Origin of the sequence: Bovifimicola ammoniilytica (genome assembly GCF_025567085.1) — a bacterium.
GTDB classification, from domain to species: Bacteria; Bacillota; Clostridia; order Lachnospirales; family Lachnospiraceae; genus Bovifimicola; species Bovifimicola ammoniilytica.
Genome location: NZ_JAOQJN010000007.1, coordinates 115,343 through 173,013, shown reverse-complemented (window position 1 = coordinate 173,013; position 57,671 = coordinate 115,343). Strand labels below are relative to the sequence as shown.

Annotated in this window: 50 protein-coding genes (1 of these 50 cut by a window edge); 2 read left to right on the top strand and 48 right to left on the bottom strand. The window is 32.6% G+C overall.

The genetic code is table 11. From position 1 onward, the window contains the following. The 7 genes from OCV48_RS10610 to aroD all read right to left on the bottom strand — a co-directional run. On the bottom strand, positions 1–1,285 hold the 5' portion of the coding sequence (locus OCV48_RS10610; protein WP_021981959.1) for a glycosyltransferase. 497 nt of this gene lie to the left of the window's left edge; the window shows 1,285 of its 1,782 coding nt (coding positions 1–1,285); the start codon lies at positions 1,283–1,285; its stop codon lies off the left edge, out of view. 6 nt (positions 1,286–1,291) lie between these two features. Then, entirely contained in the window at positions 1,292–2,131 is an 840-nt protein-coding gene (locus OCV48_RS10605) for a glycosyltransferase (RefSeq protein ID WP_021981958.1), read from the bottom strand. Next, complete coding sequence (locus OCV48_RS10600; protein ID WP_021981957.1) at positions 2,124–2,927, bottom strand: lysophospholipid acyltransferase family protein; 804 nt, start codon at positions 2,925–2,927, stop codon at positions 2,124–2,126. The genes OCV48_RS10605 and OCV48_RS10600 overlap by 8 nt, the downstream gene beginning before the upstream one ends. Positions 2,928–3,408: 481 nt before the next feature. After that, the gene (locus OCV48_RS10595; protein WP_021981956.1) at positions 3,409–4,383 is read right to left on the bottom strand and encodes a DUF5688 family protein; all 975 of its coding nucleotides are present in this window, start codon (positions 4,381–4,383) and stop codon (positions 3,409–3,411) included. 370 nt (positions 4,384–4,753) lie between these two features. Then, positions 4,754–5,311, bottom strand: coding sequence for an elongation factor P (efp, locus tag OCV48_RS10590; protein WP_021981955.1), 558 nt, complete (start codon positions 5,309–5,311; stop codon positions 4,754–4,756). A 162-nt stretch (positions 5,312–5,473) separates the two neighbouring features. After that, entirely contained in the window at positions 5,474–6,004 is a 531-nt protein-coding gene (locus OCV48_RS10585; protein ID WP_147591894.1) for a shikimate kinase, read from the bottom strand. Beyond that, the gene (gene aroD, locus OCV48_RS10580; RefSeq protein WP_262559640.1) at positions 6,001–6,813 is read right to left on the bottom strand and encodes a type I 3-dehydroquinate dehydratase; all 813 of its coding nucleotides are present in this window, start codon (positions 6,811–6,813) and stop codon (positions 6,001–6,003) included. The genes OCV48_RS10585 and aroD overlap by 4 nt, the downstream gene beginning before the upstream one ends. A 204-nt stretch (positions 6,814–7,017) precedes the next feature. Here aroD and OCV48_RS10575 point away from each other — a divergent pair, with 204 nt between their 5' ends. Continuing rightward, positions 7,018–7,887 (top strand): shikimate dehydrogenase, encoded by an 870-nt coding sequence (locus tag OCV48_RS10575; RefSeq protein ID WP_021981953.1) that lies wholly within the window; start codon positions 7,018–7,020, stop codon positions 7,885–7,887. Positions 7,888–7,980: 93 nt separating this feature from the next. Here OCV48_RS10575 and OCV48_RS10570 read toward each other — a convergent pair whose 3' ends face one another. From OCV48_RS10570 to lgt, 24 genes are all read right to left on the bottom strand, one after another. Further along, positions 7,981–8,496: a YqeG family HAD IIIA-type phosphatase gene (locus OCV48_RS10570; protein ID WP_021981952.1), complete on the bottom strand. Its 516-nt coding sequence runs from the start codon at positions 8,494–8,496 to the stop codon at positions 7,981–7,983. A gap of 117 nt (positions 8,497–8,613) precedes the next feature. Then, complete coding sequence (gene nrdR, locus OCV48_RS10565; RefSeq protein WP_021981951.1) at positions 8,614–9,063, bottom strand: transcriptional regulator NrdR; 450 nt, start codon at positions 9,061–9,063, stop codon at positions 8,614–8,616. A 213-nt stretch (positions 9,064–9,276) separates the two neighbouring features. Then, entirely contained in the window at positions 9,277–9,561 is a 285-nt protein-coding gene (locus OCV48_RS10560) for a PRC-barrel domain-containing protein (RefSeq protein WP_021981950.1), read from the bottom strand. Beyond that, positions 9,558–10,343, bottom strand: coding sequence for an RNA polymerase sporulation sigma factor SigG (sigG, locus tag OCV48_RS10555; protein WP_021981949.1), 786 nt, complete (start codon positions 10,341–10,343; stop codon positions 9,558–9,560). The genes OCV48_RS10560 and sigG overlap by 4 nt, the downstream gene beginning before the upstream one ends. A gap of 80 nt (positions 10,344–10,423) precedes the next feature. Beyond that, entirely contained in the window at positions 10,424–11,221 is a 798-nt protein-coding gene (gene thiD / locus OCV48_RS10550; RefSeq protein ID WP_021981948.1) for a bifunctional hydroxymethylpyrimidine kinase/phosphomethylpyrimidine kinase, read from the bottom strand. A gap of 18 nt (positions 11,222–11,239) precedes the next feature. Further along, positions 11,240–13,078 (bottom strand): glycerophosphodiester phosphodiesterase, encoded by a 1,839-nt coding sequence (locus OCV48_RS10545; protein ID WP_021981947.1) that lies wholly within the window; start codon positions 13,076–13,078, stop codon positions 11,240–11,242. Next, entirely contained in the window at positions 13,075–13,632 is a 558-nt protein-coding gene (locus tag OCV48_RS10540; RefSeq protein WP_147591892.1) for a DUF5662 family protein, read from the bottom strand. Before OCV48_RS10540 ends, OCV48_RS10545 begins: the two co-directional genes overlap by 4 nt. Before the next feature lie 187 nt (positions 13,633–13,819). Next, the gene (locus OCV48_RS10535) at positions 13,820–14,920 is read right to left on the bottom strand and encodes a trigger factor (protein ID WP_147591891.1); all 1,101 of its coding nucleotides are present in this window, start codon (positions 14,918–14,920) and stop codon (positions 13,820–13,822) included. Between the two features lie 216 nt (positions 14,921–15,136). Next, positions 15,137–18,010, bottom strand: a complete 2,874-nt coding sequence (locus OCV48_RS10530; protein ID WP_147591890.1) for an AAA family ATPase — start codon at positions 18,008–18,010, stop codon at positions 15,137–15,139. Then, positions 18,007–19,119 carry an exonuclease SbcCD subunit D gene (locus OCV48_RS10525; protein ID WP_147591889.1) on the bottom strand — a complete coding sequence of 371 codons (1,113 nt, stop codon included), beginning with the start codon at positions 19,117–19,119 and terminating at the stop codon, positions 18,007–18,009. Before OCV48_RS10525 ends, OCV48_RS10530 begins: the two co-directional genes overlap by 4 nt. Positions 19,120–19,557: 438 nt before the next feature. Beyond that, positions 19,558–20,298, bottom strand: a complete 741-nt coding sequence (sigE, locus tag OCV48_RS10520; RefSeq protein WP_147591888.1) for an RNA polymerase sporulation sigma factor SigE — start codon at positions 20,296–20,298, stop codon at positions 19,558–19,560. A gap of 81 nt (positions 20,299–20,379) precedes the next feature. After that, positions 20,380–21,252 carry a sigma-E processing peptidase SpoIIGA gene (locus OCV48_RS10515; RefSeq protein ID WP_147591887.1) on the bottom strand — a complete coding sequence of 291 codons (873 nt, stop codon included), beginning with the start codon at positions 21,250–21,252 and terminating at the stop codon, positions 20,380–20,382. Between the two features lie 316 nt (positions 21,253–21,568). Further along, on the bottom strand, positions 21,569–22,765 hold the full coding sequence (gene ftsZ / locus OCV48_RS10510) for a cell division protein FtsZ (RefSeq protein ID WP_021981940.1): 1,197 nt from the start codon (positions 22,763–22,765) through the stop codon (positions 21,569–21,571). A gap of 274 nt (positions 22,766–23,039) precedes the next feature. Next, positions 23,040–23,756 (bottom strand): cell division protein FtsQ/DivIB, encoded by a 717-nt coding sequence (locus OCV48_RS10505; RefSeq protein ID WP_021981939.1) that lies wholly within the window; start codon positions 23,754–23,756, stop codon positions 23,040–23,042. 37 nt (positions 23,757–23,793) lie between these two features. Next, positions 23,794–25,104, bottom strand: a complete 1,311-nt coding sequence (gene murA / locus OCV48_RS10500) for a UDP-N-acetylglucosamine 1-carboxyvinyltransferase (protein WP_021981938.1) — start codon at positions 25,102–25,104, stop codon at positions 23,794–23,796. Between the two features lie 23 nt (positions 25,105–25,127). Then, positions 25,128–26,282 carry an FtsW/RodA/SpoVE family cell cycle protein gene (locus OCV48_RS10495; RefSeq protein WP_021981937.1) on the bottom strand — a complete coding sequence of 385 codons (1,155 nt, stop codon included), beginning with the start codon at positions 26,280–26,282 and terminating at the stop codon, positions 25,128–25,130. A gap of 12 nt (positions 26,283–26,294) precedes the next feature. Continuing rightward, complete coding sequence (gene murD / locus OCV48_RS10490; protein WP_147591886.1) at positions 26,295–27,641, bottom strand: UDP-N-acetylmuramoyl-L-alanine--D-glutamate ligase; 1,347 nt, start codon at positions 27,639–27,641, stop codon at positions 26,295–26,297. Positions 27,642–27,728: 87 nt separating this feature from the next. Beyond that, positions 27,729–28,697: a phospho-N-acetylmuramoyl-pentapeptide-transferase gene (gene mraY, locus OCV48_RS10485; RefSeq protein WP_021981935.1), complete on the bottom strand. Its 969-nt coding sequence runs from the start codon at positions 28,695–28,697 to the stop codon at positions 27,729–27,731. Between the two features lie 55 nt (positions 28,698–28,752). Then, the gene (locus tag OCV48_RS10480; RefSeq protein WP_147591885.1) at positions 28,753–30,477 is read right to left on the bottom strand and encodes a peptidoglycan D,D-transpeptidase FtsI family protein; all 1,725 of its coding nucleotides are present in this window, start codon (positions 30,475–30,477) and stop codon (positions 28,753–28,755) included. Between the two features lie 147 nt (positions 30,478–30,624). Next, on the bottom strand, positions 30,625–32,634 hold the full coding sequence (locus OCV48_RS10475; RefSeq protein ID WP_147591884.1) for a peptidoglycan D,D-transpeptidase FtsI family protein: 2,010 nt from the start codon (positions 32,632–32,634) through the stop codon (positions 30,625–30,627). A 41-nt stretch (positions 32,635–32,675) separates the two neighbouring features. Continuing rightward, a complete protein-coding gene (locus OCV48_RS10470) occupies positions 32,676–33,173 on the bottom strand; it encodes a septum formation initiator family protein (RefSeq protein WP_021981932.1) in 498 nt (165 codons plus the stop codon). 126 nt (positions 33,174–33,299) lie between these two features. Continuing rightward, the gene (gene rsmH / locus OCV48_RS10465; RefSeq protein WP_021981931.1) at positions 33,300–34,241 is read right to left on the bottom strand and encodes a 16S rRNA (cytosine(1402)-N(4))-methyltransferase RsmH; all 942 of its coding nucleotides are present in this window, start codon (positions 34,239–34,241) and stop codon (positions 33,300–33,302) included. A 58-nt stretch (positions 34,242–34,299) separates the two neighbouring features. Then, positions 34,300–34,737, bottom strand: a complete 438-nt coding sequence (mraZ, locus tag OCV48_RS10460; protein WP_021981930.1) for a division/cell wall cluster transcriptional repressor MraZ — start codon at positions 34,735–34,737, stop codon at positions 34,300–34,302. Between the two features lie 342 nt (positions 34,738–35,079). Further along, entirely contained in the window at positions 35,080–36,009 is a 930-nt protein-coding gene (lgt, locus tag OCV48_RS10455) for a prolipoprotein diacylglyceryl transferase (protein WP_262559639.1), read from the bottom strand. Between the two features lie 180 nt (positions 36,010–36,189). Here lgt and ychF point away from each other — a divergent pair, with 180 nt between their 5' ends. Beyond that, entirely contained in the window at positions 36,190–37,287 is a 1,098-nt protein-coding gene (gene ychF / locus OCV48_RS10450) for a redox-regulated ATPase YchF (protein ID WP_021983001.1), read from the top strand. A gap of 170 nt (positions 37,288–37,457) precedes the next feature. Here ychF and OCV48_RS10445 read toward each other — a convergent pair whose 3' ends face one another. The 17 genes from OCV48_RS10445 to OCV48_RS10365 all read right to left on the bottom strand — a co-directional run bounded on the left by OCV48_RS10445 (position 37,458) and on the right by OCV48_RS10365 (position 57,605). After that, on the bottom strand, positions 37,458–38,186 hold the full coding sequence (locus OCV48_RS10445) for a hypothetical protein (protein WP_147591883.1): 729 nt from the start codon (positions 38,184–38,186) through the stop codon (positions 37,458–37,460). 18 nt (positions 38,187–38,204) lie between these two features. Then, complete coding sequence (locus OCV48_RS10440) at positions 38,205–39,578, bottom strand: C39 family peptidase (protein WP_021982892.1); 1,374 nt, start codon at positions 39,576–39,578, stop codon at positions 38,205–38,207. A 561-nt stretch (positions 39,579–40,139) separates the two neighbouring features. Beyond that, on the bottom strand, positions 40,140–40,439 hold the full coding sequence (locus OCV48_RS10435) for a hypothetical protein (protein ID WP_021983000.1): 300 nt from the start codon (positions 40,437–40,439) through the stop codon (positions 40,140–40,142). A gap of 217 nt (positions 40,440–40,656) precedes the next feature. Beyond that, positions 40,657–41,316: a thiamine diphosphokinase gene (locus OCV48_RS10430; protein ID WP_021982999.1), complete on the bottom strand. Its 660-nt coding sequence runs from the start codon at positions 41,314–41,316 to the stop codon at positions 40,657–40,659. Then, entirely contained in the window at positions 41,313–41,975 is a 663-nt protein-coding gene (gene rpe / locus OCV48_RS10425) for a ribulose-phosphate 3-epimerase (RefSeq protein WP_021982998.1), read from the bottom strand. The genes OCV48_RS10430 and rpe overlap by 4 nt, the downstream gene beginning before the upstream one ends. A gap of 4 nt (positions 41,976–41,979) precedes the next feature. Next, positions 41,980–42,864, bottom strand: coding sequence for a ribosome small subunit-dependent GTPase A (gene rsgA, locus OCV48_RS10420; protein WP_021982997.1), 885 nt, complete (start codon positions 42,862–42,864; stop codon positions 41,980–41,982). Positions 42,865–42,907: 43 nt separating this feature from the next. Further along, positions 42,908–45,214: a Stk1 family PASTA domain-containing Ser/Thr kinase gene (pknB, locus tag OCV48_RS10415; RefSeq protein ID WP_147591881.1), complete on the bottom strand. Its 2,307-nt coding sequence runs from the start codon at positions 45,212–45,214 to the stop codon at positions 42,908–42,910. A 14-nt stretch (positions 45,215–45,228) separates the two neighbouring features. Next, on the bottom strand, positions 45,229–45,951 hold the full coding sequence (locus OCV48_RS10410) for a Stp1/IreP family PP2C-type Ser/Thr phosphatase (RefSeq protein ID WP_021982995.1): 723 nt from the start codon (positions 45,949–45,951) through the stop codon (positions 45,229–45,231). After that, positions 45,948–47,009: a 23S rRNA (adenine(2503)-C(2))-methyltransferase RlmN gene (gene rlmN / locus OCV48_RS10405; RefSeq protein WP_147591880.1), complete on the bottom strand. Its 1,062-nt coding sequence runs from the start codon at positions 47,007–47,009 to the stop codon at positions 45,948–45,950. Before rlmN ends, OCV48_RS10410 begins: the two co-directional genes overlap by 4 nt. 19 nt (positions 47,010–47,028) lie before the next feature. Further along, positions 47,029–48,486, bottom strand: a complete 1,458-nt coding sequence (gene rsmB / locus OCV48_RS10400) for a 16S rRNA (cytosine(967)-C(5))-methyltransferase RsmB (protein ID WP_147591879.1) — start codon at positions 48,484–48,486, stop codon at positions 47,029–47,031. Next, positions 48,483–49,412: a methionyl-tRNA formyltransferase gene (fmt, locus tag OCV48_RS10395; RefSeq protein WP_021982992.1), complete on the bottom strand. Its 930-nt coding sequence runs from the start codon at positions 49,410–49,412 to the stop codon at positions 48,483–48,485. Before fmt ends, rsmB begins: the two co-directional genes overlap by 4 nt. A 3-nt stretch (positions 49,413–49,415) precedes the next feature. After that, positions 49,416–49,886, bottom strand: coding sequence for a peptide deformylase (gene def / locus OCV48_RS10390; RefSeq protein WP_147591878.1), 471 nt, complete (start codon positions 49,884–49,886; stop codon positions 49,416–49,418). A 124-nt stretch (positions 49,887–50,010) separates the two neighbouring features. Further along, positions 50,011–52,254: a replication restart helicase PriA gene (priA, locus tag OCV48_RS10385; protein ID WP_317246821.1), complete on the bottom strand. Its 2,244-nt coding sequence runs from the start codon at positions 52,252–52,254 to the stop codon at positions 50,011–50,013. 166 nt (positions 52,255–52,420) lie between these two features. Next, positions 52,421–53,269, bottom strand: coding sequence for a bifunctional methylenetetrahydrofolate dehydrogenase/methenyltetrahydrofolate cyclohydrolase FolD (gene folD / locus OCV48_RS10380; RefSeq protein ID WP_394803277.1), 849 nt, complete (start codon positions 53,267–53,269; stop codon positions 52,421–52,423). Further along, entirely contained in the window at positions 53,266–54,759 is a 1,494-nt protein-coding gene (locus tag OCV48_RS10375) for a UDP-N-acetylmuramoyl-L-alanyl-D-glutamate--2,6-diaminopimelate ligase (RefSeq protein WP_147591876.1), read from the bottom strand. Before OCV48_RS10375 ends, folD begins: the two co-directional genes overlap by 4 nt. A gap of 162 nt (positions 54,760–54,921) precedes the next feature. Then, entirely contained in the window at positions 54,922–55,767 is an 846-nt protein-coding gene (dapF, locus tag OCV48_RS10370) for a diaminopimelate epimerase (RefSeq protein ID WP_021982987.1), read from the bottom strand. Positions 55,768–55,922: 155 nt separating this feature from the next. After that, entirely contained in the window at positions 55,923–57,605 is a 1,683-nt protein-coding gene (locus OCV48_RS10365; protein WP_021982986.1) for a formate--tetrahydrofolate ligase, read from the bottom strand. Positions 57,606–57,671: the final 66 nt, after the last annotated feature.

Sequence of the window (57,671 nt, the reverse complement as noted above, 5' to 3'; positions counted from 1 at the left end):
TGTTCTTCTGTCCTGATTCTTCATATGCTATCTGCATTGCAAAACTGTCTAATGCATTAAAATGATTGCAGGTAATTATTGCACCTGAATTAAGATTCTTAAAGTTCTCAATTCCCTTTATGTCATGGATAATGAGCTTTTTATTCTCAAGCATATTATTCATATAACTTCTTGCAATTCTATATGTGAGTTTTGTTTTAAGTTTACTCTTGAATTTCTTCTTAAGATAATCTATATCTTCAGGAAGTAATTCTTTCGTAGGTGGGTCTTCTTCCACATCTACATCGAATCTTCCCTCACTCTCAAGTTTGGCAATCTTTCCTAAGACTTCTATTCTGTCTCTTGATTTTAACATACCACTATTAAGAAGATTAAGATAGTTGTTCTCTTTAGCAATTTCGTTTAAAGCCGTCTGATACAGTCTGTCACACGAATCATTATCTTCTTTTCTCTGCTCATCTGTATAACTTTCTAATTCTTTACTAATCTCATCATATACTGCTGTTTCCTTAGCATATTTCCAGAAATGATTTGCATATTTACAATCTTTGTAATGCCATGGTTTTGATACCATAATATAATGAATTATCTTGAATTCACTTTCATCATATGTAATATTTCCATACACTTCTGTGTTCCATTGTTGTTCTAACCAAAACACATTATCCTTGCAAATAAGGTTAAGATAATCTTCGTCCTGTGTTACAACGAAATTATAATCATATAATAATTCCACAAATCTGTCTAATGCCTTATTATTTCTAAATTGCTCGCAATTCATAAGAAGTATTCCGGCATTAAAATAATTATTTCTATCTATTCCTAATACCTTTTCAACGTATTCACCATACACATCTGTCTGTACCATTACCTGGTCTCTTGCCGCGCCAACATATTTATCGCCGATATCGTGATTATACAACTCGGAAATATCACCTAATACAATGGTATCACTATCAATATATATTGCCTTATCATATTCAGGATACATTTCTGCAATAAACATTCTGTAATATGTTGTTTTAGAATAATAATCACGTATTGGCAATTTTCCGCTTATGGACTTAAGATAATCTGTTACATCTTCAAATAGAATCTCAAAATTATCATTTTCCATATCTAATACGATTTTCTTCATTTTTTCTGAAATATCTGTATTTAAAATATGAATTACATATTTATATTCTTTTGAGGCGTTTTCCATAATTGATTTCAATGATACAATTGTATATTTTACAAAATTGTCATCACATGAAAAGAAAATTGGAATAATATTTTTGCTCATTAGTAGTTAATCTCCTTTACTTTCTCTCTCATATTTATTTTTTAAATATATATACTCATAGAGAATATCATCGAATACATAGTAACCAAATACTCTATGTATGTCACTGACTCTCCATTGCTTTATATTATCAGTATGGGGATAAGGTAAATAAAATAGCCTTTTTGAAAAATGTCTTACCACTGTATGTTTATGCAGAAACTTCTGGTCGTTGAATCTCTGTGGAAGCATTTTCTTCTTCGTTGTACTTCTATATACGGCGCTCTGGTCTGCGAAAACTAATTTTTTCTCTTTAATAAGCTTTCTGGACTTCTCTAATAATCCTGTTTTCCGTATTTTTTTCATATTAAATAAAAGTACACCAGCATTGATATAGTTAGGATTAAGTAAATATTTACCATAATGGTCTCTGGCAGCAGCATATTCATATTCAGTTATATCGATATCATATAACAGTCTTATGTCTCTGTTAAATAATATATCGACATCAAGATATAACAATTTATCAGGCATATCAGGAACAATATCTGCAAATAGCCTTAAGAGTGTATAGGGTGAGCAATATGCCTGCTCATTAGGGCAATATGCAAATTCCTTTTCATATAACTCAGTCACATCTACCTTAACCATAGAATTTTCAACATTATATTCTTTAACAATTCCATCTAAAAATTCAATCAGTGGATCACTTATAGGTGTATACTCAGGCATTACTCTTGTCGCATCCATCGTATATACATAAAATCTAAATGGTTCTTTGGTATCTGTTCTCTTTAGTATTGATAAAACACACGTAAGAACACCGTCAAATACCTTTTCATTTCCTGAAAATAATACATTAATCATTATTCTTTTCAACCTTTACATATTTTATCATTTTCACATTACTGTTCTTAGACCGTTCTTTCATCTTTGCATATATCATATCCCTTAGCTGCTGTTTCTTCTCTCTGTCGTTCTTATCAGCATCAGCATAGAATGGTCCATCAATATATGTTACAAGTTTCGGTCTCTTTGAGAACCGTCTCTTCTGATATGTATTTGTAAGACAAAATGCCATCGCCTTACTCTTAACCGGATATCTGAATGACATATTTCTAAATGGTCTTATATCAGTATAATATGGCCAGATATGTGCCTCCGGATATATCATTATACATTTATCCTCTTTAACTTTTTGTTCTATGGCCCTCATAAAATTCTTTGTAGCATCTATATCATCTGGAAGTGGTAAAGCCCCTAAGCTTGGAGTAATTCTTCCTAACAAAGGCATTGATACATTGTTAGCATGTACAATAACTGAAACTTCTCTTGGGAAATTCGCAATCGTAGGTATAAGTGCATCTGCAAGAAAATGTGTATGATTACCATATACAAAATATGGCTTGCCCTTAGCTTCCTTTAATACTTTCTTATTAACAATTTTATGATGAAAATATATCTTAAGATAACAAAATGCTAATGGTGTTGCTAATATTCTATACCAGAAAATATGTCCTATTCTGCTTAGTATTCCTTTTCTAATATATCTGTAATTACCATCAATCTTCTTTGCAACAATATCATCCCCTGCGAATTCGTCATTCAGTTCATCACTATAATATATTATCCTGTCCTTTGTTTCTTTATTCTCTTTTAACATACTTCCTCCAATATATAGTACAGAAAATAATAAGTTAATTTTTCATACTCTCACTATTCTATTATAAATTTGTATATTTGTCTATACTTTTATGTAGTTTTAATAACTATATGTCATAGTGTATGTATTTCATATATTTCTTTGGCACAAACCTTGAATCAAACTATTGATTTTCTAATTTATATAAGAATTACCAGTTATTGGATAGGTGTATAAAATGAATTCATATACACATAATAAAGTCATAGTATGACTATAGATATTATATTAATTATAAATTATTTATTAATCTAGTTCTTAAATAAAATTAGCAATTAATATATATCTTTCTTATAATCATATTATGACTTTATATATTTGTTAAATAAATATAATTCTGTTCTAGCAATCTCTTTTTTATATTTTCTGCATTAACATTATTATTCTTTATTTTTTCTAATATAAAACTATATATTTTTACATTATTACTTATGTTATCTGCCTATAAGCACACCTCTCTTCTATCTCTGCTATAATAATATACGTGGTCTGAAAGTACATCTATAGCATCTAATTCTTTCTTATTAACATCTTTAACCATATTATCAAGTTCTTTCCGGTCAATATCATCAGTTGCTGGAACAATTATTATCTCATGTACAGAACTTGGTAAAATAAATAAATCTTTTTCTAATTCATTCGCAAAATCCTCAATCACATTATCATATAGCATACATATTGCACCATTTGTTTTCTGTTTATTCGTCAGTACGTACATTGCAACTTCATTTCCTGCACTATTTATATCTTTAAGTAATCCATCTGCTACTATATCAGGACTAGGCATATTACAATTCATATCATACCTATCATCTTTTTCATATATAGTCTGCTGCAAATCACTAATCAGCATTTCTCTGATAACATCATTCATATTCTTTAATTCATATGGCAATAATTCAGGTGTATTAGCCTTTGCAACCTTTAATAGCTCTGCTTCATCTATTTCCCACATTTCCATATGTACATTGTGTATTAATGCTGTGGCACTACCTAACAGCTCATCATCTAACAAACAATAAAATACTATTGATAAATCCAGATACTCAAAGCTCGGAATCTCATTTAATAATTTCTCATTTGACTTAGTATTAATTAATTTATACACTATCCTTTTACTAATTTTGTTATAATCTTTAAAAATATCTACGTTAAAATTTATTTTTAAACTATGTTCATTATATAGCTCGTAGATTTCTTTAATTATCTGACCCTTGTCAGTTCCTTTCTTATATTCTTCATAATAAGAATTCAGATATATCGTTGGAGAAACATTTGATTCTTTATTTATTACAGTTAATGCCTCTAATTCTATGTCATTATTCTTAAGCACCTTATGTGTAGATACTATGCAATCATCGCCAAGTACATCTTCCATACCCTCTCTTACATAGTTCACAAATTCGTCATAGTTCATATAATCTCCTTATCCATTGTATTGTAAAGCGCTCCACTACTTAATTTTATACAATATATTTAAGAAAATTTCAATTAACATTTTGCAACAAATTATTAGTATGTTGTACAACACTTTGTACAATACACCAACCCATATGTATCATATAGTTACTTTGTAATTTTAATATGTCAATACTTTCTTATGGAAATTATATATATTTATAATGAATTTTTGGTAATATTGTATATATGTTTTCGATATGAACTCTTTTTTTCTCTTTCATTCAAAAAGGATTATATAATATCCATTCATTATTTATAAAAATGCCTTAAAATCAAAGAAAAACCCCACACTCTTTACAGAATGCGGGGTTAAAAAATGCCTTATTTTAAACTCTTGAAAGATACTCGCCTGTTCTTGTATCTATCTTAATCTTATCGCCCTGTTCAACGAATAATGGAACATATACTGTAGCACCTGTTTCAACTACTGCTGGTTTTGTAGCACCTGTAGCTGTATCACCTTTGAAACCTGGCTCTGTATCTGTAATCTCTAATTCAACGAACAATGGTGGTTCAATAGCGAATACATCACCGTTATGTGAACAAATTTTAACCATATCATTTTCTTTAACGAATTTAAGTGAATCGCCAACATTATCAGCATTTAATGCGATCTGGTCATATGTCTCAACGTCCATAAAGTGATATAAATCACCATCTGAATATAAATACTGCATATCCTTTCTATCGATTCTTGCCTGTGGACATTTTTCTGTAGGTCTGAAAGTTTTTTCAACCACACCACCGTTTTTGATGTTCTTTAATTTTGTTCTTACGAATGCTGCACCTTTACCTGGTTTAACATGCTGGAATTCAATAATCTGATAGATATTGTTATCCATCTCAATTGTTATACCATTTCTAAAATCGCCTGCTGATATCATATAGATATTCCTCCTTAAATTAACATACAAATTAAACTAATTAAGTTGTCCGATTATTATATCTGACATAGGAACGTATGCTTTTGCACACTCCACGAGCTTTTGAATTATAAAAAACTCAATAACTTTATTTATTCTATAATATTATTGACATTTTTTCAACTATTTTTTAGCAAATTCAACTAACTTTGACTGAATTTCCTTAGAAATATCTGCTATCGACTTATTATCAGTCTCAATAATAATATCTGCCACTTCTAGATATCTGCTTTTTCTCTTATTCATTAACTGTTCGATAAATTCAACATTCATATTTCCATTTAAAATAGGTCTGTCGTTACTATTCCTGACTCTTTCATATATTGTCTGTGGTGTTGCTGTAAGCAGAACAATTACTCCATTTTCTTTCATATGCTCTACATTTTCATCTTTAAGAACTGCCCCACCGCCACACGATACTATATTTCCTTTATTTTTCATAATCTCAATGAGACATTCAGTTTCAATGGTTCTAAAGCCCTCTTCACCATATTTATCAAAAATCTCCGATATTTTCATATTCTGGCTCTTAACTATGTAAGCATCCATATCAATTTCAGGAAGCGACATATCTTTTGATAATCTTGTTGATACAGTTGTCTTTCCAGCGCCCATAAAGCCTATAAGCATAATATTATAATCTAAATTTTTCATTTTAATCTCCTTTTACAGGCACTACACATTTTCTCAACCATCTCTGTATAATACTCTGCTTCGTTATGTACTTTTTCTAAGAATTTTTTTAATTCACCTGACTCTACCTGTCCCGGTGCTGATGCTTTTCCAACAGTTCCAAATGTAATGGTACTTCCACTAATCTCACCTACAAGCCTGCTTATCTTACCATCTTCGCCCATAGACATTGTTACAACAGGGATAGCTAAACATTTATCACTTGTAACTGTGGCATAAATTAATCTGTCCACATCTGACTTATCTTTTGGCATTACAGCTATCTTAGCAATATCTGCTCTAAGACTTTCCATCTTCTCAAGTCTTTTAATAATCTCTTCGCTATCAGGTGTCTTTTGAAAATCGTGATTTGACATAATTACCTTAGTATTTCTACGGTGTGCAGCGTTTACAATTCGTTCTACTGCTTCATCACCTGTAAACATTTCCACATCAATTATATCTACATTTCCATTTTCTAAGATATCAATTATAAGTTTCTCATACTTATCTCTTGATATTTCTTCATTTCCACCCTCAAAGCCTGTTCTGAAAGTAACGATAACACATTTATTTGTAATATCTTTGATTATTTTTAAACCGTTTAAAATATTTTCTATATCCCTGCTCTTATTTAGGAAATCTATTCTAAATTCTACCAAATCTGCACTGGAATCAGCAATTTTAACAGCCTGATTTCTTATTTCATCAATGTCTTCTGCCACAATTGGAACGCATACTTTAGGTAAACCCTCTCCAATTACGATATTGCCTATATGCAATTTCTTCATCTGTCTATCTGCCTTTCTGAAAATCATATTTATTCATAATATACCACAAGATTAGTTTTATGACAATTAACAACTAAATGTAATAATATGCTAATCTGATTATTGACATTAATTCTAACTGGGCTTACTATTAATTATGATTTGAAATTATTTACGTTTATATATTAATAATTATTCTATATAAATGTTAGAACGGAGGAAACTATGAGTACTAATATAACAGGACATACTACACTTACAGGATTACTTGGAAGTCCGGTTGCACACAGCATTTCACCTATGATGCATAACGAAGCATTTAATTTGCTCGGACTTGACTATGTATATTTATGCTTCGATGTTGGCGTTGATAATCTTAAAACTGCCGTTGATGGATTAAAGGTTATGGGCGTTCGTGGCTTCAACTGTACAATGCCTGACAAGAATCTTATGTGTGAATTAGTTGATGATTTAAGCCCTGCTGCGAAAATGATTGGTGCTGTCAATACAGTTATTAATGAAAATGGCAAATTAACAGGTCATAATACTGACGGTGTCGGATATATGCAGGCTGTTAAAGATGCTGGGCACGATATCATTGGTAAAAATATGACTTTACTTGGTGCTGGTGGTGCTGCTACAGCTATCTGTACACAGGCCGCATTAGATGGTGTTGCAAGCATTAACGTATTCAGCATTAAGGATCAGTTCTTTGATAGAGCAAAACATTTAGTTGATAATATTAATGCCAGCACAAACTGTAAAGCAAGTCTTTATGACCTCGCTGATAAAACAGAACTTAATAAAAGTATTGATAACAGTTATATCCTTACAAATGCAACAAGTGTCGGAATGGCTCCAAATACTGACAATTGTATCATCACTGATGAAAGCGTATTAAGAAGTGATTTGATTGTTTCAGATGTAATTTATAATCCAATGGAGACAAAATTGCTTAAGATGGCTAAGGCTCATGGCTGTAAGACATTTAACGGATTATATATGTTATTATATCAAGGTGCTGAAGCATTTAAAATCTGGACAGGACAGGATATGCCTGTTAAAGAAATCAAAGCAAAATATTTTGATAAATAATTCAATATTATTTAAAATATCCGCCTGTAACACAACATTATTAATCTTATGTGTGCTACAGACGGACATTTATTCTAAGCAATTCGTTCCATTTTATTTATTAGATTTTCTTAATTCTCTTCTATAAGTCCATAAAACAATTTTCTCTAAATAACGTTTTAACACAATCTGTATCTCTTCTTTTGGATGAATTGGTTTCACAAGGATTGTATACATATTTACCCTGTTTGCACCAAATACATCTGTAAATATCTGGTCTCCAACAAACATTGTCTCATCTTTATCAGTTCCTAACACATCAAATGCCTTAGTATAACTTTTCTTAGATGGCTTATGTGCATCATAAATATATTTTGTACCTAATTTATCCGCAAATGGCTTAACCCTGTATTCTTTATTATTTGATATAAGGCATGTCTTAAAACCGATTTCTTTCAAATGCTTAAATAATTTAATAACTCTCTCATCTTCCGGTGCTCCATGAGGCACTAATGTATTATCCACATCAAATAATATTCCTCTATATCCTCTATTATAATATTCCTGAAAATCTATTACATACGTGCTGTCTTTATATTCATCAGGATAAAAACTTCGAAATATCTTCATCGTTCCTCCATAAATATTCGTCTGAAATTACACTTTTATAATCATTTGTAAGTTTAATCTCATTATCATATTTTTATCACATATTTTATATCACAAACTTATAAATCCAGTAATAACTTATTTATCTAATAATTTCTTTATCTCGTCCATAAATGTATTAACATCTTTGAATTCTCTATATACTGAAGCAAATCTTACATAAGCAACTGAATCGAAATCTTTTAATTTATTCATAACCATTTCTCCGATTTCGTTACTGCTTACTTCCTTCTCATCACGATTGAAAATATTGTTCTCAATCTCGTCAACTATATCTGTAATCTGCTTCATTGATACAGGACGTTTATGGCAGGAACGGATTATTCCCGCTTCTATCTTAGAGCGGTCATATGGTTCTCTTGTCTGGTCTTTCTTAATTACTATTAGTGGTAATGTTTCTATCTTCTCATAAGTAGTATATCTTTTACCACAATTTTCACATTGTCTTCTTCGTCTAATTGAATTGTTCTCTGCCGGTCTTGAATCTACTACCTTTGTACTTTCTTTATTACAATATGGACACTTCATATTTACCTCACTTCTGAGCTATTTATCAATTTTAATAAATCTCTTAAAATTTTGCTATAATTATAAATAATAAACCTTTTTTGGTCAAGTAAAAATGCCCTGTAAAATTAGTATTTGCTGATTATATTTTTCTTTTTATTACTTATTATTTCTCTATCTAAGGTGGTTTATTTTGCTGACAATTCTTTTTCCCCTAATATATCAGATAACATATCAAAATTCACATTTTTTAATTATATCATCTTCTTTAACCTGTACCAGGATGATTTCTTCTCCCACCTGCTTTATGCATCTGAAAGGAATTACATACTCTGTATCTCTCCCAAAAAGACCGCATAATTTTGGTATCCCCGGTACAATAATTGCAATTATACAGCCATTTTTCATATCAAATTCTACGTCTGATACGCAACCTAATCTCTTGCAGTCACATTGATTTATGACTTCTTTTTCCCTAAGTTCGCATAACCTCATAACTAACCCCATTTCTGCTTTCAATTCTGACTCAAATAATTTCTCATTGACTTCAGTGCGTTTTTCTCTAACCTGCTGACCTGTGCCTGGGATATTCCTATCTCGCTCGCTACCTCCATCTGTGTACTGCCTTTAAAAAAACGCATTTCTATAATATTTCTTTCTCTGTTAGTAAGTCTCTTCATTGCATCGTTAAGTGCCATTTTCTCGACCCAGTTATCTTCCTTATTATATTTATCACTTATCTGATCCATTACATATAAAGTATCTCCACCCTCGGAATATACCGGTTCAAATAATGATACAGGACTTTGAATGGCATCAAGTGCATATACTACTTCCTCTTTTGTGAGTCCGATTTCTTCCGCTATTTCTGTAACAGTAGGTTCTTTGCCAAGCTTCTTAGTAAGCATTTCCTTTGAATATATTGCCTTATAAGCTATATCTCTTAAAGAACGACTTACCCGGATTGAGTTATTATCTCTTAGAAATCTACGTATCTCACCCAAAATCATAGGGACAGCATATGTCGAGAACTTTACGCCTACACTTCTGTCAAAGTTATCAATTGCCTTTATTAATCCTATGCAGCCAATTTGAAATAAATCATCAATATTTTCATTGTTTCCGGAAAATCTCTTAGTTATGCTAAGTACAAGTCGTAAATTTCCTTGTATAAATTTCTCCCTTGCCTCTTTGTCTCCTTTCTCAATTCTATCCCATAATTCTTCCTGTTCTTTACTTTTTAAAAGTGGTAATTTTGCCGTATTTACACCACATATTTCAACCTTATTATAAAGAGACATATCCCCATTCCTCCATCATTTTATTTCTCTTTAAAATGATTAACGAAATAGGGATATTTTATACTGTTCTATATATTATTTTATTTGGAAAAAACTTCCACATTGTGCCAAAGCGGACCATCACCACTGCCTAGGTTAAGCCCTGCATTTATGGCATTATATACATAATTTTTAGCATTTTTTATACTGTTATACACGTCTTCCCCCATAGCAAGATTGCACGCAATTGCTGATGATAATGTACAACCTGTTCCATGAGTATTATTATTATCTATTCTCTCTGCCCTGAACCACTTAACACCATCTTTATCATATAATAAATCATCCGCACACGTAGCAAGATGTCCACCCTTTATCAAAATGGTATTATTGTTTTTTTCAAATATCTTCTTTGCGGCAGTAACCATATCATTTACATCTTCTATCTTAACATCACTAAGTACCTCTGCCTCAGGAATATTCGGTGTAATTACTGTCGCCATAGGTATAAGCCCGTTAACTAAGATATCCATTGCATCATCATTAAGTAACATACAGCCACTTGTTGACACCATTACCGGATCTAAAACTATATATTTCGGTTTATAATTCTCTAGATATTTAATAATAACCTTTATAATTTCTACATTTGATACCATTCCTATTTTGACTGCATCAGGAACAATATCATCAAAAACTGCATCTATCTGTTTACCTACAAATTCAGGTTCAACATCATATACACCGAACACACCTTTTGTATTCTGTGCTGTTACTGCTGTTATTACACTCATTCCAAATACATTATGTGCCGACATTGTCTTTAAATCTGCCTGTATTCCTGCACCACCACTTGAATCTGAGCCAGCTATAGTCAAAACTTTTTTTACTTCTTTCATATTCATCTCCATTCTATTCTACTTCATAAATAATTTTATCATTTTTACAACTAATGGTGTAGTCTCATAAGACATAAGTGTTTCTCTTGCTAATACCGGGTCGTCAGTAATTATCATGTCTGCACCATTTTCTATCATATCATTTATTGCTTCTGCATTATTTACTGTCCAGACATATACATCTTTACCGGCATTATGTGCATCATCGATAAGTTGCTCTGTTGCAAATGAATAATTTATACTAAGTGCATCTGCATAGGTTACTCCTGAGAAATCTCCATATGCAACATGAAGTATATATCCCGTCTTAATTTCAGGGTCGCTGTTCTTAACTTTCTTAAGTGCTTTTGCCTGAAATGAAGTAACTACACAATCGTCTTTCATATCATATTCATTAATAATATCTACTACTGACTGCTCTAGGTTTTTCTCATGTCCGGTTAATTTTATCTCAATATTTAATTTAAGTCTGCCCTTTGCCATCTCCATAACCTCTTCTAGAGTTGGTATATGAGTATCCTTAAATTCATCTGAAAACCATATGCCGACGTCAACATTTTCTATTTCTTCATAGTTGACTGTCCATATATTATTCTTAATACCTGCCACACGTTTCAAATTAGAATCATGAAGTACAACAACTCTTCCATCTTTTGTCTCCTGTACATCTAATTCAACATAATCAGCTAAGTTATCAATTGCCGCTTCAAATGCAGGGATTGTATTTTCAGGTGCTTCAGCTGAATATCCTCTGTGTGCTGCAATCATTGTTTTCTTTAAGAACTGTACATTTGAAGAACCTCTGAATATACCAAAATCAAAATTAATATATATTACATTCATAATCGTAGAGATAACTACTACAACCGATAATATCTTCTTGAATTTCGACTTTGAATATTTCTTTTTCTCAGCGAACTTTGGTATTACCATTTCTTCTCTGATTTTATGCTTTCTTGCAAAAAAATATCCTGTAAAATATGCAAATGTAACAGGAACAATCATACACAGATAAATCGTCTGCCCTATCTGATAAATGATTTTTGCCACATTTAATGAAATATTATATGCAAGTTTCTTCTTAAGTATAAACTTTAAACTATAAGTAATTATCGCATTTATAAGCGTATATGAACCGACTAAAACTAACAATAATATTGCCTGCCACAACACAAAACCAATTATTAATCCAAAATATTTCTTTCTATTCAGATTAATACTGGCTTTTCTTGAATTTTTGAAATTCATCTTCTCAGTTGTATAGTAACTTATACAGTTAATCCATCTCCATGCAAATAACGACAACACAATATATGCAACCAGAATGATTAATGTTATATGTTTCTTCGTATTTAAGAATTCTATTACAAATACAGGAATCTGCATAGATGTTGCATAACTTGATATGGCTGCCATATGTGTAATTGGAAGAAGTAATAACACAAAGCCAATCATAAGGATGTTATTAGGATATATCAGCCTTAATGCTGACATTGTTCCTGTTTTAATCATATCTACTACAGAAACCGTTCCTCCATTATACGATACATTATAACAATGAACTATCGCACTCATCTCTGCTAACGAAAATATAGCCATTAATAAAAGTACAATGAAAAGTATCGCAATGGTGGTCGGCTTCAATATGAAATCTACCACTCTTGCATTAGTAAGATAATTTATCCCCGCAAGTCTTAAGGCAATCTGTACAATTTTCACTAAAACAGGGGTAAATATGGCGGTTATGAACACTTTATATATTGCTTCAAAAATTATAATAGACTTGATATTTTTCTTTAACAGATGAAATGCAATCTCAAATCTGTTTCTTCCGTTTTTATCACTCTTATCCATCATAATTTTTTACCTAGAAATCTTGCTCTTCTTATATATGCAAATGTCTTATCTTCACCTTTTTCTGCCAATATCGTAAGTAAATGTTCTAACTCTCTGGAGGTTTCAGGTTCAATATTTCTTCTAGCCTTACCATTATTAAAATATTGTAACGGACAAGTATCATTATATGCATCACCTTTATATATCTTACCTGCTGCAATTCTGTCACAAAACATTTCTATAACATATCTCTTAGGCATCCTGACAGGAGTCATCATTCTTGTTTCAGGATTATAGTCTGTCCAATATTCAAAATGATGCTTATTTCTGCCTTTATGATGCATCCATGCTTTCGAATATCCGTAGTCCTCCCTCTCTCCTTCGTTAGGACTTCTTGTTCCCTGATAATGCATTACGCCTACCCAGAATTCCGATGGAGAATATTTTGACATATCATGCATTAATCCCTGCCAGAAGATTCCTGCCCTGAAACAATTCTTCATTACTTCATGTCTATGTCTTGTAATTGTTGTAAAATGTCCCTTTAGATTATATATAAACTGCTTAAATTCCATTTTTTAGCCTCTTTTCCTTTTAAATCACGACAATCAAATCTCGTTAATTAATCCATAATTAATTCATTCATAATCAATTAAATCGTAGTTAATAAATATATTTTCATAACTACCTAAAAATCAAACAGCTAATAAAGCGCCTAACTCCTTTATTAGCTGTTGATTAAATATCCGTATTTATTAATTACTAATTTTTAGCTGAAACCATCTTCTTGGTAACTGTATTATTTGTATATAAATAATCTGTAGCTGCATCTCTACGCATATCAAATAGTAATTCTTCTTTAGTATACTTAGATGATACTTCTTCTACTGTACCAAGATTGTACTTTTCAACATATTCCTTAAGCTTTTCATCATAGTTATCATCTGTGATATCGATACCTGCATCTTTAACAAGTGCTTCAAGAACTAATGTCTGCTTTGTCATATTAACTGCCTGCTTCTGTAAATCTTTGAGTGATGAACCTGCTGCTGAAAGATAAGCCTCTAATGTTGATCCAAAGTATGATGCATAAGTTTTATAAGACTGGCAAAGTGCATTGTAATTCAAATTGTATACAAATGCAGGGCAGCCTGTAACTTCTGATGCCTCAACAACTTTATTAATAAGCTCTGACTCTGCTGTTGTCTTAGCTGAATCTGCATTTTTTTCTTCAAGCTTTTTCTTTGTTCCCTCTTTATATGCATCTAATGTATCATAGTCTGTTTTCTCAGCTATAAATGCATCTGTAACTTCAGGAACTACCTTCTCCTGAATAGATTTAAGAGTTACTGTATATGTAACATCTACTTTTTCTGTTTCTGCATTCTTATCTGTACCAGACTCTGTATTAACATCTTCCTGAACGGTAAATGTAATTGAACCATTAATTGAAAGACCAACTAATTTATTCTCAAATTCCTCGCCCATATTTCCTGAGCCTAAATCTACTGTATAATCTGTCTTAGTTTCATCATCCTTACCTGCCTGTGACTTTATATAATCAATCTTCACTCTGTCACCTGACTGTGCATTTCTGTCTGTAATATCGTTATATGTTGTATTGTTTGATACAAGTGAATCTAACTGTGACTGAACATCATCATCTGTTACTATTGTGACGTTTTCATCAACACTTAATCCTGTATATGTACCAAGTGTTTTAACATAATCATTAATATCGTATTCTACAACCTTTCTGGCTGATGCATTGTTATCTTTTTTGCCACAACCACTAAACATTGTAAGTCCCATAACACCAACAAGTGATAAAACTGCAACTTTCTTTATATTGTTTTTCTTCATTGCTATATTTCCTTTCAATACACGTATTTCATATTCAAGTAATAATGTGATTTTCTTCTTTAAACCACAAACAACTATTGTCTAATATATCACACTTCACAATTACTGTCAAAGTTATATTTTTTTAAGCGATGGAGTAAAAAAAATGTAACTTTATAAACCAGAAGATATGAATTCTCACCACCAAGCAGTCGTAGTATATAACAAAATTATACTTTAAAATAAGCAACTAATCCTGCTTCCCTCATTACTTTTCTCTATGTGAATTTTCTTGTCAATACGTTCATTCAATTCACTTATATGTGAAATTATACCTATCATTCGCTTGCCATCACTTAAATCATTTAAAATATTTATTGCTTTCTCAAGTGATTCGTGGTCTAGTGAGCCAAAGCCCTCATCTATAAACATTGAGTCTAATTTAATTCCACCTGCATATCCCTGAACAACATCGGATAATCCAAGTGCCATAGATAATGATGCCTTAAATGCTTCACCACCTGACAGAGTATTAACACCTCTTACCTTACCTGTATAAGCATCTTTAATATCTAACTCTAAGCCTGTCTGTGCCTTTAGGTTATTATCTCTCTTCTTTAATAACTCATATCTTCCGTCTGTCATTTCTGTAAGACGTTTATTTGCAGCATTTATAATATATTCAAAATACGTTCCCTGAACATATCTTTCAAAGGTTATCTTATCCTTGCCACTAATCATTCCATTTGCAACATTTGAAAGTTTCTGATAAATAAGATATTCTTCAATAACATTCTTTCTCTCATTAAATGTTTTTCTGATATTGGCAATTGCTTTTTCATTATTTCTTATTCTATATTCTGCATTAACAGACATTTCTTCTAATGCTTTTAAATCTTTTTCAATAATAATCTTTACATTAATGACTGCCTGTGTATCCTGCCAGTCGATTTTCCTATCTTCTATAGAAATTATGCCATTATTTATATAAAAGTTATCTTCTCTATCTGAATTTCGTACCTTAGCTTCTAAATTGATGATATATCCAGAGATTTTTGCATCAATACTTTCTATTTCATTGCCAATTGCTTTAATCTGTCCCTCTAATCCCTTTTTCTCCTCACTTAATTCTCTTAATTTACCTGATAATTGTTCAGAAGCCTTATCATATTTCTTAATCTCTGCATTAAGTCTGTTAATTTCTGTTTGTGCAGCCTGTTTAGCAGGATAATTAAGTCCCTGCTTTATCTTTTCTACTTCTGTGTTAGTTTTTGCTATCTCGATTAAATTAGCATTTATTTTATCTGTAGCTGATTGTATCTTTGAAGCATTCGAACTTATCTTTTCTTCACATTTTGTTATCTTGTCAGATATATTATCATTTTCGTGGATAAATTGATTGTATTTTAATATCTTATTATTCAGTTCTGCTATTTCACATTTGAATTTATCACTTAAACTTTCTACTTCTTTGTAATCATTATAATCGACTAAATCACTTATCTTCCTACCTGATTCATCATACATAGACTTTTCTGTCTCTAATTTACCTTTAATATGGCTGTAATCTGATCCGATTTTTTCTAATTCCCTTACTAAATCTTCTGCAATTTTCTTTTTCTCCTTAACTTCCTCCTGCGTAGCTGCCTCTAACGATAACTTAGCAGGTTCAGGGTGGGATAACGAACCACATACCGGACACTTTTCCCCCTCTTCTAAATCTTTTGCCATTATTCCTGCCTGTGCCCTTAAAAAGCTTTTCTCTGTCTTATCTGCAATTGCTTTGGCATTATCTACTTTCTTTTCTTTTTCTAAATATTTCTGCTTTTCTTTCTCCAAACTCTTATTAATTTTATCAATATTTTGCTTTCTTTTAATAAGCTCATCTAAAAGTGTATTTTTGTTCCCGTAATCATTTTGCTTTAATTTATATTCATTTAACAGCTTTAAAGTATTATGATATTCCTTTTCTAAAGCTTTCAGGTTATCTAAATCTTTCTTTAATTTTTCCGTTTCTTTATTTAATTTGATTAAGCCTACATTTTGTTTTTCATTGTTCTCTCTTAATTCAAGCTCTTTCTGTATTGTTATATCAAGTTTCTCGTATTCATCTAATTTGGAATTAATTTCATTATACAGTATAAATTTCTTATCTCTTTCATCTTTTTTTGCATTGTGTTCATCTAATGCAAAAGTAGTTTCTTCTATTGCTGAATTATCTTTTATAATTGTACTTTTCAGTTTTTCTATTTCGGCAGACTTATCTGTTTTCTCTTTATATAATCTGATTAACTCGCTTATATTTTTATGTAGCTCATCATATCTTTTTCTCTTGTCATCAGCCTGAATTTTTACTCTTTTATCACTCCCAATAATTTCATCTATAAGTTTAATAAATTCATCTATTCTGTTAATATTTTTCTCACTTATCATTAATTTATGCTCTATAGAATACTCTGATGCTTCATCGCAGACAGTATCATTTTCATACTGGAATATACTTTCTTCAAATTTACTGTTAATTTCTTTTCTTTCAAACATTTCCATTTTAAGCCTGCTCTGTATATCTAAATATTTACCGGTATTAAAAATATCTCTGAATATCTTAGAACGGTCATCTGTTTTAGCTAAAATAAGCTTTAGAAAATCTCCCTGTGCTATCATTGCAATATTTGTAAATTGCTCTTTAGTAATTCCCATTATGTCTACAACATTATCCGTTACATCACCTGCCTTGGTTACAACTCTGCCATCAGGATATTTAAGAATCGCATCTGCTGCCTTTTTAGTATAGCCTGTACCTTTCTTTTTCTTTCGCAGATACTCAGGACTTCTTCGTATATAATATTCCCTGCCATTGCATTCAAATGTAAGTTCTACATAAGTCTCTGTATCATCATCTGCAAAATCGCTTCTTAAACTGTTGCTTTGTCTTAGATTTCCACTTGCTTCACCGTATAATGCGAATACAATTGCATCAAATATAGTTGTCTTACCTGAACCTGTATCTCCACTTATCAGAAATAATTCATTATTGATTTTTGTAAAATCTACATTTTCGACATTACTGTAAGGACCAAATGCAGACATCTCTAAATATATTGGTTTCATACTTTATTCACTCCATTAATTATATCGATCATTACTTTTTCTTCATCTTCTGTAAGTTCCATATCCGTTCTGTTTTTAAAGAATTCTTTAAATAAAGTTAATTCATCTTTTTTCTCGACGTTATCAATATTCTCTACTTTGTTATGTGCCCTTGTTCTTGAATTATCAAAATCTAACTTAAGCAGGTTGACATATACTTCTTTAAGCCTCCTCATCGCATCAAATACTTCGTCCTCATCAGTAATCGTTGCCTGAATATAGTCATTTACATTTCCATCTTTGTAAATATCTTCTGATAACAATTTATTTATAGGACCTTTTATTTTTCTCGTATCATTTATTGGAACAACTGGTATCTTTTCTATACTGATATTTTCCTTTTCCCTAAAATCAATTATAGTAAATGATTTCTTCTGGTCAGTTTCCGAAAATGAATATTTTAGAATAGAACCTGCATATCTTACCGTTTCTCTGCCTATATGCTGTGGTGCATGCAGATGTCCTAATGCAACATAGTCAAATTCATCAAATATTCCCACGTCTATATTATCTACGCCACCAACACTTATAACTTCTGAATCTGATAATTCATTTTCATATCCTATACAACTTACAAACTGATGTGCAACTAATATATTTCTTTCGTTCCTATCTATATCTGTATTATCTATGATTTCTTTTACATTTCCACTTCGTAAATACGGCATTAAGTATATATTTACCTTGCCATATTCATCGCATAATTCGTAGCTTTCAAGCCTTGCATTATCTACATCATAATTAAGTGGTTTAGAAATATATATGGAATTGTTCTTAAGTATATCGGATGCAAATGACATTCTCTCCGCTGAATCGTGATTGCCTGGAATTATATATACTTTTATATTTAACTCATTAAGTAATGTCAGAAATTCATCAAATAACTCGACCGCCTGTCCTGATGGCATAGGTGTATCATATATGTCTCCCGCTATCAGCACCACTTCAATATTATTGTCTCTAATTACGTACATAGTCTCTTCGCACAGTATATGTCTTTGTTCTTCTAACATACTGTAACTATGAACTTTCTTCCCGATGTGTAAATCTGCCAGATGTAAAATTCTCATTTGAAATACCTTTCCTTAATTATTTTTGTTGTGTAATATATAAATGTTAAATATTCATAATAAATTGCTAATTTGTCATCGGTGTTTTTGCTCTTTGTAAGATTATATATATTATCTGCCAATACACTTAACTCAAGCTATTATCGCAATAAATTCAAACATTTGTATATCAATGCCACCAAATAAGAGATAAAACTACTATATAGTATACCATATTTCATCTCTTATCTGAATAATTTTAAATATTTTAGGCGTGATAAACTATTATTGTCCATTTGGACATCTCCTTGTTGTAATGATTTTGTTTACTACTCATTTTTCGGAACACGAAAAATGAGTAGTGAACAGGGCCTTGTCCTAACGAAAAAGGGACCATCGCACTAATTTCTTAATGCGACAGCCCCTTCTCTTCTAATATGATTCTTCTAAATTATGTTCCTAATAACACTTTACCATTTCCTTCTTAAGTCTTCCAATTATCTTCTTCTCAAGTCTGGAAATATATGATTGTGAGATGCCTAACATATCGGCTACCTCTTTCTGTGTCAGTTCTTCTCCATTTTCGTTATTAAGTCCAAATCTTAACTCTATTATGGCTCTTTCTCTTTTATTAAGTTTAGAAACTGCCTTAATAAGAAGTTTTCTTTCTACTTCGTCTTCGATGTCTTTATATATAACGTCCTCATCTGTGCCAAGAACGTCTGATAACAATAACTCATTCCCATCCCAGTCCACATTAAGTGGCTCGTCAATAGACACTTCCATTTTCGTTTTGCTGTTTCTTCTAAGATACATTAATATCTCATTTTCAATGCACCTTGATGCATATGTAGCTAATTTAATATTTTTATCCGGATTAAACGTATTAATAGATTTAATAAGTCCGATGGTACCAATGGAAATTAAATCTTCCACGCCGACACCTGTGTTATCAAATTTTTTAGCAATATATACCACTAATCGTAAATTTCTCTCAATTAATGTGGCTTTTGCCTGCGTTCCCTCCTCTGTAGAAAGTTTTTCAATTACCATCTGCTCTTCTTCAGCTTCTAATGGTGGTGGAAGCACATCAGCGCCTCCTATATAGTGAATATCCCCTCGCTTTGCGAACAAAACATTTCTAATGCCAGGTATAACTTTGAACTGTAACCTATTTGGAATAGATACTTTTATGACCATTGCAATTCTCCCCTGCTTTCTAACTTTTCAATAATATCTGTTTCGATATTATATACGGCATTTAATATTCTAAACTGATACTTAACATTTATTATCATTTATGCCGTCAAATGTTTCCCTGTTAAGGATAACGGAATAATTTCCCCGTTTAGATACATTTCCTGTGTATATTCCAATTATGGGGTTATATAAGAATTTAGGTTCATCATCGACTAATACGACCATTTCATCCATTCTTATTCCGTACATTATTCCATCTTCTTCACCTATCGAATGAAATGGAATTACGTAAATATTTTCTTTTGCTTTTTCATCTCCCTCCAGTAAAGGCTTTAGTATTTTATATTCTGCTATATGTACCATTTTCCCGCTTACAGGTTCGGTAAGTCCATTTCCGGTATCATATAGTCCCCGTACTACAACAGATTTACCTCTAAATGTAATCTTTACATCATAATATAATTCCATATCTTTTCTGACGCTAAAGATAATTCTTACAATTGCACTAAGCAGAATGTATGCCAGTACAGATACCAATATAAATTTTCTTGCATTTACAACCTTATTAGAATTACCACTTAATACGTTTCTTACATATTTTCCGATAACAGTGGAATAATACAGATAATTAATTATTCCCGACATTGTAAATGAAACAACAAATAATAGAAATACATTTTTAATGTATACAGAAGCACTCGTAAATCCAAATGAAATAAGTACCATCACAGCTGCAATCAAAATATTAACAAGCGTTATTTTAAATAAGTGGTTAGTAAGTGGTTTTATAACGATAACACTGTATAAAGCGCCACAGCCTGCTCCGGCTAATTGTCTTATTCTTTTTTTCTTTACTTTCGCTATCCTTGATGTTATAAGGATTATCATATAATCCATTATGAAGTTAATCATAAAAAAAACATCAAGATAAACTATATACACCCTGTCATTCATATTTTTTCTCCGTTCTGACAAAGTGTATTATATATTATCCTGACTTAAAAGTGTGTCAAAAGCTGTAGACCAAACATAATAATTTATCTACAGCTTTTGACAATTTTATATACCTTTTTCCATATTTTACGTTATTTATACACATTTATATGAGAAATTTAGCATTTTCTGCTCCGCCGCAGTGCGATCCTCGCGGAGCTTTTTTGCTTACTAGTACAATTTCGCCGAAATTTCCTAGTAAGCAAAAAAGAGTAACATTCAGGAATTATAAATGTTACTCTTCTACATTGTTATTTATATTCTAAATTAAAGCTTCTTAGTTGTTTCTATTCTTCTTAAGAAATTCAGGTATGTTAATTCCACCCTTATCTTCTGCTGGCTTTGGAGTAATAGGCTGCTGTGGTCTTGTATATGTAGACTGTGGTCTTGATGTTGTACTTCCTGCCTGTGAATTATATCTGAACTCTGTCTTTGGTACAATAGGTTTTACAGATGGTTTCTTATAATCAAATGTAGTTCTTGAAGCTGAACTTCTTGATGTTGAACCAAATGCAGGCTTATTATTCTCTTCAAGTCCTGTAGCAATTACTGTAATTGTACATTCATCAGGATATGTATCATCATATCTTGCACCGAAGATAATCTCTGCATCTTCACCTGTTAAGTCCTGAACATAGCTTGCTGCTTCATTTGCTTCTGCAAGGCTTATATCACCTGATATATTGATAATTACGTGAGAAGCACCCGCAATAGTTGTCTCTAGAAGTGGACTGGTAACAGCTATCTGAACTGCTTCATTTGCCTTGTCGTCTCCCTTAGCAACACCGATACCGATATGAGCAACACCCTTGTCTTTCATAACAGTCTGAACGTCTGCAAAATCAAGGTTAATAAGTGCAGGAACATTAATTAAATCTGTGATTCCCTGAACTGCTTGCTGTAATACTTCATCTGCTTTCTTAAGTGCTTCCGGCATTGTAGTTCTTCTATCAACTATCTCTAAAAGTTTATCATTAGGAATGACGATTAATGTATCTACATTCTCTTTTAATTTTTCTATTCCACCAAGTGCATTGTTCATCCTTGCTCTTGCTTCAAATCTAAATGGTTTTGTAACAACACCGACAGTTAAGATGCCCTGTTCTTTAGCTACTTTAGCTACAACTGGTGCAGCACCTGTACCTGTTCCACCACCCATACCGCATGTAACAAATACCATATCTGCACCTTTGAGTGCCTGTGCTATCTCTTCAAGGTTCTCTTCTGCTGCTTTCTCACCAACTTCAGGAACTGCTCCACATCCTAATCCTTTAGTTAATTTTTCACCAACCTGTAATGCTGTAGGAGCCTTACATAACTTAAGTGCCTGTTTATCTGTATTGATACCAATAAACTCAACTCCACCAATATTTTCGTCTATCATTCTATTAACGGCATTATTTCCAGCACCGCCTACACCTACTACAATAATTTTTGCTGCTGCTTCTGCCTCGTTTGTTGTAATTTCTAACAAGAGTTTGTCCTCCTTTAATACTATTCATTATTACTCAAATCTCTTTGATATAATCTCTAAAAAACATCTCATTCTATAATATATTCATTTTTAAAAATAATCAACTATAAATTTCTATTTTTAACAAGTTTTTAACATATTTTTATATACAATCCCAAATTTTTATATGTATATAGTAAACCTGCATATATAAATACCATAAGTTCCAGATATTGACTTCTTTACATAATCACTTAACAAACCATTTAGGCGGGTAATTTGTCAAAATATAATTTTATGATTTTTTAAATGTATATCCATCATTATTAGTATTATATTTCTTTATATCGAGTGTGCCGCTTAGTCCCTGAAGATTAGGCAGCATATCATTAAGGCTTCTGATTTTGTCATTCATATCCTCGCCTGTTCCTAATTCGACTTTAATTTGTTCTATGTAAAGTGTAACTTCTTTATTATCTGATATGTATATCTTGTCCACTGCTATTCTATATTTCTGTAATATCTGGGTTGTATCAAGTATAAGTCTGAATACTTTATCACTTCCTACCGGCAATGTCTCATAAAGAATTATACTGTCGAAGTTTAAACCTGTTATCTTAGGTATTCCTTCAATAACCTCTGTAGAACTTTCGACAATTGTTCCATCTTTATCAAAATACATATTGCTGCCCATATAATTAACATAACCGATTATTTTCTTTTCATATATGGTAATCTTTACGCTATTCAATGATGTTATCTTCACATCATATTCATCCACGAAGGGAATTACCTTCTGTTTGCTGAATTTTGTCTTATAATAAAGTACAAACGGGTTTCTGTCCCAGTCTGACCTGAATATAAAACTTATCATTTCTTCTTTGGTATATTTCTCATTTCCCTCAATAATAATATTTTTCTCGCTTATTCTCTGCATTGCAAAAACTCCTGCAATACCACAGATTATTAAAAAGATTGTTGCTATCAATATTATAATTTTCTTTCTACTCATTTTTTCTCCATTCCGAAGTGTATCCTAAATATCCCGTTTAATCCATAAGCTCAATATCGGCCCCTAATTTTCCTAAGTCTCTTTCGATTGACTCATACCCTCTTTTAATAAATTCAGCATTTTCTATTATGGTATGATTTTCTGCAATCATTCCTGCAATAATAAGTGAAGCACCACCTCTTAAATCAGTTGCCTCTACTTTTTCACCATATAATTTATCAACACCATTAATCAATGCTATTCTGTCGCCAATTATCTTAATGTCAGCTCCCATTTTATTTAACATTTTAGCTGTGCCAAATCTGTTTTCAAATATATTTTCAATAATTATTCCACTTCCTTTTCTTCGTGATAGCAATGTCATCATCTGCGATTGCATATCAGTTGGAAAACCCGGATATGCAGATGTGGATATAATTATATCTCTTTCTGACTTATAATCTTTGCAGGTCTTACTAACCCACATTTCATCATTACTAATTTTATATTTCATTCCGAACTTTTCAAGTTCATTTAATATCGATTTATCAAAATTCTTATTTACATTTAACAGTCTGACTTCTCCGCCTACTGCTGTAACTGCTGCTAAATAAGTTCCACATACTATTCTGTCACAACTTATATCTATGGTGGTATCTCTAAGACTTTTTACACCCTTTACTACTATCTCATCTGTTCCTGCACCTGTGATATCAGCCCCCATTTTAATCAAGGCTTTACACAGATTAACAATCTCTGGCTCTTTAGACACATTAGAAAATGTTACGCAATATCCATCCGATAGAACTGCTGCAAGAATTCCATTCTCCGTAGCACCTACACTTCTTACCCTGAGCCTTATATGGTTATCTCCATTAACTCTGCCCCCGCAGATTAATTCAGATGTTTCTTCATTTTCATCTATTTCATATCCCATTTTTCGTAAAATATCTATATGGACATCTATTTTTCTAAGACCGATATTACAGCCTCCGGGATATGAAATTTTACACCAATTATTTCTACTAAGCAATGCACCTGCTAACACTATTGATGACCTTAATTTAGTAACATCTTCTTTCGGTATGTCAGATACATTAATTTTGTCGCTGTCTAATTCTAATATATTATTTTCAAACTTATAATTACAGCCTAAATGCTTTAATATTTTAAGCATAATTCTTACATCTGATATGTCCGGACAATTTCTCATAACTGTCCTTCCTTTATTTAAGATAGCAGCTGCAATAACAGGTAATGCTTCATTTTTTGAACCCTGAACCGTGATCTCACCTGATAGACCATAAGTCTTTCCGACTCTATAATACATAACGACACCAACTATTCTGCCTTTATGTATTATATGCATCTGTATTAACTATGTGATATCCTTTACTCAAATTTAATACGTTTAGATACAGCAAGCACAATACCTATTTCAATTAGCAGACACAATATCGACGATCCACCATAACTCATGAATGGTAACGTTACACCTGTATTAGGCATTGAGTTAGTAACAACGGCTATATTCATAACTGTCTGTATCGAAATATGTGCCATAACACCGACTACTAACATTGAGCCAAATAAATCAGGTGCATTATTAGCAACTATCATAAACCTCCATATCATAAAGATGAACATTAATATTACCGCTATTCCACCGATAACACCTAATTCCTCACATATAACCGTAAATATCATATCATTTTGTGCCTCTGGTACATATCCAAGCTTCTGGATACCATTTCCAAGTCCTTTACCAAACAGGCCGCCTGAACCCAGTGAATATAATGACTGTAATACCTGAAATCCACCCTCATCTGCGAATTTCTCAGGATTTAACCATACTCTGATTCTTTCAAATCTGAATGGTTCAATCATTATCGCTCCAGCGACAGCTGCCACTCCGGCACCTATCATAATTACGAAATATGATATTCTAGGACATGCCACAAATAACATAACCACACCGATTCCAGCTACAATAATAGCTGAGCTAAGGTCTTTTGTAATAAGTGCTATAACACCTGCAGATATTCCTATGAATACCATGCACAATAGAAATGTTCCGATATTCTTAAGTTTTTTCGCCTTCTTTTCTATAACAAATGCCATAAATACAATGACACCTATCTTTACAACTTCACATACCTGAATTGAGAAGCCTGCAATTGATATCCACCTTGATGCACCATTCGCACTTATACCTATTGGTGAAAGAACCATCATAGCCATTAGAATTGAACCAAAATATGCAGCTAATGCAACTAACGGTTTCTTAAAAATATGATAGTCAAATTTAATAACTACTACCATAAGGATAACTCCGATAACTGCTGCCTTAATCTGGCTTATTACATAGTATTTAGAGTCACCAAACTCCATTGATGCTTCATAAGAACTTGCACTATATAACATTACAAGTCCGAAACCCATCATAAATATGGTTATAAAAAGCAGGCTATAGTCAAAATATTCTCCACTTCTGGTTTTTCTTATGTTCTTTTTTGTGTCTCTACTAGTATTCATTCTATTTGCCAAAATAATCTCTCCTTAAAGATTGCTAACATACTCCTTAAACAATTTTCCTCTTTCTTCATAGCTCTTAAACATATCCCAGCTTGCACATGCAGGTGATAATAATACTACGTCACCCGGTATTGCTAAATTTGCTGATGTATTAACAGCCTCTTCTAAACTGTCTACGAATATATAATCACGATATCCATGTTTATCTGCTGTTCTTGCAATCTTCTCTTTAGTTGCACCTAATAGAACTAATTTCTTAATTTTGCCATTAAATGCATCAAACCATTCATCATATTCTGAACCTTTGTCATAACCACCTGCAATAAGTATTGTAGGACAAGTCATCGCTTCTATGGCTTTAATTGAAGCATCTGTATTAGTTCCCTTAGAATCATTATAATATATTACACCATCTTTCTTAGTAACATATTCAATTCTATGTTCTACTGCATCAAAATCTCTGATGGTATCTCTGATAATGTCTGCTGGAACATCCATATTAACAGCTATTGCCACTGCTGCCATTACATTTTCAATATTATGTATGCCCACAAGTTTCATATTATGCGAATTGCATATTAAGGTTTCTTTCCCGTCTTCTCTGTATACAATATTCTCTCCATTTAAGCATACACCATTCTCCAGACTAGATCTGCTGCTAAAAAATACTACTTTATTCTTTAATTTTTTCGCTTCTTTTCTAAGTATTGCATCTTCGTAATTTAATACGCAGATTTCATCAGGATTCTGATTCTTTGTTATACTCATCTTAACATTTGTATAATTCTCCATTGTATAATGTCTGTTCAAATGGTCAGGAGTAATATTTAATACTGCTGTAATAACAGGGTGAAATTCATCTATTGACTCTAACTGAAAACTGCTTATCTCAGCCACTATGACTGAATCATCTTCTGTATCCATAGCTACATTAGTATATGGTATACCAATATTTCCAACTATAAATGTACTCTTAAAGTAGTTCTCCATAATCTTTCCCGTGAGAGCCGTTGTCGTTGTCTTACCATTAGTACCTGTTATTCCGATTATCCTTCCTTTACCAAATCTGTATGCTAATTCGATTTCGCCCCAGATTATAACACCTTTATCTCTTACCCTGTTTACAAATGGTGCATCAATTGCTATTCCGGGACTTATAATCATTATATCTGTTGCATCTATTACTTCTTCAGTTAATTCACCGATTACCACATCAATATCTGCATTGTCTGCCTTTGCCTTTATATCCTCAACTTTTAATTTGTCATTTCCGTCATAAATTGTTACTTTCTTTCCTGCTTTAACAAGAAGTTTTGCTGCTGCAATTCCGCTTATTCCTGAACCTGCAACAAGGTATCTTTCACTTTTCATATTTCCTCCATTTCAAGAATCGAATTCTTTAATTAAATTCTTTATATTTATAATTGCCATAGGCAATAGTCTTAAACAAAACATCATCTATAATGCCAGATATGCAATCAGACACATAACTGCTGTTATTGTTGAAAAAACCGTTACTACTCTTGTCTCCGACCAGCCACATAATTCAAAATGATGATGAATCGGAGCCATTTTAAATATTCTTTTTCCACCTGTTATCTTAAAATATGTCACCTGTATAATTACTGACAATACTTCTATCATATATATAAATGCAATAATTAGCAGAAATATCGGCATATTCATTACATATGCCGTAGAAGCCACAAAGCCTCCAAGTGCCAGTGAACCTGTGTCTCCCATAAAAACTCTTGCAGGATATACATTGAATAACAGAAAGCCTAACAGACTTCCAACCACCGCACCTGTAATAAATTCAATTCCACTTGCCGTCATATATGCAATAACTGTGAAAAAAACTGCAATCATTATTGTAACACCTGTTGCTAATCCGTCAAGACCATCTGTAAAATTTGCGCCATTAACTGTGCCTATTACCACAAACATTAACATCGGCACGAAAAGATTCCCAATATCAAGATATTTTCCATCATATATACCGCCCGTAAACGGTATAAGCATCTTAGTTCCCGCAGGCGAGAAATTTACTATATAGTAAGCAAATATCGCTGCGACTATAACCTGAAGTCCCATCTTCTGCCATGCTCTTAGTCCTAATGAACGTTTCATAACTATCTTAATGTAGTCATCTAAGAAACCGATAAGTCCAAAGCCTAGTGTTACAAATAAAATCGGTACTATCTGTTTATATTCTTTTATAAAACATAGTGATGTAATAACTATTGAAAACAATATAATCAGACCACCCATTGTCGGTGTTCCTGTTTTCTTTAAGTGATCCTTAGGACCCTCTTCCCTTATATTCTGTCCAAACTTTAATCTCTTAAGAAATGGTATGATAACCGGACATAATGCCACGCTTATACCAAACGAGATTAAAACAGATAAAATCATCTTTGTCTGCATCTGTCTATACTCCATTCCACACATAACTCTAGTATAATATTAATCTATTTAATAATCAATCTTTTTTAATGTTTAAATAAGGTAAAATATTTTCGTATAATTCCTGTATTACAGGCGCTGCAATAGTTCCTCCATAATATATACCAACCGGTTCGTCAATTATGCACATTGCTATAACTTCGGGATCATCTGCTGGTGCAAAACCTATAAATGATGCAATATATTTTCCTGAACCTCTCGGAAGCTTCTGTGAGGTTGCTGTCTTGCCTCCGATTCTGTAACCTTCTACCTGACCTTTTTTACCGCCTCCCTCTGCTACTACCTGTTCAAGAATATATTTCATAGTCTCACTTGTCTCTTTATTAATTACACTCTCTCTTACATTATAATCAAATGTTTTAACAACATTATTATCACTGTCTGCTGCATACATTCCAAAATGAGGTGTTACAAGATTTCCGCCATTTATAACTGCACTGGCAGCAGTAAGTAACTGAAGTGGTGTTATCTGAAATGACTGTCCAAAGGACATTGTAGCAAGTTCAACTAAACCGACATTTTCTATCTTGTGAATAATTGTTCCAGCTTCACCAGGCAGATCAACTCCTGTTTTTCTAAGTAATCCAAGTCTTTTCATATAATCAAAATATCTTTCTGCGCCGATTCTCAGACCAACTTCTATGAATACCGGATTACACGAATTCATTGTTGCCTGAACAAAATTCTCTGTTCCATGTCCTGTTGTCTTATGACATCTTATTCTTCTGTCCTCTACTATCTTAAAACCCGGACAACTGAATACGCTGTTTACATCTACGACTTTCGTTTCTAATCCGGCTGTTGCAGTTACTATCTTAAATGTCGAGCCGGGTTCATATGTATCATTAATACATTGATTTCTCCACATTTTGTTAAGCAGTTTCTGATATTCATCACTATCCTTTGGCACATCGGTTTCATAATTTAATTCAAACGGTGTATTTAAATTAAATTCCGGGACATTTACCATGGCATATATTTCACCATTCTTTGGATTCATAACAATTATAGATACATATTTAGCCTGTTTCTTCTCTAATGCCTTATTAGCTGCCTGCTCAGCATATTTCTGTATATTGACATCAAGACTTGTATGAAGAGTTTTTCCCGCTATCCCCTCAACTCTGCCCTCTGCTAATTCCGGCAATTCCACTCCTTTTGCATCTGTAAATGTTAATATTTTTCCCTTTGTTCCTTCAAGATATTCTTCATATTCTACTTCTAATCCGACTATTCCCTGATTATCCGCGCCTGTGAAGCCTAATACTTTTGATGCCATAGTATCATATGGATAATAACGCTTATAATCTTCATCAACTTTTACACCATCTAAATTATAATTTCTTATTCTGTCTCCGACTTCCTTTTCCACATTTGATTTTATCTTCTCCCTTACACTTATTTTCTCAACACTTTTTCTGATTTTCTCCTCACTCATATCAAGTTCTCTAGATAATACTTCAATTACCTTTTCCTTATCTGTTACCTGGCTATAAATAACAGAAACGGTGCATACTGTCTTATTCGTGGCAATAACTACACCGTTTCTGTCTACTATTTCTCCTCTCGGAGCCTTTATCTCTCTTTCCCTGTCATGTAATTCATCAGCTTTCGCCTGGTACTTTTCAGATTGAAATATCATTATGTATACAAGCCTTGACAAAACATATATTGCTAATATAAGAAAAATACACATATATATCACAATTTTTCTTCTGATACCTGTTCTCTTGCTATACATATAACCTCACTTTATACTCCATTTTACCGACAACCTATGTCAGTAGAATTATTTCAGGATATTAATTGCTATTATTATAATTTATTATAAATACTTAATATTATTCCAATTACAATGACCTATAAGACACGTTTTCATAGAATTCATCTATTCTGTCGTTGTCGTTACATTATCGCCTGATGGTTCAACATCTTCAACTATCGGACTGTTATCTTCATAAGCCTCATCTTCACTAGGACTCATAGGAACTGTTGGCTCTGTAGATTCCTGTGTCTCTTCCGGCTTAGTTGTCTCTGGTTCTGTAGCAGGCTCTGTAGTTTGTACTTCTTTAGTTGGAAATACATCCATATATGGAAGTGCTTCTGTCATAATTGCACTAAATAACTTACATGCATATGAACTGCTTCCCGGATTATCTACCTGTGGAGCATCAACTATTGTATAGCATACTACCCGTGGATTATCATAAGGTGCAAAACCTAAGAATGATAATAAATATGTCGTATCAGATTTATCATGGTGCTGTGCAGTACCTGTCTTACCACCTACGTCATATCCTTCAACAGCTGCTGTCTTACCTGTTCCTCCATTAACGGTATTCACTAATGCCTGTCTTAAGAAATCTGATGTGTCTTTAGTTATAGTCTGCTTTATAAGTTCTTTATCATAATTAGCTACCACTCCGCCATTAGAGTTAAGTATCTGTTTTACAACATGAGGCTTATAATAATATCCTCCATTAATTAATGAAGAAAAACCTGCAACCATCTGTATCATATTAACATTGAAGTTCTGTCCGAATGAGTTAGTAGCTAAATCGGCTACCTGCATATTATCTTTCGTGTATAATAATCCTTCGCAACTTGCTTCACCCGGCAGATCAATTCCACTTCTCATACCAAATCCGAATATTGACTGATATTTACAGAATGTATCTACACCCTCAAATGCTGCTATCTGCATAAGACTATCGTTACATGAATTCATAATTGCCTGTTCTACATTAAGTGTTCCATGTCCCGAAGTTTTATGACATTTAATATAAAATCCACTTATTCTTTCTCCGCCATCACATAAGAATGTCTGGTCTTTACTAATCTTTCCATCTTCTAATGCCCCTGCAATTGTAAATGGTTTGATTGTAGAACCTGCTTCGTAGGTATCACTCACGCAGAAGTTTCTCCAGATTTTAGAAAGATTTTCTATCTTCTGTTCATCACTCATTGCTTTGATTTCTTCATCTGAATAAAACCCTTTCAACTCTTGAGGATTATTCAAATCATACATATTATTACTGTCAGCCATTGCAAGAATCTCACCTGTATTAGGATCAGCCATTACAACTGCAACATTTGTAGGATGATATTCCTCAACCCACTGTTTAATATATTTCTCACAGATTGTCTGTAAGTTTAAATCAATTGTCGATACTACAGTATTTCCATCTGTAGGTTCTTTTACAACCGGGTCCATTGTATTATCTTCATTTACATATCCGTATTTTCTTCCGTCTATACCATTTAAGTAGTCATTATAATACTCTTCAATTCCCCAGTTACCAACATTTCCTGCCACAGTGAAACCGATTGTTCCACTTGCAAGTGTGCTATATGGATACATTCGTTTGTATTCTTCCTCAAACCACACACCCTTTACATCAGGATTATTCTTTGTATCACTCATAAGCTTCTTAAATTCTTCTATCTGTTCATATTTAAGTTGCTTTTCTTTGATTACATATCGGCTGTCTTTATTATCCTGTATTAATTTAGTAAGCTCATCCTTAGAATAACCAAAACATTTAACAAGTGCATCAACTGTTGGTTCTAAATAATCTTTATTCTCAGTAAGAATTACCTTAGGATCAATTATCATATTATATACTTTTATACTGGTAGCTAATACATTTCCATCCCTATCCGTAATATTGCCTCTCTTATACGGAAGAGTTTTGCTAGAATATGTCTGCTGTGACAGTACAATTGCTTCATACTTCTCACCTGATTTAGCATATATTCTTGTAATTACTACCCCTAAACCAACCAAAGCCACCAAGACACCTATAAATAGTCTTGCCAGCTTTGCTTTCATACTTCTTGTAAATATTCTTAATCTCTTCCCCTTATTATTTTTCTGTCTATTATTATATCTTTCCATTGTAACCTCCGTTATCAGAGTACATATCTATTAAATATGTACTATTTTTCCGGTACATCATTGTATTGTTTCATATACTCACTTTCAGAACTGTCATAAAATGATATCTGATTTTTGCCAGCCTGAATCATTCCTAATTGTTCTTTTGCAACCTTTGATATATTTTCAATATCCATATAACTGCTTATCGCATAATCTAACGAATCATTCTGTGCTTTTAATGACTCAACACTTAATTCAAGTGAAGCAATATTTGCCTTTGCAGATGTAATATCATCTCTTATTGAAAGATATTTTGCACATGCAAAAGCCATAGCAATACAGCATACAGCTAAAACCATAACATATCCCTTGCTCATTCTCAAGGCTTTTTCACGGTTCTTATATATCGCTGAAGATGTATTTACTCTTTGATTGCCTATATATGTTCTTGGTGATCTTGCCGGTAATTCCTCTACACTCTTTTTTCTTACTGCATTTCCTTCAACATAATCACTATAACTAATATAATTCTTCTTGTAATTTCTTTCGGTAGCCATCAGTTAACTCTCTCCCTTTCGCTATATTTTACTGTTCATATTTCTTTTTTACACTTTTTTGTTTTATATCTGACTTTCGAATTTGTTCTTATATTTATTATTCTTTTTATCTTTGGTATCTGACTTCTATAATATTCGTCTTTCGAATACTCTTAATTTTGAACTTTTTGCACGTTTGTTCTCGATTATCTCCTGTTCGCTTGGAACAATCGGCTTTCGTGTAATAACTTTGCCTTTCGACTTCTTACCACATACACAGACTGGAAAATCCGGTGGGCATATACATGGGTTCTCATTATTTCTGAATCTTGTCTTAACGATTCTGTCCTCTAATGAATGGAATGTTATAATACTAAGCCGCCCTCCGTCATCTAGTAAATCAATCATTTTATCAATAGAATTGTTTAAAACTTCTAATTCTTTATTGAGTTCAATTCTGATTGCCTGAAATGTCTTCTTAGCAGGATGTCCGCCATTTACTCGCATTTTCATAGGTATTGCCGCTTTAATAATGTCATTAAGTTCATATGTTGTCTCTATTTCTTTCTCTTTTCTGGCATTAACTATATGCTTCGCAATATTTTTAGCAAATTTATCTTCGCCATAATCTCTTATGACTCTGTATAATTCCATCTCGCTATAATTGTTAACGATATCTTTAGCTGTCATCGGGTTTCGCACATCCATTCTCATATCTAATGGGGCATTCTCTTTATAGCTAAAGCCTCTTTCAACAGTATCGAGCTGATGTGACGAAACACCTAAATCCAGCATAATTCCATTAACTTTGCTAATGTTTAATGATTTAAGTATATTATCAATATCCACGTAATTGCTTCTTACTATTGTCACCTTGTCGCCAAACTCAGCCAGACGTAAGCCCGCTGCTTCTATTGCCTCCGCGTCCTGGTCAATTCCTATGAACCGTCCATGTTCTCCCAGTCGTTTGCACACTTCATAAGCATGTCCGCCTCCGCCAAGAGTGCCATCTATATATATGCCGTTCGGTTTAATATTTAAGCTGTCCACTGTCTCGTTAAGTAAAACCGATTTGTGTACAAATTCCAACTTTTCCTCCAATCTGTATCACTCCATTGATACACTGACTAATACACCAAAATATATTTTAGAATTCAATTCCCAAATCTGCCATTCGTTCTGCAACATCGTCCATTTCTTCATAATCAAATGTCGCTGTTTCTTCCCATTTCTCCTTGCTCCAGATTTCTATCTTCTTGCCAACTCCGGCAAAAACAACATCTTTCTCAAGTCCGGCAAATTCTCGGTGATTTCCTGGTATAAGTATTCTTCCCTGCTTGTCTAATTCTACCTGCGTTGCTGCTGATAAAAAGAAACGTACAATCTTTCTTGTATCACCTTTTCCCATTGGTAATTCACTCAGTTTACTCTCGAATTTCTTCCATTCCTCGTCTGGATAAATGTATAAACATCCATCAAGTCCCTTTGTAACAATAAAATTCTCACCAAGTTCTTCTCTGAACTTAGCTGGTACAATAAGTCTTCCTTTAGCATCTATTGAATGATTATATTCACCTAAAAACACTTATCGCACCTCCTTTGCACCATTGTTACATATTCGTCCGTTCGCTATAGTGATTTTCTGGTTATCTACCACTTCGTGACACTTTTAATCCACTTGTATCCACTTTTCACCACTTATGGGTAAATTTTAACTCAAATCTATCTAAATAGCAAGTGTTTTTATGTAAAATGTACAAAAAAAGAGCCTACAAAATATGACTTTGCATATCTTGTAGACACCTCTTTTAAAGCAACTATATATTGTGTTTGTTTTTATTTCTCACACTGTTCTATTTCTCGCATATACTCTGATATATATTTCTCATCAGCTTGTTACAACCAAAGTAACAAAAAGCAACTAATTTTATTGTATGCTCTGCTTCATATCTCTTCGTAATTTACATCTGTTTCTTATTATTATCGTTATTCCTGCTATAATAAGAATAATTGAAACTACCTGTGATATAGCGATTCCAATTCCCTTTATTACTAACTGGTCTGTTCTCAGGCTCTCAATAAAGAATCTGCCGATTCCATATCCAATCATATATATACTTGCAAGTTCTCCCTCAAATTTCTTATGCTTTCTATATAACATAATACCGATAAACAGACATAGATTCCATAGTGATTCATATAGAAATGTAGGATGCACCTGAATATATTCGATTCCATTTACCACTTTAATGTGATTTGCAACTGAATCTGATATAACTCCTCCCACTTCGTCTAATTTTATCTGCATTGCAAAAAGATTGTTCGTATATCCTCCAAATGCCTCCCTGTTAAAGAAATTGCCCCATCTGCCCATTATCTGTCCTATCAGAACTCCTAAAATAACTGTATCTAATATCTTAGGAAATGACATTTTCTTAATTCTTGAATAGATAAATGCTGCCAGACCTCCACCAAGAATTCCACCATAAATAGCAAGTCCACCATTTCGAAGATTCAATATGGATAACAAATCATTCTTGTAATTATCCCATTCAAAAATAACATAATATAATCTTGCTCCGATAATCCCACATATTATCGTTACAATGGTAAGGTCATAATAGTTATCTACATTCTGACCTGTCCTCTTTGCTTCCTTATAAATCAGCAGCATCGCAATTAACATACCCATTGCAATAATAATTCCATAATATGCAATATCAATTCCGAATATATTTATACTTTTTCCCATATTTTTAATTTCAAAACCAAGATTTACAAATCTTATACTGACTGCACCAAGCATTTCTATTCCTCTTTCATTATCAAATTCTTTCTCTACATTATACCCTCCCACTCCTATTTTCACAACCTGATTTTAACACTTCTTATTCTGCAAAGTTTCTTTCCTCACTAATTATAGTGCTATATTTTGACTTTTATATCGTTTTGTGTTACTATTTACAATTAGTTAAATTAAATTTCTATGGATATTTTAAATACAAACCATATGAGTAAAAGAAAGGATTATAGAAAAATGAAACTTGGTATCGTAGGTCTTCCTAACGTAGGAAAGAGTACACTTTTTAATTCATTAACAAAAGCCGGTGCAGAATCAGCAAACTACCCATTCTGTACAATAGACCCAAATGTTGGTGTTGTAACTGTTCCGGATGACAGACTTAATAAACTTGCTGCATTATATGATTCAGATAAAATCACACCTGCAGTTATAGAATTCGTTGATATTGCCGGTCTTGTAAAAGGTGCTTCAAAAGGTGAGGGACTCGGTAACCAGTTCTTATCAAATATTCGTGAGGTTGATGCAATCGTTCATGTAGTAAGATGTTTCGAAGATACAAATGTTATCCACGTAGACGGTAGTGTAAACCCAATGCGTGATATCGAAACTATCAATTTAGAATTAGTATTTTCTGATATTGAGATACTTGAAAGAAGAATTGCTAAAACATCTAAAGGTTCAAGAAACGATAAAGCACTTGCTAAAGAACTTGATTTATTAAATAGAATCAAAGAACATCTTGAAGAAGGCAGACTAGCTAAGAGTTTTGAACCAAATGATGATGACGAAGCTGCACTTCTTGCTTCTTATAATCTTCTCACATATAAGCCTGTAATCTTCGCAGCTAATGTTGCTGAATCAGATTTAGCTGACGATGGTGCATCTAATGAAAATGTACAAAAGGTAAGAGAATTTGCTGCATCAGAGGGCTTTGAAGTATTTGTTATTTCTGCACAGATTGAACAGGAAATATCAGAATTAGATGATGATGATAAAGCAATGTTCCTTGAAGAATTAGGATTAAAAGAATCAGGTCTTGATAAATTAATTAAAGCCAGCTATAAATTATTAGGATTAATCAGTTATTTAACTGCCGGTAAACAGGAGACAAGAGCCTGGACAATCAAAGAGGGTACTAAAGCTCCAGGTGCTGCCGGTAAAATTCATAGCGACTTTGAGCGTGGTTTCATCAGAGCTGAAGTTGTCAACTATCAGGACTTACTTGACTGTGGTTCTTATTCAGGCGCTAAAGATAAAGGGCTTGTAAGACTTGAGGGTAAAGATTATGTTGTTAAAGACGGAGATGTTATCCTTTTCAGATTCAATGTTTAATTATTAATTGTGTTGATTACTAATCCTAGCTATCAAACATTCTGTCATATAGTTCTATTATATAATAAAAGCCGATAAATGATGTATATCTATAACATTCAGATATACACCGTCTATCGGCTTTAACTATATTTGACTATCTAAGTTTTATATAATTTTATTATTCTTATTTATTTCTTTTCGACTTCGAAATGTGCATAATTACCATTTGGTGTAATAGTACATATATAATCATTCAAAGTAATTTCTATTTTATCATCTTCAAGCTTCACATTCGTAAAATCTTTATAATAAGTCTTTAAATATTCAAAATCGCACTTGATTAACATATCCTCTTTTATAGTTCCAACTGACTCATCTAATACAAATGTTGGAAAAGGTATACTTATATAATTTGATTCAATAGTATCAGTTTTTTCTTCATAGTCTATAAATTTACAAGATAATATATATTCATATTTTTTTAACCAAGGATAATCCGGTTCATAATTTGAATCAAATACATCTTTTAATTTACTTATTGTAAATAATTCATTATCATATACAATTACTATTTTATTAAATTTATTATCAATATATGTATTATTATACTGTTCCTTTACTTTTGTAAATAAATCTTCCATTGAATATTCACAACTAAAGCTAACTGATGTGCCATTGAATTTAAGCTTATGATTTTTTATTTTAATATTAAAGTTATCATAATTACCTAGTAATCGTTCTATTTCCACTTTATCATTATTATAGTAGAATATTGTATGATTTAATATCCATGTAAGACCAACTATCCCTATAATTCCAAATACTACATATAAAATTATCTTTTTCTTGTACTTTATACTGACTGCTAATAATATAGCAAAAATTAGTATAATAACTAATAACATTATCAGTGCCATAACTCTCTCCTTTGCATACTATTTTATTCTAATTGTATTGAATGATCCAAAGCCTGATGTAATTAAATCATATGCAAATGCTTTATAATCTATAAATCTTCTAACAGACTTCCATCCATCATAAACCTGTATCATATTGTAAGTTATTATACCTGATTTATATATAGCATAGCCGCTTACTGTAACTGTATGATTTCCATAAAATCCTCTAGCTAAATTCATAATAACAGGTCTATTTGCATCAATCTCTTTTTTTACTTGTTCTTTAAATGACCATAAATATATACCTTTACATTTTGCCTTTTTATATCCATAATTATGCAGTACTTCTTCTACTATATTATCAATTTTCCAAAAATCTGTACCTTTCTCCGGAGTATAGCCATGCTTTACCGCTACTTTTCTCACTTTAGTATAAATATCATTAAAATTGCTATTAATTTTTTTATACCCATTTTCTTTGTAATAGTCTAATATTCTTGTTATTGCTGTAAGTGTACAATTATTTACTGCCTCACTATTTTTATTTTCTAAAGTATACATTATGAAGTTATTCATCTTTAAATATTTTGATGACTTTAATTTTACATTCTTATGATATTTATCTTTTAAATACGCAGGACAATCCTCAATGCCTCCATATCCACTTCCACTTTGGCCATTATATCCCATAAATATTTCATTGTTTTCTTCTTTATCTATATTCAACAAATTATTTATTTGTGAAACACTATCCACTTCTGTACTCGCAAGTAATTCAATTGTCAAATTATAAAGTGCTTGTTTTCTTTCTTCTAAGAACATCTCGAAATCTTCATATGATATTTCCAATCCGTCAAATGTTTGAAAACACTGTTCTAATTCATTCCAAAAATAAAATTCAGAGTTAGAAAGATAATATACTTTTTCTCTTTCTTCTGGTAATAATAAATTATCTACTATTTCTTTAACTAATGTAGTCTTTGTATGTGTTGCAATTGTTATATATCCATATTCATTTGTATTATTAACGCAAAAATTATATCCCATATATGTATTAACATTATTTGCATCATACAATTCAATTTGATTTCCTAAATTAATTTCATATAAATCATTAACTCCATATTGTAATCCTATAATTTTCCTAACTATCTCATCATAGTTCATATTAACTATACTCGTTACACTGTCGCCATAACATTCTGATAAATCTGTTATATAAGTAAAGCTATCATCAACTGTAGCGGCGACATCTAGCAATTCATCATCAATTTCTACATATTCACCATTGTTTTCAAAATCACCAGATTCACTTGCATATGCTGAAAATATAATTCCATGCATCATTAATAAAAAGCTCGTACATATAATCATAGCTTTTTTTATATAATCTCTTAATACCTTTTTCATCTTTTTGTCCTCTCTTCAATTCTTAATATACTTTCTTATATTTATGTTTAAATACATAATATTAAATTCACATTTATTCTTATGTATACATTTCCATAACTCATCTCCTTTCACATTCCTATTAAAATCAGATACATAATCTATGTGAATTTACTATTTCACAAATATTTTATTTGATATTTAGCATCTATAATAAAATATCTGTCCATTTATTTTACAATATTTTAAAACAATATAACAATTAGTTTCCGTTGGTTTTAAAAAAAATTTTTTAATTTTTTTCTACACTTTATACTGTTATTTATTAATTTTCGTTACTTTCCGTTGGTTTTCGTTACTTTTATTCTCATCACTATTTAAAATATAGTTATATAGTAAAATATTTTAATGGCTACCCTAACCATCAAGTGTTTTGTCTTATAGCTCAAGTTTTAATTTACAATGCTAATCATATAATAAAAGCCGATAAATGATGTATATCTATAACATTCAGATATACACCGTCTATCGGCTTTAACTATATTTGACTATCTAAGTTTTATATAATTCTATTATTCTTATTTATTTCTTTTCAACTTCGAAATGTGCATAATTACCATTTGGTGTAATAGTACATATATAATCATTCAAAGTAATTTCTATTTTATCATCTTCAAGCTTCACATTCGTAAAATCTTTATAATAAGTCTTTAAATATTCAAAATCGCACTTGATTAACATATCCTCTTTTATAGTTCCAACTGACTCATCTAATACAAATGTTGGAAAAGGTATACTTATATAATTTGATTCAATAGTATCAGTTTTTTCTTCATAGTCTATAAATTTACAAGATAATATATATTCATATTTTTTAACCAAGGATAATCCAGTTCATAATTTGAATCAAATACATCTTTTAATTTACTTATTGTAAATAATTGCTAATAACATAGCAAAAATTAGCATAATAACTAATAATATTATTAGTGCCATAATTCTCTCCTTTGCATCCTATTTTATTCTAATGGTATTAAATGATCCAAAGCCTGATGTAATTAAATCATATACAAATGTATGATAACCCATATGCTCCTGTTTAATCATTCGATTCAATCAATATAAGTGTTCCACTATCAATATGAATCTCTGCCTGTTGCCCTACAATCTCATTACTTACTCCAAGGCTAATATTCTCATCAATTTTAAAATCGAAATTTGATAAATTCCACTTCATTCCATTCGTTGTAATTCCTGATACCACATCACTCATAGGAATCATTGAAACGTATTTATACTCATCTTTAAATATAGTAATGTCTTTTCTTTTCGTTCCAAGCAACCTTATCCTGTTATTTCTACTTACAATAATTGCCTCCACACCATTTGCCAATGCCATCTGGAGAAGCTGAACATTTGCAAGGGTATGGTCTAATCTTGAACCTGTTCCACCTAGAATACTTATAGAGAAGCTTTCCTCTTCAATTGCTATATTTATTGCAATCTGAGTATCCGTAAAATCTTTATCAGGTTTAAAACGTTTAATCTTAACATCATTCATATTTTCATACTTAAATAGTATCAGAGGACTGATTGTGTCAAAATCACCAACTATGTAATCAGGAATTATATCAAGCATTTCCGCTATCTTTAGTCCGCCGTCTACTGCAATGACAAATGTAAAATCATTCTGCTCACAATATCTCTTAGCATAATCAATATCTATGTCACCGCCTGTTATAATCAAAGTATTTTTCATTTCTCAAATATCCCCTTAAAACCTTTCACATTTTCTTCTATATTTCCATTGAATACTGCTGAGCCTGCTACTAAGACATTAGCACCTGCATCAATAATCATTTTAGCATTATTAAGATTGACACCGCCATCAACTTCGATATCTACATTGAGCTGTTTGTCATCTATCATTTTTCTTAAAGCTTTAATTTTATCTGTAACATTTTCAATGTACTTCTGTCCGCCAAAGCCCGGGTTAACACTCATTAGAAGCACCATATCAACATATTCTAAAATATATTCTAATTCAGATAATGGTGTTGATGGGTTAAGCACAACGCCTGCCTTACAGCCACATTCTTTTATAGCCTGTACAGTTCTGTTAAGATGTTTACAGGCTTCAACGTGTACAGTTATTAAATCTGCACCTGAATCTGCAAATTCTTTGATATATCTTACTGGTTCATCAATCATCAGATGTACATCAAATGTCTTATCCGTAACTTTTCTTATAGACTTAATTACCGGTAATCCAAATGATATGCTTGGCACAAAACTTCCGTCCATAACATCAATATGTATGTAGTCTGCACCTGCATCTACAACTTTTTTCACATCTTCTCCTAATTTCGAGAAATCTGCTGACAAAATCGATGGTGCTAGTTTAATTTCTTTACTCATATCTCTACCTCCACGTACTCTTTTTATTTTTAATTTCTTCATACATCAGAATATAATTATCATATCTAGAGCGGTTGATTCCGCCATTTTCTACCGCTTCCTTTACGAGACAGTCAGGCTCATTCACATGAACACAACCCGTAAATCTACATCCATTATTATATTCAATGAATTCCCTGAAATAATTCTTAAGTTCTTCCTTTTCAAAATCATTTACATATAGAGAACTAAAACCCGGAGTATCCATCAGATAAGTATCATCACTTACATTAAATATCTCCGTATGTCTTGTAGTATGTTTACCACGTTTGATTTTTTCGCTTATTTCGCCTGTTTGCGAGTTGGCTTCCGGAATCAATGCATTTAACAGTGATGACTTACCTACACCGGATGGACCTGCAAATGCAGTTGTCTTGCCATCTATTACTCTTAGCACTTCTTCAATTCCCATATTTTCCTTAGTTGATGTAAACATTACATGATATCCCGCTTTAACATAGATATCCCGTAGTTTTAGAATCTCTTCTTCATCTACTAAATCAATCTTATTAAAACATATGATTGTATCAATTTCATTTCTTTCCATCATAACTAAGAATCTGTCTAATAGATTTAGGTTAGGCATTGGATTAGCAATGGCGAAAACAACCAAAGCCTGACTGATATTAGATACAGCAGGCCTGATTAATTCGTTTTCTCTATCATAAATATTTATGATATTACCTATTCTATTTCCTTCATCAAGAATTTCAATCTCGACATTGTCACCAACTAAAGGTTTTATTTTCTTATTTCTGAATACACCTTTTGCTTTACATTCATAGATTCCACTATGTACAACATGTACATAGTAGAATCCAGCTATTCCTTTTATGATTTTTCCCTGCATATTTACCTTCATTCAGTATTATACTTACAATATTATACTTAGATTAATTTAAATACTCTACATCACAAGTATATACAACTGTACCATCTAATTTAACAGTGATAGTTGCTGATTTTGCTTTACTATCTACAGTCTGATTTATTGTAGCTGTTGAAAATTCTTCATAATTACCAAGGTTCTGTGTATAATTTTCTGTTTTATTAGAATATTTAACTTCTATATCAGCTACTAATTCACCTGATGTTATATCAGCAGGAACATTAAGATTATCTCTTGATATATTCTTCTTAACTGTCTTAGTTGTTGGTTCGGGCTCAGCAGGCTTTTCAGCAGGTTTTGGTCCCTTACTTACTGTATATCCTACTTTGCTTCCTTTTTCAACTGTACTGTCAGCCTGAACTGTCTGGCTGATAATCTTACCACTTGTTACAGAATCACTATATTCAGATTTTGCTTCACCTGCTTCAAGTCCATTTGCCTTTAATAATGCCTTTGCCTCATCTTCTGTTCTTCCTACAAGATTAGGAACTTTCGGTTTCTCTTCTGGTCCTTTACTTATCCAGATGTTAACCGTTGTTCCCTGTGGAACCTTACTATTAGCTTCAACGTCCTGTTTAGCAACCTTTCCTTTATCATAAGTGTCACTATACATTTCACCGACTTCGCCAAGCTTAAGTCCATTTGCCTCTAATGATGCCTTAGCTGCATCCTGCGTTGACATACCTACAATTTTAGGAACCAGCACCTCTGTTGAATCACTTCCTGAGCTTACATAGATTGTAATATCATCACCATATTTTGCCTGTGTATATGCAACTGGATCAGTACTTATTACTTTATCTAATTCCACACTGTTATCTGCTTTATATTCTAACTTAACCTTAAAACCTGCATCAGTTAAAATCTTCTTAGCTTCATCCTTAGTCTTTCCTGCTACATCTTGTACTTCAACATCTTTTGAACCACGGCTTACTACAATTGTAATTGTTGTATTCTTCTCGACAACTGTATCTGCATCTTCCGATGTACTGATAACGTAGCCCTCTTTAATCTTATTATCATACTCTTCTTTAACCTTATATCCTAATGTAGCAGCTTTAAGTTTCTCAATAGCTTCGTCCTGTGTAAGACCTACAACATTTGGTACTTTTGTATGTTTCGCATCTAATGTTGTCTCTGCTGTTGTCTTATCTTTCTTAGAAGAACCACTACAACCATTTCCTGCAAATGATATAACAACAAATGCAACAATTATTACAATTACCACGGCAGTAACTATACCACCGATTGCTATAATCTTATCTAACTTAGGATTATCGTCGTCTTCTAATTCATCTTCAAGATCATCGTTAACAACAACATCATCGTCATCATCAGGATCTAATAATTCATTATCCTTACCTATTACTGGAATATCTATATCCTGTCTTTCAAAGCCTGATTCTTTTCTAATCTGTGATACTTCTTCATCAGATATCATTCGTGTAGCACCATTCTCATCTAATGTTACCATTTGAACAAAATCTTCATCCGGTGATATTAATGATTTCTTTAAATCAGCTATTAATGATGATACCTTAAGATATCTTCTGTCAGGTTTCTTCTGTGTACATTTCTCAATTATCTTCTCTACACTTATAGGAAGATCAGGTACATATATTAATGGTGATGGTAATTCATTCTGTACATGTTGTAATGCAATTGATACCGTAGAATCTCCCTCAAATGGAAGTCTTCCTGTAACCATCTCATATAAAGTAATACCAAGTGAATAAATATCACTCTTCTCATCTATAAATCCACCTTTTGCCTGTTCAGGTGAAATGTAATGTACTGAACCCATAGCATTTGAGCTTATCGTATTAGTAGATGCAGCCCTTGCAATACCAAAATCTGTAACCTTTACTTTTCCTTCTTTAGAAATAATAATGTTCTGTGGCTTTATATCTCTATGGATAATATGATTATTATGTGCTGCCTCAATTCCCTGTGCAACCTGAATAAGAATACTTACAGCTTCCTTAACAGGCAGCTTACCTTTTCTTTCAATATATTTCTTAAGTGTTATGCCTTCTATTAACTCCATAACGATATAATAGATTCCATTATCTTCACCAACATCAAATACATTGACAATATTAGGATGTGATAATCCTGCTGCTGACTGTGCTTCAACTCTGAATTTAGACACGAAGTTCTTATCTTCGCTGAATTCTGGTTTCAAAACCTTTATAGCAACATATCTGTTTAATTTATGACATTTTGCCTTATATACATCAGACATTCCGCCTGAGCCTACTTTATCGATAATCTCATATCGATCACTGATAAACATACCTTTTCTTAACATAATTGCACCTCTTCTTAATCGGGTTCTACAAGAACAACTGAAATATTATCCTTGCCACCGTTATTATTAGCTACTTCTATAAGTTTATTAGCAATTTCTGATACATCGTTTCCTTCATTAATAATCATCTTCATATCTTCATCTTCTATCATATTCGATAGTCCATCGGAACACATTAGAATAATATCTCCCTTTGAGTATTCAACTTCAAAGAAGTCTGCTACAACCTCCGAATCGACTCCGATTGCTCTGGTAATTATATTCTTCTTCTCATGTGTTCTTGCATTCCTTCGGTCAATTTCTCCGAGATTAATCATTTCTTCTACTAAAGAATGGTCTCTTGTTATCTGCTGTATCTCATTATTTACAATATATAACCTGCTATCACCTACATTAGCAATATACAGTGACTTATCAATAAACGTTGCAACAACAAGTGTAGTTCCCATTCCTTCATAATCAATACTTTCTTTTGCTTTATCCATTAAAGCAAGATTAGCATACCTGACTGCTTCTTCTATTATAGATATAGGATTCTCAGCCTCAGAACCTTTTACAGAATCAAGAAACTTCTCAACCGTATATCTTGATGCCAAATCTCCTGCCTTATGTCCGCCCATTCCATCTGCCACAATGAAAAGGTTAGGTAAACTCCCTACTGGCTGCATTGAACAAAAAATATAATCTTGATTTGTTTGTCTCTTAGCGCCTATATCTGTTTTTGCATATGCTTTCAAGATAATACCTCCTTTTCTCCTGCTTCCTCTTCTATGAAACTCTTTCGAAGTTGTCCGCAGGCACCTTGTATGTCTGAACCCATTTCTCTTCTAACTGTTGCATTAATACCATTTTTTTCAAGATGTCCCTTAAATGATGCTATATTAACTTTTGTAGACCTCTTAAAATCTCTTTCTTTTATAGGATTAACCGGAATGAGATTAACGTGGCAATTCATTCCTTTTATTAAATGCACAAGTTTAGCTGCTTCCTCCTTTGTATCATTAACACCTGCCACAAGACTGTATTCAAATGTAATTCTTCTTCCTGTCTTATCAAAGAAATATTGACATGCCTCTAATACTTCTCTTATAGAATACTTATATGCTATTGGCATAAGCTGTTTTCTAGTCTCATCATCTGCTGCATGCAATGACAATGCAAGTGTTACCTGTACATTAGAATCTGCTAATTCTTTTATCTTCTCTGCCAGACCACATGATGATATTGTAATATTTCTTTGACTAATATGCAAGCCATTTTCATCAGATATAGTTTTTACAAAGGCTAAAACATTATCAAAATTGTCCATCGGCTCTCCACTTCCCATCAGAACAATATTAGAAACCCTTTCTTTTGAGTACCTCTGAATATAATAAATCTCTTCTAACATCTCTGATGGTTTAAGGTTTCTTACAAGTCCGTCTAGTGTAGATGCGCAGAAACGGCAACCCATTCTGCAGCCTACTTGTGTAGATATACATACTGAATTACCATGCTTGTATCTCATCAAAACGCTTTCGATTACATTTCCATCATTTAACCTGAAAAGAAATTTCTGTGTTCCATCTATTTTAGAAGTTAAAACCTGAACCATTTCTAATGATTGTATATAGAAATCATTATTTAACTTTTCTTTTAGATTATTTGAAATATTAGTCATATCATCGAAGCATTCCACAAGCTTCTGATGAAGCCATTCATATATCTGTTTTGCTCTGAATGGCTTTTCGCCAATAGAATTAAGATATTCCTTTAACTCATCAAGGCTATATAACATAATATCCTGTTTTTCCATGGTTATGTCCATACCTTTCTTATCTTTTGATAAATTTACTTATATAAAATCCATCAAAATCTCTATTCATAAATAACTGTACGTATCCTTTCTTAACACTTTCTCTATTCATTTTAATGTCTAATATACCATTATCTAAGTATTCTGTAAAGTCAGCAGGTTCAAGCCCCATCTCATTTATCAGCCATTCTCTTGTCTTATCATTTTCTAATCTGTTCATGGTACAAGTACTAAATATTAATATTCCACCCTTTTTGAGATATTTTACTGCATTTTTAAGAATATTCTGTGAAATTTTTGCTAATTCTTTCACACTGTCTTCTGATATATTATATTTTATATCTGTTTTCTTTCTTAACACACCCATACCTGAACATGGAACGTCAGCAATAACTATATCGGCTTTTTCATCATCTTTGTTTACATATACTGTTGCATCCTGTCTCTCTACAGTTATATTATTAAAACCGCATCTTGCAACATTTTCTTCTATCATCTTTACCTTACTGTCAGTTAAATCTCTTGAGTAAACCATACCTGTTCCATTAAGTAAATCTGCCATATGCATACTTTTTCCACCTGGTGCAGCACACATATCAATGCAGACCATATTCTCCTTAATGCCACTTATCTGACCAACTAACATAGAGCTTATATCCTGTATCTGTATATATCCTTTTCTAAATGCTTCTATGTTATCGATATTATCATATCCGCTTATAATAAGTGCATTATCTGCAAACTCTGATTCTACCGTATGTATTCCCTGTTCTTCTAACATAGAAATTACATTATCAGGTCGAGCCTTAGATGTGTTAATTCTTACAGTTACCTTTTTATCCTCTTCAATAAACATACTGTCTAACATACCAATGGTAATATCCTCACCATAATCTCTGATAAATGAACTTATTAACCATTCAGGCACAGAATATCTTACCGAATAAAAAGGTATCTTATCTTTATTAATATCCGGATATTTAATATTATCTTTATTCCTTGAAATATTTCTTAATACACCGTTTACGAAACCCGACAGATTAGAAAATCCCCGTTTCTTCGCAATCTTAACAGCCTCATTACATACAGCACTATCAGGAACCGACTCCATATACATAATCTGATACACTGACATTCTTAGAAGTTCTCTTATTAAAGGCTTCATTTTCTTAACTTTTGTCTTAGAAAATTCATCTATTATATAATCAATTGTTATCCTACGTTCAATTGTTCCCTCTGATACTCTGTTAATAAATGCCTTATCCTGTTTCTCTAAGAAATTATATTGCTCTAGCTTATCTCTTATTACAAGATGACTTAATCTGCCCTCTTCTAAAACCTGAATGAGAATTTCAATTATTATTTCACGATTATTCTTATTACCTGATTTCGTCATAGTCTTTGAATTATTTTGTATCTTTGTGTTTTTCTCTATCTTTGAAGTAATGCCTGTTTTCACACTCTCTTTATTCATCATAAAAGAGTTACTCCTTTTTCTATTTTATAACCCAGTAAAAATGCAGAAGTCTCCATTCTCTTTTTGCCTTCTAACTGCAATTCATTAATTGCTAATGTCTTATCACCTGTTTTAACATATATACAGTTCTTATCAACATCTACAATTTCACCTGCGACTCCGTCATATTCTTTATCTATTACATCTGCATCCCATATCTTTAATGTTTTATCATCTAATTTTGTATATGCACTTGGCCATGGATTAAGTCCTCTTATAAGTCTTTCTATTTCTATAGCTGGTTTATTAAAGTCAATTTTACCAAACTCTTTCTTAAGCATCTTAACGTGACTTGCCTCGTCTTCGTTCTGCTTAATCGGAGTAATAGTACCCTTTTCGACATTTTCTAGAGTCTGTACAATTAATTTAGCACCAACTTCAGATAATTTATCAAACAGACTTCCTCCTGTTTCTTTTCTGTCTATCTTAATTTCTGATACTTCTAAAATGTCACCTGTATCTATGCCTTCATTCATCTGCATAGTTGTAACTCCGGTCTTATCGTCACCATTAATTATTGCCCATTGTATCGGTGCAGAACCACGATATTTTGGTAATAACGATGCGTGTATATTAATACATCCATATTTAGGAATATCAAGAATCTCTTTAGATACAATCTGTCCAAATGCCACTACAACCATAACTTCGGGATTAATATCTTTTAATATCTTTACAAATTCTTCATCTCTTACTTTAACCGGCTGGTATACTGTAATACCATGTTTTAATGCTGCTTCCTTAACAGGTGTAAACTGTACCTGATTGCCTCTGCCTTTCTTCTTATCAGGTTGTGTGACAACTGCCTCCACTGTATGTCCTGCTGCTATAATTGACTCTAATGCTCCTACCGAGAAGTCAGGAGTTCCCATAAATACAATTCTCATATTCTATTCTTCCTCCACCATTGTGTCATGTAAATCACCCTCTACAAGGTCAATATATAACTTGCCATCTAAATGGTCACATTCATGACATAACGCTCTTGCTAACAGTTCAGTTCCTTCAACTTCTATTTCATTCATATCCTCATCTAAAGCAACCACTTTCGCATAATTAGGTCTTGTAACTGTACCTGCTTTACCAGGAAGACTAAGACATCCTTCTGTACCTGTCTGGCTGCCGCTTGTCTCAACTATCTTAGGATTAATAAGAATAATAGGGCCATCTCCTATATCTATTACAACAATTCTTTTAAGTACCCCTACCTGAGGTGCTGCAAGGCCTACGCCGTCTGCCTCATACATTGTTTCTAGCATATCATCAATCAGATTTTTAGTTCTTTCATTCATTACCTTAACTTCTTTACATTCTTTTCTAAGAACGTCATCGCCTACTGTTCTGATATTTCTAATTGCCATTTTTATCACCTTTTCCTTTTCTTTTTATAATTATAAATTCATAATCTATAACGTTATATAATCAAATGCATAAATCAAAGTAATTCTATAACTTATAATCTAATCACACTTTAATTTATATAATCTAATATCCTGACATAGGATTGTAATCAAACTGTACCGATACATCTTTATATTCGGTTACCATTTCAAGATATTTCTGTACTGCATTTTTGACTTTTATTATTACATTTTCATCTGTATGTTTAATATATATAACATTTCTGTAGACATCATTTATCTTAGAAACCATTGCTTTAGATGGTCCTAATATCATTAAACCGTCTATGTTACTCTTTTCTATTCTATGTGCTATATCGTCCACAACTTCTTGTGCTAATTGTTCATTTTTATCACTCACAAGTATCACACACATATTGCAGACTGGAGGATAACCCATCAACTTTCTATAGCTGATTTCATTTTTGTAGAATTCCTCATAATTCTGCGACACAGCCATCTGAATACACATTTCTTCAGGATTATAAGTCTGTACCACAACTTCTCCGTCTTTATCTCCTCTGCCTGCCCTGCCTGCTGCCTGGGTAAGCAATTCAAATGTCCGTTCTGATGCCATATAATCCGATGAAAATAACGATAAATCTGCTGCGATAATTCCTACTAAACTTACATTTGGAAAATCATGTCCTTTTACAATCATCTGGGTTCCTACTAAAATATCAGCCTCTCCATTTGCAAATGCTGACAGAATATTTTCATGGTCCTTTTTACCCTTTGTAGTATCCATATCCATTCTGAGTGTTCTTGCCATAGGAAATGTTTCATTAATTCTTTCCTCGACCTGCTCAGTACCAATTCCAAACCTTCCTATATATTTAGAAGAGCATACAGGACATACCTTGGGCATCGGTATTGAATACCCGCAATAGTGACATTTAAGTTTATCAACGCCACCTCTATATTTATGAAGTGTCAATGTAACATCACAATGTGGGCATTTTATCGATTTGCCACAGGAACGACATGATACGAAAGATGAATAGCCTCGTCTGTTAATAAATAAAATTATCTGTTCCTTTTTCGCTAACCTGTCTACAATCAGTTCTTTTAACTTAATACTAAGAATATCTCTGTTTCCAAATTCTAATTCTTTTCTCAAATCTACTATATGAACATCCGGTAATTTCTTATTATTTGCTCTTTTATCAAGTCTGTGCAAAACATATTCGCCTGATAATGCCTTATAAAATGTATTAACTGATGGTGTTGCCGAGCCTAATATTACTGTTGCATTAGCAATTCTTCCTCTTTCAATTGCAACATCTCTTGCATGATATTTAGGAACCTGGTCGCTTTTGTATGCACTTTCGTGTTCCTCATCTATAACAATAAGTCCGAGATTTCTAAACGGTGTAAACAGCGCAGACCTTGGGCCAATCATAATCTTAACTTCACCGTTCTTTGCCCGCTCAAACTGATCGAACTTTTCACCTGCCGATAATTTAGAGTTAATAATTGATACCTTGTTACCAAATTTCTTATAGAATCTTTTAATTGTCTGATAAGTAAGCGCAATTTCAGGAATAAGTACAATAGCTTCTTTATCTCTATTGATGACATTCTCTATAATATCCATATATACTTCTGTTTTTCCGCTTCCGGTAACTCCAAATATAAGATGTGTATTATTATTACCTGCATTTATATCAGCTTTTATGCTGTCTGCAATTTCTCTCTGCTTGTCATTTAATTCGATATTATAATTCTGCTCACCATAATCTTCTACAGGATTTCTATAAAATGTATCACGAATTATCTCAATTATCCCTGACTTCTCAAGATTCTTCAAAACCGCATCTGAAACTTTAAGCTTGTCTGTTACAATTTCATAAGAAATAATGGAATTTTCAGTGAGTTCTTTAATGACTGTAGCCCTTGCCACAGTATTTTTCATTCCACTGTATTTAGCATATAACTCAAGTGCCTCTGCCTTACTAACCTTAAGTTTTATATATTTCTTCTCAAGGCTTTTTACGGTTTGCTTAATTGGTATAACTGTTTTAAGTGCCTTATTCATTGTCGAGCCATAGCGTTCCTTAATAAACCACGCCAGAGCAATAAGCTGTGATTCTACTTTAAGACTGCCCTTTTTAATTCCGATTACAGCTTTTAACTTCTCAACATCATATAATGCTGTATCCGTTATCTCTAATACATAGCCACTAATAACCCTGTTACCTTTACCAAATGGTATTTCAACCTGAGAACCTATCATTATCTTATCAGTCAGATTATCCGGTATGATATATTGAAATGTTTTATCAAGTTTTTCATGTGAAATATCCACAACAATATTAGCAAATTTCACATTCTTCTCCATTCCGTAGACGTTTACGTCGAAGGAATCGCGGGCAAAATCTCAAATTTTGCCCTGCGATAATGGCTACTTTGTGACGTCTACGGCACAAATAGCTGTTTGAAAAATATCTGCATCGGCATTATTTTTCAAACTTTCTCCATTCCGCATTATTGCTTTATTTCTGTATCTCTACTGCATTTACACAATTCTTCATAAGCATTGCAATTGTCATAGGACCAACTCCACCCGGAACCGGTGTAATTGCACTTGCGTGTGGAAATACATCTTCATAATCCACATCACCGCATAACTTGTTATTCTCATCTCTGTGGATACCAACGTCTATAACAACTGCACCCTCTTTTACATATTCTGAATTAATAAACTGGGGTTTACCTATTGCCACAACTAATATGTCTGCTCTCTTAGCTACTTCTTTAAGATTCTTTGTATGTGAATGTGCAACCGTAACTGTAGCATTTTCTCTTAAGAGTAACATTGACATAGGCTTTCCTACAATATTACTTCTTCCTATTACTACACATTCCTTACCATCTATATCTATATTACTTCTCTTTAATAATTCAATAATTCCATAAGGTGTGCATGATATAAAGCCTTTTTTACCAATAGATAATGCACCGACACTCATTGGGTGGAAACCGTCAACATCTTTTTTGGCATCAATAGTTTCTATAACCTTATCTTCATTAATATGCTTTGGAAGTGGTAACTGGACTAAGATTCCGTTGACATCCTTACGATTGTTAAGTTCTTTAATAAGATTTAACAATTCTTCTTCAGTAGTGCTTTCCTCTAATTCATAAGATAAAGATTTAATTCCTATGTATTCACAGGCTTTCTTCTTATTTCCAACATATACGCTGCTTGCTTTATCATTGCCAACCTGAATAACTGCTAAAGTTATCTCAACGCCTTCTTCTTTATACTTAGCGACTTTCTCTTTTAATTCATCTTTTAATTCTTTAGAAATCTTTTTACCATCAATTATCTGTGCCATTATATCTTCTTACCTTCTTTCTCTAAATCTTCAAGTATCTCTTTAATAATTACTCTTTCATCAAAAGGGTATCTTACACCCTCAATCTCCTGATAATCCTCATGTCCTTTTCCAAGCAGAAGAACTATATCTCCGTCTATTGCATTTTCAATGCTGTATCTTATTGCTTCTTTTCTGTCAGGTATTACAATATATTTGCCATCAGTCTTATTAATTCCGACTTTGATATCCTCGATAATATCTAAAACATTTTCAAATCTGGAATTATCGGCTGTTATAATCGATAAATCTGCATATTTACCTGATATTTCTCCCATTTCATATCTTCTTAATTTCGAACGGTTACCACCACAGCCAAACAGACTTACAATACGTTTAGGATTATACGCTCTTATTGTTGTAAGAAGGCTTTCCATACTCATAGCATTATGTGCATAGTCAATTAATAATGTAAATCTGTCAGAAATCTTTACTGATTCTACTCTTCCCTTAACAAATGTATTTAATAAACCAGCCTTAATATCTTCACTGTTCACGCCAAATATCTCTGATACCATAATAGCTGACATTGCATTATATGCTGAAAATTTACCCGGAGTATTAACTTCGAAATGCTCATTAACTACTCCATGTGCATCAAAGCCTATTCCAATAAATCCCGGTCTTACAATGTATTCAATATTATCAATATGCAAATCTGCATTCTCGCTAAAGCCATATGTGTGCTTGTCACATACAGCTTCTTTCATCATATTTACAGCTTCTTTATCATCTATATTAAATATTCCATGCTTACATTGTTTGAATAAAAGGCTCTTACAATAGACATATTCATTATAATCAGCATGTTCATTTTCCCCGATATGGTCAGGCGAAAGATTAGTAAATACACCACAATCAAATTCTATTCCTGCTGTTCTGTTAAGTTTTAATGCCTGTGAAGAAACTTCCATAACGCAGACATCACAACCTTCTTCTACCATCATATTGAAGAATTTATGGATCTCATATGATTCAGGCGTAGTATTGTGAATCTCAAAGAATTTGTTGCCCATATATACACCAGTTGTTCCGATAATACCTACCTTTAATCCATGATGCTCTAATATGGTTCTTACCATAAACGTTGTTGTTGTCTTGCCTTTTGTTCCTGTAATTCCGACTGTCTTTAGTTTCTTAGCTGGATAATCAAATATTGCTGCCGACATATATGATAAAGCTATTCTCGTATCTTTAACTTTAATAACAGTTACATCTCTGTCTGTAAGTTCCGGTAAATCATTCATATCTTTTTCTACCACGAATACTTTACAGCCTTTATCTAGTGTTGCACTAATATACTTATGTCCATCAGTTACAGCACCAACAATACATATAAATGCATTGTCTGCATTTGCTTTTCTGGAATCATATACAACATCATTAATTACATTATCAACATTACCTTTTAGACATTCATAATCTAAGTTAACTAAACATTCTGATAATTTCATATGCACTCTCATTTCTGCGGTATATTTTATATTTTCAGAATAAATGATGTACCGCCAATCAATTATCCACTTATATATTATATTTCTATATTATGATTTTCGTGGCATAAGCCCCGATATTTGATGCCTACGAATTGTTCCGTGTTACACCCTGGCATCATATTATATTTCTATTTCACCATCAAATACGTGAGTTGCCTTACCTTTCATAATTACAGTACCATCTTCATAGTAAGTGTCTTTTAATTCACCGCCTCTGATATGGATATTAAGTTCTTCACCATATTTAGCAAAACCATTTAAGACTGCTGCTACTGTTACCGCACACGTTCCTGTTCCGCAGGACATTGTCTCGCCTGTGCCTCTTTCATACACTCTCATCTTGAAGTTATGGTCATCTATTACTTCAACAAATTCTGTATTCACCTTTTCAGGGAATAACTCCTGATTTTCAAAATATGGTCCTATTTCATCTAAATTAAGTTCATCAATTCCATGTGTGAATATTACCATATGTGGATTTCCCATAGATACTGCAGTCGCAACATATGTAGTGCCATTTACTGTCACTTCCTTTGCAATAAATGAATCTCCCTCTGTCTTCATAGGAATATCAGCCGGTTTTAATATTGCCTTACCCATATTAACTTCTGCATATTCGACCTTGTTATTCTCATCAACAGTTACCTTAATTGTCTTAATTCCAGAAGCCGTCTCTATCGTCATCTCTTTCTTATCTGTAAGATTATGGTCATAAGCATACTTTGCAACACATCTAATACCATTTCCACACATTTTACCCTCTGAACCGTCTGAGTTAAACATAATCATTCTTACATCTGCAACTTCAGATGGTGCTACGATTATAAGTCCATCGCTTCCAATTGCAAAATGTCTGTCACTTAGCTTTATTGCTGTTTCTGATGGATTATCTAACTTCTCTGTAAAACCATTCACATATACATAATCATTTCCTGTTCCATGCATTTTAGAAAATTTTAACTTCATAATATTCTCCATTCCGCAGACGTTTACGTCGGAGGAATCGCAAGCTTAATCTCAAATTCAGCCCTGCGATAAAAACTAAATATGACGCCTGCGACACATTTAGCGGTGCAAAAAATAATCGCATCAGCATTATTTTTCGCACTATTCACATTTCTTTAAAATAATCCCTCAATTACGCCTTCATTATTCACATCTATATTAAATGCAGCCGGTTTCTTTGGTAATCCAGGCATTGTCATTATCGCACCTGTAATAGCAACTACGAAACCTGCACCTGCTGATACATATACTTCTCTGATATTTACATTAAAGCCTGTTGGTCGTCCAAGCTTAGTCTGGTCATCGGATAATGAGTACTGATTCTTGGCCATACATACCGGAAGATTTCCAAAGCCCATCTCTGTTATCTTAGCAAGTGCTTTCTTAGCTGCTGGTGAATATGTAACATCATCTGCACCGTAAATCTTTGTTGCTATTGTCTTAATCTTATCTTCAAGAGACATTTCATCCGGATATAATACTTCGAATTTGCTTTCTTTTTTCTCTAATGTTTCTATAACCTTGTTAGCTAATTCAATTCCACCGTCTCCACCATTTTCCCATACTTTTGCTAAGGCGAATTCGCAACCTCTGTCCTCGCAGAATTTCTTTACAAATGCATATTCAGCCTCAGTATCAGTCACAAATGAATTAAGTGTAACTACGATAGGTACTTTATACTGTTGTAAGTTCTCAATATGCTTCTCAAGATTAACAATACCTTTTTCAAGAGCCTCTAAATTCTCATTATTAAGCTCTGTTTTAGGAACACCACCATTATATTTTAATGCTCTTACAGTTGCTACTAATACCACTGCATCAGGTTTTAATCCTGACATTCTGCACTTAATATCAAAGAATTTTTCTGCACCTAAGTCTGCGCCAAAGCCTGCTTCAGTAACAACAATATCTGCCATCTTAAGTGCTGTCTTTGTAGCTCTTACTGAATTACAGCCATGAGCAATATTTGCAAATGGTCCGCCATGCACTAATGCTGGTGTATGCTCTAATGTCTGGATAAGATTAGGCTTGATTGCATCCTTAAGTAATGCTGCCATAGCACCTATTGCATTTAAATCCTTAGCTGTTACAGGCTCACCATCATAATTATATGCAACAATTATTTTTCCTAATCTTTCTTTTAAATCATTCATATCATTTGCAAGACAAAGGATCGCCATTATCTCTGAAGCAACTGTAATTACGAAATGGTCTTCTCTTACAACTCCGTCCATTTTAGAACCAAGTCCAACAACAACATTTCTTAATACTCTGTCGTTCATATCCAGACATCTCTTCCATACAACCTGTCTTGTATCAATTCTTAACTCATTTCCCTGCTGGATATGGTTATCTAATAATGCAGCTAAAAGGTTGTTAGCCGATGTAATCGCATGGAAATCTCCTGTAAAATGAAGATTTAGCTCCTCCATTGGTACAACCTGTGAATATCCGCCTCCTGCTGCACCACCTTTAATACCAAAACATGGTCCAAGTGATGGTTCTCTAAGAGCAATAATTGATTTCTTATTTAACTTGCTTAATGCCTGTCCTAAGCCAACAGTTATAGTTGTCTTTCCCTCTCCTGCCGGTGTAGGATTAATAGCTGTAACTAAAACTAATTTACCATCTTTGTTATTCTTAATTTTATCCTGATATTCATTTGTTAATTTTGCCTTATATTTACCATATAATTCTAAATCATCTTCTTCGATACCGATTTTAGCAGCTACCTCTTTAATAGGTAACATAGTTGCTTCCTGTGCAATTTCAATATCTGACTTATATTTCTTTTCCATTTTCTACCTCATTTCTGCATATGTTTAATATGCTGTTTAGCCTTTTATTTTGTGTTTTCTAATCAT

Coding starts and splice junctions, on each gene's coding strand:
- murA (WP_021981938.1), bottom strand. CDS start 25,104: ATGCATATAATACATAAAGGCAGAATAGTTGGTGTCGTTATGTATTAT.
- rpe (WP_021982998.1), bottom strand. CDS start 41,975: ATGAGTAAAGAAATTAAACTAGCACCATCGATTTTGTCAGCAGATTTC.
- OCV48_RS10365 (WP_021982986.1), bottom strand. CDS start 57,605: ATGGAAAAGAAATATAAGTCAGATATTGAAATTGCACAGGAAGCAACT.
- rlmN (WP_147591880.1), bottom strand. CDS start 47,009: ATGGAAAAACAGGATATTATGTTATATAGCCTTGATGAGTTAAAGGAA.
- OCV48_RS10440 (WP_021982892.1), bottom strand. CDS start 39,578: ATGAAAAAGGTATTAAGAGATTATATAAAAAAAGCTATGATTATATGT.
- def (WP_147591878.1), bottom strand. CDS start 49,886: ATGGCAATTAGAAATATCAGAACAGTAGGCGATGACGTTCTTAGAAAA.
- mraY (WP_021981935.1), bottom strand. CDS start 28,697: ATGCAGACAAAGATGATTTTATCTGTTTTAATCTCGTTTGGTATAAGC.
- OCV48_RS10530 (WP_147591890.1), bottom strand. CDS start 18,010: ATGAAACCAATATATTTAGAGATGTCTGCATTTGGTCCTTACAGTAAT.
- sigE (WP_147591888.1), bottom strand. CDS start 20,298: ATGGTCATAAAAGTATCTATTCCAAATAGGTTACAGTTCAAAGTTATA.
- OCV48_RS10570 (WP_021981952.1), bottom strand. CDS start 8,496: ATGAAGATATTTCGAAGTTTTTATCCTGATGAATATAAAGACAGCACG.
- OCV48_RS10605 (WP_021981958.1), bottom strand. CDS start 2,131: ATGATTAATGTATTATTTTCAGGAAATGAAAAGGTATTTGACGGTGTT.
- OCV48_RS10535 (WP_147591891.1), bottom strand. CDS start 14,920: ATGAAGAAAAACAATATAAAGAAAGTTGCAGTTTTATCACTTGTTGGT.
- OCV48_RS10525 (WP_147591889.1), bottom strand. CDS start 19,119: ATGAGAATTTTACATCTGGCAGATTTACACATCGGGAAGAAAGTTCAT.
- OCV48_RS10600 (WP_021981957.1), bottom strand. CDS start 2,927: ATGTTAAAAGAGAATAAAGAAACAAAGGACAGGATAATATATTATAGT.
- pknB (WP_147591881.1), bottom strand. CDS start 45,214: ATGTTAAGAAAAGGTATGTTTATCAGTGATCGATATGAGATTATCGAT.
- OCV48_RS10575 (WP_021981953.1), top strand. CDS start 7,018: ATGAGTACTAATATAACAGGACATACTACACTTACAGGATTACTTGGA.
- aroD (WP_262559640.1), bottom strand. CDS start 6,813: ATGAAGAAATTGCATATAGGCAATATCGTAATTGGAGAGGGTTTACCT.
- fmt (WP_021982992.1), bottom strand. CDS start 49,412: ATGAGAATTGTATTTATGGGAACTCCTGACTTCTCGGTAGGAGCATTA.
- OCV48_RS10540 (WP_147591892.1), bottom strand. CDS start 13,632: ATGGAATTTAAGCAGTTTATATATAATCTAAAGGGACATTTTACAACA.
- OCV48_RS10595 (WP_021981956.1), bottom strand. CDS start 4,383: ATGAACTATGACGAATTTGTGAACTATGTAAGAGAGGGTATGGAAGAT.
- thiD (WP_021981948.1), bottom strand. CDS start 11,221: ATGAAAGAAGTAAAAAAAGTTTTGACTATAGCTGGCTCAGATTCAAGT.
- OCV48_RS10480 (WP_147591885.1), bottom strand. CDS start 30,477: ATGTATAGCAAGAGAACAGGTATCAGAAGAAAAATTGTGATATATATG.
- rsgA (WP_021982997.1), bottom strand. CDS start 42,864: ATGCAGGGAAAAATCATAAAAGGAATAGCTGGATTCTACTATGTACAT.
- OCV48_RS10515 (WP_147591887.1), bottom strand. CDS start 21,252: ATGAATGACAGGGTGTATATAGTTTATCTTGATGTTTTTTTTATGATT.
- OCV48_RS10545 (WP_021981947.1), bottom strand. CDS start 13,078: ATGATGGATAAGAGTGATAAAAACGGAAGAAACAGATTTGAGATTGCA.
- nrdR (WP_021981951.1), bottom strand. CDS start 9,063: ATGAAGTGTCCATATTGTAATAAAGAAAGTACAAAGGTAGTAGATTCA.
- efp (WP_021981955.1), bottom strand. CDS start 5,311: ATGATATCAGCAGGCGATTTTAGAAATGGTATAACAATTGAGATGGAT.
- OCV48_RS10585 (WP_147591894.1), bottom strand. CDS start 6,004: ATGAAAAATTTAGATTATAATATTATGCTTATAGGCTTTATGGGCGCT.
- ychF (WP_021983001.1), top strand. CDS start 36,190: ATGAAACTTGGTATCGTAGGTCTTCCTAACGTAGGAAAGAGTACACTT.
- murD (WP_147591886.1), bottom strand. CDS start 27,641: ATGAAAAGTGAAAGATACCTTGTTGCAGGTTCAGGAATAAGCGGAATT.
- OCV48_RS10505 (WP_021981939.1), bottom strand. CDS start 23,756: ATGAGTAGAAAGAAAATTATAATATTGATAGCAACAATCTTTTTAATA.
- OCV48_RS10430 (WP_021982999.1), bottom strand. CDS start 41,316: ATGAAAAATACTTTGATTATAACAGGCGGTGACATAGATATTGATTAT.
- rsmB (WP_147591879.1), bottom strand. CDS start 48,486: ATGATGAATAAAGAGAGTGTGAAAACAGGCATTACTTCAAAGATAGAG.
- sigG (WP_021981949.1), bottom strand. CDS start 10,343: ATGTCTCTTTATAATAAGGTTGAAATATGTGGTGTAAATACGGCAAAA.
- OCV48_RS10445 (WP_147591883.1), bottom strand. CDS start 38,186: ATGGCACTGATAATGTTATTAGTTATTATACTAATTTTTGCTATATTA.
- OCV48_RS10375 (WP_147591876.1), bottom strand. CDS start 54,759: ATGAAATTATCAGAATGTTTAGTTAACTTAGATTATGAATGTCTAAAA.
- dapF (WP_021982987.1), bottom strand. CDS start 55,767: ATGAAGTTAAAATTTTCTAAAATGCATGGAACAGGAAATGATTATGTA.
- OCV48_RS10470 (WP_021981932.1), bottom strand. CDS start 33,173: ATGGCTACCGAAAGAAATTACAAGAAGAATTATATTAGTTATAGTGAT.
- OCV48_RS10475 (WP_147591884.1), bottom strand. CDS start 32,634: ATGGAAAGATATAATAATAGACAGAAAAATAATAAGGGGAAGAGATTA.